At 46.2% G+C, this 45610-nt stretch carries 39 protein-coding genes, 1 tRNA gene and 2 pseudogenes; 17 read left to right on the top strand and 25 right to left on the bottom strand.

Annotated features, from left to right (window positions below):
- Window positions 1-879: 879 nt before the first annotated feature.
- Both Q0600_RS06815 and htpG read right to left on the bottom strand, forming a co-directional pair.
- Window positions 880-1254 (bottom strand): annotated as a pseudogene (locus tag Q0600_RS06815) (penicillin-binding transpeptidase domain-containing protein); the annotation flags it as partial.
- Between the two features lie 514 nt (window positions 1255-1768).
- Window positions 1769-3610, bottom strand: a complete 1842-nt coding sequence (gene htpG, locus Q0600_RS06810; protein ID WP_298758439.1) for a molecular chaperone HtpG — start codon at window positions 3608-3610, stop codon at window positions 1769-1771.
- A 334-nt stretch (window positions 3611-3944) separates the two neighbouring features.
- On the opposite strand from htpG, the gene Q0600_RS06805 reads away from it, so the two are divergent.
- Entirely contained in the window at window positions 3945-4856 is a 912-nt protein-coding gene (locus Q0600_RS06805; RefSeq protein WP_298758436.1) for a hypothetical protein, read from the top strand.
- A gap of 235 nt (window positions 4857-5091) precedes the next feature.
- Here the strand turns inward: Q0600_RS06805 and murG are convergent, their stop codons facing one another.
- From murG to Q0600_RS06715, 18 genes are all read right to left on the bottom strand, one after another.
- Window positions 5092-6105, bottom strand: coding sequence for an undecaprenyldiphospho-muramoylpentapeptide beta-N-acetylglucosaminyltransferase (gene murG, locus Q0600_RS06800; RefSeq protein ID WP_298758433.1), 1014 nt, complete (start codon window positions 6103-6105; stop codon window positions 5092-5094).
- Window positions 6106-6240: 135 nt separating this feature from the next.
- Complete coding sequence (locus tag Q0600_RS06795) at window positions 6241-7401, bottom strand: FtsW/RodA/SpoVE family cell cycle protein (protein ID WP_298758430.1); 1161 nt, start codon at window positions 7399-7401, stop codon at window positions 6241-6243.
- A 1587-nt stretch (window positions 7402-8988) separates the two neighbouring features.
- Window positions 8989-11232 carry a DNA translocase FtsK gene (locus tag Q0600_RS06790; protein WP_298758449.1) on the bottom strand — a complete coding sequence of 748 codons (2244 nt, stop codon included), beginning with the start codon at window positions 11230-11232 and terminating at the stop codon, window positions 8989-8991.
- 159 nt (window positions 11233-11391) lie between these two features.
- Window positions 11392-12636: a type II secretion system F family protein gene (locus Q0600_RS06785; RefSeq protein WP_297903504.1), complete on the bottom strand. Its 1245-nt coding sequence runs from the start codon at window positions 12634-12636 to the stop codon at window positions 11392-11394.
- Entirely contained in the window at window positions 12633-14381 is a 1749-nt protein-coding gene (locus tag Q0600_RS06780; RefSeq protein ID WP_177389147.1) for a GspE/PulE family protein, read from the bottom strand. The genes Q0600_RS06785 and Q0600_RS06780 overlap by 4 nt, the downstream gene beginning before the upstream one ends.
- Before the next feature lie 5 nt (window positions 14382-14386).
- A complete protein-coding gene (locus Q0600_RS06775; protein ID WP_297923674.1) occupies window positions 14387-14926 on the bottom strand; it encodes a hypothetical protein in 540 nt (179 codons plus the stop codon).
- A complete protein-coding gene (locus Q0600_RS06770) occupies window positions 14923-15930 on the bottom strand; it encodes a hypothetical protein (RefSeq protein ID WP_298758427.1) in 1008 nt (335 codons plus the stop codon). The genes Q0600_RS06775 and Q0600_RS06770 overlap by 4 nt, the downstream gene beginning before the upstream one ends.
- Window positions 15923-16753, bottom strand: a complete 831-nt coding sequence (locus Q0600_RS06765) for an ATP-binding protein (RefSeq protein WP_297946458.1) — start codon at window positions 16751-16753, stop codon at window positions 15923-15925. Before Q0600_RS06765 ends, Q0600_RS06770 begins: the two co-directional genes overlap by 8 nt.
- Window positions 16746-18254 (bottom strand): pilus (MSHA type) biogenesis protein MshL, encoded by a 1509-nt coding sequence (mshL, locus tag Q0600_RS06760; RefSeq protein WP_298098912.1) that lies wholly within the window; start codon window positions 18252-18254, stop codon window positions 16746-16748. The genes Q0600_RS06765 and mshL overlap by 8 nt, the downstream gene beginning before the upstream one ends.
- On the bottom strand, window positions 18232-18591 hold the full coding sequence (locus Q0600_RS06755; RefSeq protein ID WP_177389139.1) for a hypothetical protein: 360 nt from the start codon (window positions 18589-18591) through the stop codon (window positions 18232-18234). The genes mshL and Q0600_RS06755 overlap by 23 nt, the downstream gene beginning before the upstream one ends.
- A gap of 68 nt (window positions 18592-18659) precedes the next feature.
- Window positions 18660-19313: a hypothetical protein gene (locus Q0600_RS06750; RefSeq protein WP_298758423.1), complete on the bottom strand. Its 654-nt coding sequence runs from the start codon at window positions 19311-19313 to the stop codon at window positions 18660-18662.
- Window positions 19313-20833 carry a hypothetical protein gene (locus Q0600_RS06745; protein ID WP_298758420.1) on the bottom strand — a complete coding sequence of 507 codons (1521 nt, stop codon included), beginning with the start codon at window positions 20831-20833 and terminating at the stop codon, window positions 19313-19315. Before Q0600_RS06745 ends, Q0600_RS06750 begins: the two co-directional genes overlap by 1 nt.
- Window positions 20834-20895: 62 nt before the next feature.
- Window positions 20896-21765 (bottom strand): GTPase Era, encoded by an 870-nt coding sequence (gene era, locus Q0600_RS06740; RefSeq protein WP_298758417.1) that lies wholly within the window; start codon window positions 21763-21765, stop codon window positions 20896-20898.
- Between the two features lie 497 nt (window positions 21766-22262).
- Entirely contained in the window at window positions 22263-23582 is a 1320-nt protein-coding gene (gene hslU, locus Q0600_RS06735; RefSeq protein WP_298758414.1) for an HslU--HslV peptidase ATPase subunit, read from the bottom strand.
- Window positions 23579-24127: an ATP-dependent protease subunit HslV gene (gene hslV / locus Q0600_RS06730; RefSeq protein WP_005870266.1), complete on the bottom strand. Its 549-nt coding sequence runs from the start codon at window positions 24125-24127 to the stop codon at window positions 23579-23581. The genes hslU and hslV overlap by 4 nt, the downstream gene beginning before the upstream one ends.
- Window positions 24120-24563 carry a 50S ribosomal protein L9 gene (rplI, locus tag Q0600_RS06725; RefSeq protein WP_298758411.1) on the bottom strand — a complete coding sequence of 148 codons (444 nt, stop codon included), beginning with the start codon at window positions 24561-24563 and terminating at the stop codon, window positions 24120-24122. The genes hslV and rplI overlap by 8 nt, the downstream gene beginning before the upstream one ends.
- A gap of 29 nt (window positions 24564-24592) precedes the next feature.
- Window positions 24593-24736 (bottom strand): hypothetical protein, encoded by a 144-nt coding sequence (locus Q0600_RS06720; protein ID WP_177386987.1) that lies wholly within the window; start codon window positions 24734-24736, stop codon window positions 24593-24595.
- The gene (locus tag Q0600_RS06715; RefSeq protein ID WP_177386989.1) at window positions 24737-25957 is read right to left on the bottom strand and encodes an argininosuccinate synthase; all 1221 of its coding nucleotides are present in this window, start codon (window positions 25955-25957) and stop codon (window positions 24737-24739) included.
- A gap of 88 nt (window positions 25958-26045) precedes the next feature.
- Here Q0600_RS06715 and Q0600_RS06710 point away from each other — a divergent pair, with 88 nt between their 5' ends.
- The 4 genes from Q0600_RS06710 (at window position 26046) to Q0600_RS06695 (ending at window position 29237) form a co-directional block, all read left to right on the top strand.
- Window positions 26046-26291 (top strand): RNA-binding S4 domain-containing protein, encoded by a 246-nt coding sequence (locus tag Q0600_RS06710; RefSeq protein WP_298758409.1) that lies wholly within the window; start codon window positions 26046-26048, stop codon window positions 26289-26291.
- Window positions 26275-26682, top strand: coding sequence for a tRNA (adenosine(37)-N6)-threonylcarbamoyltransferase complex ATPase subunit type 1 TsaE (tsaE, locus tag Q0600_RS06705; protein WP_177386993.1), 408 nt, complete (start codon window positions 26275-26277; stop codon window positions 26680-26682). The genes Q0600_RS06710 and tsaE overlap by 17 nt, the downstream gene beginning before the upstream one ends.
- Window positions 26675-27397: an LPS export ABC transporter ATP-binding protein gene (lptB, locus tag Q0600_RS06700; RefSeq protein ID WP_291937416.1), complete on the top strand. Its 723-nt coding sequence runs from the start codon at window positions 26675-26677 to the stop codon at window positions 27395-27397. Before tsaE ends, lptB begins: the two co-directional genes overlap by 8 nt.
- 1021 nt (window positions 27398-28418) lie before the next feature.
- On the top strand, window positions 28419-29237 hold the full coding sequence (locus Q0600_RS06695) for an ATP-binding protein (RefSeq protein WP_298758406.1): 819 nt from the start codon (window positions 28419-28421) through the stop codon (window positions 29235-29237).
- Between the two features lie 629 nt (window positions 29238-29866).
- On the opposite strand, the gene Q0600_RS06690 is transcribed toward Q0600_RS06695, so the two are convergent.
- The 5 genes from Q0600_RS06690 to Q0600_RS06670 form a co-directional block, all read right to left on the bottom strand.
- Window positions 29867-30601: an arginyltransferase gene (locus Q0600_RS06690; protein ID WP_298758403.1), complete on the bottom strand. Its 735-nt coding sequence runs from the start codon at window positions 30599-30601 to the stop codon at window positions 29867-29869.
- Window positions 30594-30875 (bottom strand): hypothetical protein, encoded by a 282-nt coding sequence (locus tag Q0600_RS06685; protein WP_298758400.1) that lies wholly within the window; start codon window positions 30873-30875, stop codon window positions 30594-30596. The genes Q0600_RS06690 and Q0600_RS06685 overlap by 8 nt, the downstream gene beginning before the upstream one ends.
- Window positions 30876-30883: 8 nt before the next feature.
- Entirely contained in the window at window positions 30884-32317 is a 1434-nt protein-coding gene (locus Q0600_RS06680; RefSeq protein ID WP_298758397.1) for an acetyl-CoA carboxylase subunit A, read from the bottom strand.
- Between the two features lie 115 nt (window positions 32318-32432).
- Window positions 32433-32519: transfer RNA gene (locus Q0600_RS06675), tRNA-Leu, on the bottom strand.
- 69 nt (window positions 32520-32588) lie between these two features.
- The gene (locus Q0600_RS06670; RefSeq protein ID WP_177389243.1) at window positions 32589-32885 is read right to left on the bottom strand and encodes an HU family DNA-binding protein; all 297 of its coding nucleotides are present in this window, start codon (window positions 32883-32885) and stop codon (window positions 32589-32591) included.
- 327 nt (window positions 32886-33212) lie between these two features.
- Between Q0600_RS06670 and Q0600_RS06665 the strand changes: the two genes are divergently transcribed.
- The 12 genes and pseudogenes from Q0600_RS06665 (at window position 33213) to Q0600_RS06610 (ending at window position 45490) form a co-directional block, all read left to right on the top strand.
- On the top strand, window positions 33213-33890 hold the full coding sequence (locus Q0600_RS06665) for a response regulator transcription factor (RefSeq protein WP_298758396.1): 678 nt from the start codon (window positions 33213-33215) through the stop codon (window positions 33888-33890).
- 488 nt (window positions 33891-34378) lie between these two features.
- Window positions 34379-35620, top strand: a complete 1242-nt coding sequence (locus Q0600_RS06660; RefSeq protein WP_298758394.1) for an ArsS family sensor histidine kinase — start codon at window positions 34379-34381, stop codon at window positions 35618-35620.
- Window positions 35621-35670: 50 nt separating this feature from the next.
- On the top strand, window positions 35671-36063 hold the full coding sequence (locus Q0600_RS06655) for a cytochrome C oxidase subunit III (RefSeq protein WP_298758391.1): 393 nt from the start codon (window positions 35671-35673) through the stop codon (window positions 36061-36063).
- Window positions 36060-37331, top strand: a complete 1272-nt coding sequence (gene hemL / locus Q0600_RS06650) for a glutamate-1-semialdehyde 2,1-aminomutase (RefSeq protein WP_298758388.1) — start codon at window positions 36060-36062, stop codon at window positions 37329-37331. The genes Q0600_RS06655 and hemL overlap by 4 nt, the downstream gene beginning before the upstream one ends.
- Window positions 37332-37362: 31 nt before the next feature.
- Entirely contained in the window at window positions 37363-37659 is a 297-nt protein-coding gene (locus Q0600_RS06645) for an AtpZ/AtpI family protein (RefSeq protein WP_298758385.1), read from the top strand.
- Window positions 37656-38888 carry a hypothetical protein gene (locus tag Q0600_RS06640; RefSeq protein WP_298758382.1) on the top strand — a complete coding sequence of 411 codons (1233 nt, stop codon included), beginning with the start codon at window positions 37656-37658 and terminating at the stop codon, window positions 38886-38888. The genes Q0600_RS06645 and Q0600_RS06640 overlap by 4 nt, the downstream gene beginning before the upstream one ends.
- Before the next feature lie 353 nt (window positions 38889-39241).
- Window positions 39242-40294 (top strand): annotated as a pseudogene (locus Q0600_RS06635) (quinone-dependent dihydroorotate dehydrogenase); the annotation flags it as partial.
- A 992-nt stretch (window positions 40295-41286) separates the two neighbouring features.
- Window positions 41287-42540, top strand: a complete 1254-nt coding sequence (locus Q0600_RS06630) for a pitrilysin family protein (protein WP_298758379.1) — start codon at window positions 41287-41289, stop codon at window positions 42538-42540.
- The gene (dapA, locus tag Q0600_RS06625) at window positions 42533-43429 is read left to right on the top strand and encodes a 4-hydroxy-tetrahydrodipicolinate synthase (RefSeq protein ID WP_297880386.1); all 897 of its coding nucleotides are present in this window, start codon (window positions 42533-42535) and stop codon (window positions 43427-43429) included. The genes Q0600_RS06630 and dapA overlap by 8 nt, the downstream gene beginning before the upstream one ends.
- A complete protein-coding gene (locus tag Q0600_RS06620) occupies window positions 43430-44209 on the top strand; it encodes an enoyl-ACP reductase (RefSeq protein WP_297942168.1) in 780 nt (259 codons plus the stop codon).
- Window positions 44206-44757, top strand: a complete 552-nt coding sequence (gene pgsA, locus Q0600_RS06615; protein ID WP_298758442.1) for a CDP-diacylglycerol--glycerol-3-phosphate 3-phosphatidyltransferase — start codon at window positions 44206-44208, stop codon at window positions 44755-44757. The genes Q0600_RS06620 and pgsA overlap by 4 nt, the downstream gene beginning before the upstream one ends.
- A 94-nt stretch (window positions 44758-44851) precedes the next feature.
- Entirely contained in the window at window positions 44852-45490 is a 639-nt protein-coding gene (locus Q0600_RS06610) for a PAS domain-containing protein (protein WP_298758373.1), read from the top strand.
- Window positions 45491-45610 lie beyond the last annotated feature (120 nt).

Genomic DNA, 45610 nt, shown 5'->3' with positions numbered 1-45610 from the left:
AACAAAAATATATTAAAGCTGATATTAGTATAAAAGATAGTGTATGTAATAGATTAAATTCTGCCTTAAAATCACTTGAAACAAATATCCTAAATTTGCTATTAAATAGATACAAATAGATACAGAATATAATAAAAAAGCCGCTCGCAAAATATTCGATAGGGATCGTTGTTTTAAAAGAATATTTTTCTAACATTTCATTTTTTACGCAAAAAGATAGCGGAAATAACAAAAAGAATATAGTTAAAAAAAGCTTAATAATACTTCCAATAAGAAAATTTGGGACGGCTATATCCAGATTTACAAAAAGTATAAGACATAATAAATATATAAAAAACAATATCTTATTGTATTTAAATATAGAAAAGGGGAAAGTCAAAAACTTATTCCAATCCATTGCAATCAAATATCTCTCTTTAGAATTAATTTCCGTCAATAGCCAATAAAAAATAGCCTTCAATTCTTGCTCCTCAAAATCTATTGGTAATCATACATAATTTACTAAATTCCATTTTATCTTATTTTTATGTTTTAATTTTATACGTATTCGCTTCTATAAAATTTCTTTTTCTCCAAATATTTATCAAAGGCAAGAAGAAAAAATTGCTCCTCCTCAATGATTGTACCATCAAAAACCTTACGACTACTATCATCTCTTTATTAATAAAATCCCTTGCTTGCATGTAAATATTTTAGCGCATTCTATCCATTTTATTATTATGATGTATTTAAAATTAACCGCTTGGCTTACCAAATTTCAAGCCCATTGCTAGGTAAAATTTTAAAATTCCACGCCCGTAAAGGCTTGCTAAATTTTAAAATTTAAAGCAAGCAAAGGACGAGTAGAATTCTAAAATTTTATAATTTTAAAATTCCGCCCTACTTCGTTTTTTTTACGCTGTCTTTGTTAGTCGTTGCGTTGGCGTCTATGTAGCCCATCTGGACGAGTTTTTCGTAGATTTGCATTATTACGGGACCTGCCGCGCTTCCGCCGCCGCCGCCGTGTTCTACGAGCACGGTTACGGCGTATTGCGGCTTGTCGTACGGCCCGAAGCTCGTCATCCAGGCGTGCGAGCGGTGGAAGTAGTCCATATCAGCCTCTTTCATTCGCTTTTTGGCGGTCTGCGAGATGCCTACGACCTGCGCGGTGCCCGTCTTGACCGCTAGAGGCACTACTGCGGTATGGATGAGCTTGTAGGCAGTGCCTCCGTCGGGGTTGTTGCCGACCTCATACATGCCGCGTCGTACGAGCTGTCGCGCTTCAAGCACCGCGACTGCGCCAAAAGCATAGCGGCGCGCTCGTGGTCTCGCTGATATTCCGACGATAAAATTTCATCATACGTCTCGGCGGCGGCAAGTAGCAAGTTCTCGCACTCGCAAGAGGCCGCAGCAGACGCCGAGGCGCTTAAAATTTTAGAGTGCGTTACAGGCACGTGGGCGGTGCGGAGGAGTTTTTCGAAAGCATGATGTCAAAGAACGGCTCGCCCGCTTTTATGAATATTTCGGCTCTCGCTCCAACCTCGACTCGCGAATAAAAGCGATCAAAACCTCAAAATTTTCAAAACGCCAAACCGAGCCGCCAAATAAAATTTTTACCGAAATCAAAGGGTGAAATTTCGCCGTTTTTAAATTTTAAAATTTAGAAAGCGCGGCGAAGCTTGCCCGTTGAAATTTCTCTTTAAATTTAGAGCGCGGCTCCATAGATTTATACAGCCTATGCAGCCGCGCGGAATTTAGATAACGGATAGAAGCCCCAAATTTAGATAATTTACAGAGCCTTTGCGATCAGCTCGTTTACGTTTTTGATAAACTCGCTCGGATTTTCCAGCTCCTGCCCCTCGCTAAGGCGCGCCAGATCGTAGATTATCTCGGCTACTTGCGGTAGCATCAGTTTATCGGCCTGCAGCTTTTTGATGATCTCGTGATCTGCGTTGATCTCCAAAATCGGCTTTATTGGCGGCAGATTGCGGCCTCCCATCTGCTTAAGTAGCTGCTGCGTCGCAAAATCGGGATCGTTCTCGTCAAAAACAAGGCAGGAAAGCGAGCCGCTTAGACGCGATGAAATTTTAACGTCCTTGACGCGTTCGCCTAAAATTTCTTTGATCTTCGCGGCGATCTCTTTGGCTTGCGGCGTCGCGGCATCGTCGCTCGCAGCTTCTTGCTTGATCGAAGTTGCGTTTTTAACCGGCGTCTTATCAAACTCAAAAACGCCCGGCATCACTATCGTATCGATCTCATCGTCGCAGAGTAGCACCTCCGTGCCCTCGGTGTTAAATTTCTCGATCAGAGGCGAGCTTTTAAGCATCGCGGCGCTATTTCCCGCGATATAATAGATCTCTTTTTGCTCCGCGCCCATTTTTTCCTTATACTCGCTAAGCGTGATGAGCCCGTCTCGCAGGTTCGATTTAAAAAGGCAAAGCTTTAAAATTTCCTCTTTGTTTGCGCCGAAGCCGTAAAGCCCCTCTTTCAAAACCTTGCCGAATAATTCGTAAAATTTTATGTATTTTTCGCGATCGCTCTGCAAAAGCTTTTCTAGCTCGGATAGAATTTTTTTCACGCTCTGTTCGCGGACGTAGGCTAGAATTCGATTTTCTTGCAAAATTTCGCGGCTTACGTTTAGCGGCAGATCCTCGACGTCCATTATGCCGCGTACGAAGCGCAGGTAGCTAGGCAGCAGCTCTTTGGCGTCGTCGGTGATGAAAACGCGCTTGACGTAGAGCTTCACGCCGCTTTGATAATCGACGCGGTATAGATCAAAGGGCTCGCTGCTCGGCACGTAAAAAAGCGTTGTGTATTCGTGCGTGCCCTCGGCCTTTGTGTGGATGTAAAACAGCGGATCGCCGCTGTCGTGGCTGATCTGCTTATAAAATTCATTGTAATCGCCAGACTTTAGGCTGCTTTTTGGAAGCTGCCAAAGCGCGCTCGCGCGGTTGATCTGGACGTTTTTGATTTCGCTATGCCCCTGCTCGCCCTCTTTTTGCGCAGGCACGTATTCTTCTTTATCCATAAAGATCGGATAGGGGATGTGGTTGGAGTATTTTTTGATGATGCCTTCGAGCCTGTAGCCGTCCAAAAACTCCTCATCTTTCATATGCAGGATTATCGTCGTGCCGAAGTCCTCTTTTTCCGCCTTTTCAACCATGTAGTTGCTGGCGTCGCTGCTCCATTTATAACCGTCTTGCGAGAGCGGCTTTCGGCTGATCACCTCGATACGGTCCGCTACCATAAACGCCGAATAAAACCCGACGCCGAACTGTCCGATGAGGTTGCTGTCCTTCGCCGCATCGCCGCTAAGGCTCGCCATAAAGCCCTTCGTGCCGCTGCGCGCAATAGTGCCTAGATTGCTCTCGAGCTCGGCCTCGTCCATGCCGATGCCGTTGTCGCCGATGCTTAGCGTTTTGGCCTCTTTGTCGATCTTTATATCGATACGAGGCACATACGAAAGCGCCTTATATTCGTCGTTCGTAAGGCTTAAGTAGTTTAATTTATCCAGCGCGTCGCTTGCGTTTGAGATCAGCTCGCGCAGGAAAATCTCCTTGTTCGAATAAAGCGAATGGATCATCAAATTTAGCAGATCATTCACTTCGGTCTTAAATTTTTTCTTTGCCATTATACGGTCCTTTTTGAAAATTTTGGCAGATTATATCATGGAGTGCTAATCTTGTCAAGAGTAGAATAAATAAACTTGATATGAATCCTATCAAGTTTTGGAAATTTACGCGCGTCCGAAGTATATGAAATTTAAACCTAGCTGCAGATGATCTTGGCAAGAACTCATCTGAATTTTGCGGCGTATTTGCACTAAATTTGCAGATTTTTCTTAGTCGTCGTTTTTTGAAAATTTCAAAACAAGATGATATAATCCCCCCGATATTAATGCGATTTTGATGATAAAACCGGGCGTTTAACTAAAACAAAATTTATCGAGCAAAAAAGGATCTCATTTGAATAACGAAGAAATCATACAACGCATAAATGAACTGAGAGAAAAACGTGGCAAAAATTTAAAAAGCTCAAACGAAAATGTCTGCGAGACAAGTGCCAATACAGATATGGATACGGGCGCTGCCGCAAATTTGACCGAAAAATCAGTCACAGGTTCGGCAGTAAATTTAAGCCAAAAACCGAGCACCAAGCCATCCGCCGCCACTTTAAGGGGTGGGCAATCGATCAAAGACGCAGATCTTCGCACTCCGCGCAATAATCGATCTACGCCAAAAATACTCCCTCTCGTCATCGTATGTATAATCGCGGTTTTTATAGCGATAAAGGCATCTTCTCGCACAGAAATTTTGAACGAAACCCGAATTCCGACCAATCAAGCAAACGAAGACGCGAATAAAAATCCTAAAGAAATTTCTATTCGCACCAAAGACGGCACTTTAAAAATGAAAAACCCCGTAAGATTTCGCGAAGATTGCGACGGCGGAGACGGCGATGCCTGCGCCGTACTTTCGAGCCTGATGCTATTAAATGGCGAAATTTCGCAAGATGGCGCCAAAGATCTGCTTAAAAAAGGCTGCTACGAGCTTAACGGCGGCGAAAGCTGCACGAGACTCGCAGGCTACGAGGATAGAGATTCGCAAGAGGGCAGAAAACTGTATAAAAAAGCATGCAAGCTCGGTAACGGCGAGGGCTGCTTTATGTTCGGTTACGTCGCGTATTTTGACGACAATGACAAGGAGGCGGGCGCGCAATACTTTGAGCGATCGTGCGAGTTGCGATTTGCGGAGGCGTGCTATTTTCTAGTGGGAATTTATTCAAATGATCCGGCAAAATCGCAAAGATATCAGGCTCTATTTGAAAAATATCAACAAGAAAACGACGATGCGATAATCAGCTTTAGGCGCAGATAATTTTACGGCTCAATGCACTTTTGCGCGCTTTGTTTGCGGATTTAAATTTGCGCAAATCAAAAAAACGTCCGTCGCCTGCAAGCATGCAAATTTAAAATTTTTACTCAAACCGAAGCGCCGCGTAAAATTTACGCAAACGCAAAAAGTCAAATTTAATCGGTTTATAAATTTAAAGCCTCGTGCAGAGGTCGTCTCAAATTTACGCACAAAGCGCGAGTATGAAAACGGAGTCGCCTTAAATTTTACTCATCACATCGTCGATTATCGCTTGCGCGCCGTTTTTATCAGCTAGCTCAAGCAGCCCTTTGCTCGCGCGCGCCACGTCGAAGCTCTCAATCAAGCCCAAGATCCGCTCGCCGCTTGCGTCCTCTTGACGTAAAATTTCGCAAAGCCCGCGCTCTTTAAGAAATTTCGCGTTGTAAAACTGATGATCCGCCGCCGCGAACGGAAACGGCACAAATATCGCGGGCAGGCCGTTTGCGCAGAGCTCCCACAGCGTGCTAGCGCCGCTGCGTCCGACGCAAAGATCGGCGCTTGCGATGAGCTCGTGCATATTTTTGCAAAAGCCCACGAGCTGCACGTCAAGGCCCTGCTGCGCGTAGATCTGCGAGATACGCTCAAACTCGCGCTCGCCGCACTGATGGATCACGCCGTAGCCGAGGCCCAAAAGCTTGGGTGCAAGCTCCACGGCAAGCGAGTTGATAAAGCTCGCCCCCTGCGAGCCGCCCAAAAAGATGATCCTCTTAAGCGCCGTGCGCGGCCGCGCCGTCTCGAAAAAAATATCCGCGATCGGATAAGCGAACGCAGGTTTTTCATAGGAGCTGTAAAACGCGCGCGCAAAGGGCCTTAGCAAGCGGTTAAGCCGCCCGCAAACGGCGTTTTGCTCGTGGATAAAAAACGGCACGCGAGAAAGGATCGCCGCGATGGATGCGGGCGCCGAGCTGTATCCGCCCACGCTGATGAGCGCGTGCACGCCGTTTTGCTTTAAAATTTTACGCGCCGCAAGCGAGAGGCGCAGGATATTTAGCAGCGAGGCTAGCTTGGCAAAGCCCTTTTTATCTACGACGCCCGAGCTTTGCAAAAAATAGGTGCGCGCAAAAAGCTCGCTTTTTTCAAACCACGCACGATCCTGCCCGCGGTTTGAGCCGATAAAGATCGCCCTGATGCCCTGCTTCGCAAGATGAGCGGCTAAATTTTTAGCGATTATCAGATGCCCGCCGGTGCCGCCGCCGCTGATTGCTATGACCATACTTTTCCTTTAAATTTATAAAATTTCGCGCTTAAATTTGAGCCTCGGCGCGCTTCGGCGCAGAATTTCAAACGCATTCGGCTCTAAATTTTACGCCAAATTTAAAACAGCGTCCGCCAAAAGCCCGCAAAAGCTTTAAAATTTCGCCCTTTTCGACGCCATCAAAACGAGCCCCACCGCAAACGACGCCGCAAGCAGGTGGCTGCCGCCGTAGCTTAGAAACGGCACGGCGATACCCTTAACCGGCGAGATCGACGTGATGCCGTAGGAATTGATAATGAACGAAAAGAAAAACATAAAGCCGATACCCAGGCAAAAGAGGAAATTTACATTATTTGGCGACTTGCTCGCGGTCTGAAAGATGCGAAAGAGCATCGCATAAAATAGCGCCACGATGAGCAAAATCCCGACGAACCCCCACTCCTCGGCGATGCCTGCGAGCACGAAGTCGGTATGCACCTCGCTCAGATAGCCTAGCTTAAAGCTCCCGAGCCCAAGTCCCTGCCCGAAAAACTCGCCGTTGTTTATCGCATTTAGCGAGTGTCCGACCTGATACGGCGCGCTAGCGTCCTCTATACGCAGCCCTGCGGCAGTTTCGGGCGACATAAACGACAGCACGAAATCCTGCACGCCGCCCCACCACGAGCGCACGCGATCGACCCTGTGCGCGCTCGTGACGATAAAAACGTAAGCGAGCCCCAAAATCCCCATAAAGCTAAAGCCGATGAGCTTGAAGCTCGTGCCCGCAAAAAGCGACATAAAAATCATCGTAAGCCCCAGTACCGCGACCTGCCCCAGATCGTTTTGCACGATAGCGACCAGGATTACGACGAAGCCGAAAAGCGCTACGTAAGGAAGCAGCGTCGCGATCTCGCGCCCGATGCTTTTTTTGGAGTGATCGAGCTTGCGCGAGAAGCTCCACGCCAAAAAGTAGATGAAGCCCACCTTGAAAAATTCCACCGGCGCGAGATTAAAAAACGGCAGCCTGATCCAGCGCGCCGCGCCGTTTACGTCGGCGACCAAGGACTTGGGCAAAAAGCCCATCGCGAGCATCAAAATCCCCATTATCGCAAAAAGCGACATGCACACCGGCGTTAGGCATTTATCGGGATCGGCGCGCGAGACGATCCACATCACTGCGATGCAGGCAATCCCTACCGCGCACTGACGATAAAAAAAATGCAGTGGCGTAGCGCCCAGCAGAAGCACCGTATATGAGCTCAGCGACAGCGAAAATATCATGCCGATCGTAATGAGCGCGCAGGTGAAGTAATATAGCCATTTATCGGTTCTCAATCGTCTCTCCGTTTTAAAATTTTATCCGCATTTACGTGCGCCGTGCACGCTTCGTCTGCTGCGCGATGTTTCAAACCCCGCATAACGCGGATACCGCAAAGCAAGGTCGCGCGCTGATTAAGAGCGCGCCCTGTCGCGAAGTACTATCACGCGCTAGCTTATGGCATGCAGCGCAAAGTGCGATCGCGCATAGTTTCTCGCGCAGCACAACGATTCGCGTGCATTAAGCACGCCCTGCCGCGAAGCAAGATCGCACGCTAACTTTAGTGTGCAACGCCGCAAAACAAGGGCCACGCATCGTATTTCGGTGCGCAATTAGGCGCAAAACGCGCGATTGTGCATCGTTTTTCGGCTCCTGGCTTTTACAAGGACTAACGTGCGCATTCTTTTCTCTCATATCTACCTTTCGGCGCACGATATCCGTGCAGTAGTAACGCTTAGTGCCCACGCAGCGAACCCGCTAGCCGCGCGCTTAGATATTAATAGCGCGGCGGCGTGCGCAAAACACAGCGCGTCTTGCAATTCGGGCTACGCTTAGAATATACCATAAATACGCTCGCACTGCAAAATGCCGCGAAATTTTATTTTAAATTTACTCGCCGCTACGGCGCAAATTTTATTAAATTTATACGCGTACGCACGGCAATGTAAATTTTTAAAATTTTACGCCGCAGCGATATTGCAAGGTGCGTTCACATCGCAAAACATACCGCAAAGCGCTGCTTCCGCAAAATACGCCTGCACGAAATACCGCACGCAAAAAGTTTGTCTCGCACGCTGCGCCCGCGATACGTTAGCTTTTGGCGCGCAACACGGCTGCTTGTTAGGCAAATTAGCCGTCACGCGGCCCAAGTCTGAACGCCTTTGCAGTCGCGGCACTTAAGATCGCGTACTTTCCGGAGCGGTTTTTGGTGCGCAGCAAAACTTTCTGCTCGCACACGGCTAGAGCCTAAACTTCCGCAGCACAAGCTAGGCCTCCGCGGCAAACCAAACTTTAGTGGCAAGGCTAAGCCCCCCCTAGCAGCCTCGCTTACATAGCCGCAAGGTGCCTCGTATCGAACGCACGGCGTGATTTAAAATTTCGATACGCTGCGGCAAATTTTAAAATTCCAAAGCCCTAAAAAGCAAAATTTTAAAATTTCAAATTTTGCATCCCTTTGCAAATTTATAAAATCGCAAACCGCAAATTTCGCGCTCAATCTTTAAATTTTAAACCACACCTTAAAATTTCAATGTATCTTAAAACGGCGTACAGCAAACGCAAGCTGCGAAACGCGCTGTTTGTACCGCGCTACATCCACCTTTAAAGCGCCACCCACTGCAAAGAACTTTAATCGCATCCTCGCATCCGTATAAACCGTCCGCCTTTCCGCAGCCGCAGAGATACAAGTGCGAGCTGCAGAACGCGCAAATTTTAAAATTTAAAATCCGCCATGTAAATCAAAAAATTTTAAAACTCCACCGCTTCATATCCGATAAATTTTAAAATTTCACCGACGCAGACCCATCAAATTTTAAAAATTCCGACGCCGCAAATCCGATAAATTTCAAAATTTCGCTGCTTAAATTTTATCGAAATTTTAAAGCTTACTTGATTATGTCGCGCTGACCTTTGGCGTTGATCTCGCTTAAAACGCCCATCTGTTCTAGCTGCTCGATGATCGTCGCGGCGCGGTTGTACCCGATACGTAAGCGGCGCTGCAGGTAGCTGATCGAGGTCTTTTCCTCCTCCAAAACGATCGCTTTCGCCTCATCGTAAAGCTCGTCAAGCACAATATTTTGCGGATTGATTATACCGCCTTCTTGCTTGGCGCCCTCGTTCTCGATCAAAAATCGCTCGTCATAAACGACGCTTTCTTGCGCCTTTAAAAATTCCGCGATCTTGTTGATCTCATTTTCGGTCGTAAACGGCGCGTGCAGGCGGATGAGCCCCGGCGCGGTAGGCGGTGTAAAGAGCATATCGCCCCGTCCGAGCAGGCTGTCCGCGCCCATCTGATCCAAAATCACCTTGCTATCGACCTTCGAGCCCACGCGGAAGCTGATGCGGCTAGGCAGATTCGCCTTTATCAGCCCCGTGACGACGTCCACGCTAGGGCGCTGCGTCGCTACGATGAGATGGATGCCGCTGGCGCGCGCCATCTGCGCCAGACGCGCGATGTAGTGCTCTACGTCCTTGCCGCTCGTCATCATCAGATCCGCGAGCTCGTCGATGATAACGACGATGTAAGGCAAAATTTCACCCCCCTCGCGCAGCATCTTTTCGTTATAGTTGTCGATGTTTTTCGTCCTGTTTTGCGCCATGAGCGAGTAGCGCTGCTCCATCTCTGAAACAAGATTACTTAGCGCGATGATCGCCTGCTTAGGCTGCGTGATGACGGGCGTTAGCAGGTGCGGGATGTCGTTGTAGATGCTAAACTCGAGCATCTTTGGATCGATCATTATAAGGCGCAGACTCTTGGGCGAATTGCGATACAAAAGGCTAAGCAGCATGGCGTTGATGCCCACGCTCTTGCCGCTTCCGGTGGTGCCTGCGATGAGAAGGTGCGGCAGCTTCTTAAGATCGGTAACGAAAGGCTGCCCCACGATGTCCTTGCCAAGCACGATGGTAAGCGGGCTGGAGGCGCTTTTAAACACGTCGCTTTCTAAAATTTCGCGCAGATAGATCGTATCGATATTTTGATTCGGTATCTCGATGCCCACGACGTCTTTGCCCGGAACCGGCGCTTGGATACGGATGGTCTGCGCCCGAAGAGCCATCGCCAGATCGTCTTGCAGCGTTAGAATTTTACTTACCTTGATGTGCGCAGCGGGGCGAAACTCAAAGGTCGTAACGACCGGGCCCGAGTAAGTCCGCACCACGTCGCCGTCGATCTTAAATTTACGCAGCTTATCGAGCAGGTCGTAAATTTTACGATCGATCTCGCTCTCGTCGATATTGCTTTTCTTTTTCGGCGGCAAATTTAAAAAGTCAAGCGGCGGCAGTTTAAAATCCTTGGGCTTAGCCACCCTGCCCTTGTCGAGCTGATCCAAAAGTCTTTTGTTTTCGGCGACCTCGCTTAGGCGCTCGACCCTTTTTAGTCTGCTCGGCTTTCCCTTCTGCGGCATTTTAAGCTCGCGTTCAGCGGAAGCCTGCGGACCATGTGCATCACTGAAATTATGCTCATTTTCAGGCTCGCGAGCATCGTTTAAATTTTGAAAATTTTGCCCGCTTTCAAAACCGCGTTCGCTTGCGCCCTGCTCCGCAAAATTACCCTGTTTCGCCGAATTGTCCTCTGTGCTCAAAGCGTCATTCGAAGCGTTAAAATTTTCCGCACCTCTCAAGCCCTGCGCAGACGAATGCTTTGCAAGCCCGCCTCTTTGCGCCGCATCCGCATCGCTAGCAAAATCATCCCCAATTTCATCCTGCGAGCTTTCATCTCTTGAGCCAATAAAGCAATTTTTGATGATGTCGGTAAAACGATCTTCAAATATAAGCACTAGCGAAAGCACAAAAATCGTAATATTAAAAATCCACACGCCGACGCTTCCGATCATTCGCCTAAGCCCGTCCACCGCGAAGCTACCGACTGCTCCGCCGCTAGCGCCAAAGAGACTCGACTGCACCATCAAAATGGTAAAAAACAGCAAAATAGCTCCGATGCTAAACTCAAAAAATCTAAAGTCAAAACCACGAAAATGCTTATAGGCTACGTATGCTAAGGCGAGCAAAAATAGCGGATAGATGTATGCAAAATAGCCAAATAGCTGGGTATTAAATGAGCGGATGGCGTTGCCTGCGCTGCCCACAAGCGCGGAATCGGGCGCAATAGTAGCAAGCCCAAAAAATATTATGATAGCCGATATGACGATAAAATATACTTCTTTGATTATGATAGATCCTTAAATTTAAAGCGGTATTTTAGCCAAACGAAGGTTAAAATTTTATTTGAAGGACGAAATTTTAATGCTTTGATAAAATTCCGCGCCCTTGAAGGCGCGGAATTAAAGGAGTTAGTTTTTGACGGCTTTGCCCAAATCCCACATAGGCATAAAGATACCCAGAGCCAAAAGAAGAACCATGCCCGCCATAAAAAATAGCATGATTGGCTCGACGTAGCTTGAGATATTATCTATGATATCATCAAATTTCTCTTTATAATAATCCGTGACGTTACCGAGCATCTTATCGAGGTTACCGGCCTGCTCGCCCGCGCTGATCATCTGAATAAGCATACTCTCATAAAGCCCTGTATTGTTAAACGCCTCTGTTAGGCTCACGCCTTGCTGCACGGCAATTTTAACGGTAGAGAGTTTCTCTTTTAAAGTATGATTATCCACCATTAAAACAGATGTATCCAGCGCATCAGCAATAGGAATACCCGCTCGCACAAGCTCTGTAAAAATAAGCATAAATCGCGACATCGTAGAGAAAAATATGATCTTACCAAATAGATAGACCTTTAAAATCGTCTTGTCAAAGCCTTTTTTAAATTCAGGGTTATTGCGATATGCCCATCTAAGAGCTATGATAGTGCCTATGATGCCCGCTAAAACAAAAATTCCATAATTATTAAGCGTGCTTTCGATACCAAGTAGAATTCTAGTAGGTAGTGGCAAATCCGCGCCCAAATCCTCAAAAATCTCACGGAATTTCGGCACGACATACATCATCAAGACCGAAAATGCAATCGCCATAACGATCATAAGGATCATCGGATAACGCATCGCCTTTTTAAATTTACGCTGGTTCTCCCAAAGCTCTTGAAGCATAGCGGCAAGCTTGGCTAGAGATTCTGCCATATTACCGGTTGCTTCGCCCAGACTTACCATCGCAACGACGACATCACCGAGCTGTCCTCTAAATTTCTCCGTAGATTCGGTAAGACTAAGACCCGCGTTAAGATCGTCGTTCATAGCACTAAAAATCTCTTTTAGCGTCTTATCCTCTGCCGCCCTTGCGACCTCTTTGATCGAGTCGTGGATTGAAATTCCCGCATTTGTCATAACCGAAAGCTGACGGATCGACGCTACTAACGGCAGCGTTCTAACTCTTCCGCTACCACCTAGCATACGCGAAACCTGCGCCTTAAAATCGCCGCCCGTATTCGCTACGACTTGGGTTTCACCTCTTTTCACGATCGTCCCGCCTACGCGCTGCTTCATTAGGTTGTTTGCTTGCACCTTATCGCTAGCTTGCAAAAACATCTTCTTTCTTGCGCCCTTGGCGTTGTATTCAACTTCTAATTGCTTTTTCATTGTTTAGCCACCCTATAAATTTCTTCTATACTAGTTACTCCGCGCGCAGCACGTATAACACCGTCTTCAAACATATCTATAAATCCCTCCTCCTTCGCCAAGGCGCGCATATCGTCCTTTGAGCCGCCGTTGGCGATCAAGCTCTGCATTTTATCGGTAATAGGTAAAATTTCACTAATCATCTCACGCCCCATGTAGCCCGTTTGACCGCATTGATCACAACCTACGGCCTTAAAAAATGTGTATTTTTCAGGCAAGAATTCCTTCAGCTGATCAAGCATCGATTTAGGCAGATTCGTAGGCTGCTTGCAGTGCGGGCAAAGCTTTCGCACGAGACGCTGTGCCTCTACTGCAATGAGCGCACCACTTATGAGGTAGGCCTCTATACCCATATCCACTATTCGCGGGATCGCACTAACGGCGTCGTTGGTGTGTAGGGTCGAGAAAACCAAGTGTCCCGTAAGAGCAGCCTGGATCGCGATCCTAAGGGTCTCTTGATCACGGATCTCACCGATCATTATGATGTCGGGGTCTTGTCTTAAGATCGAGCGCAATGCTGAAGCAAAGGTAAGACCCGCTTTTTCGTTAACTTGGACTTGTTGGATTAAATTTACTTGATACTCGACTGGATCTTCTACGGTAATAACCTTAGTATCGATATTTTTAATATCGTTTAGCGCTGCATATAGTGTCGTAGATTTACCGCTTCCTGTAGGTCCGGTAACCAAGATAATACCATATGGAGCCTTCATAGCGTTATTAAATTTCTTAAAGCTATCAGGGTGCATACCGAGCTTTTCCAGACTTATGATAACCTTGGATTTATCTAGGATACGCATAACGGTAGATTCGCCATTGATAATAGGCAGTGTCGAAATACGAAAGTCGTATTCGCGACCTGAAATTTTCATACTAAACCTGCCGTCTTGCGGCTTGCGACGCTCGGCGATATCCATATTCGAAAGTAGCTTCAAGCGGCTTACTAGCGGTGGATAGATATCCTTATCAAAGATAAAAATTTCAGCGAGCATTCCGTCGATTCTGGTACGCACGACGCAGTTATTCTCGGTAGGCTCGATGTGAATATCACTACCGCGCATCTTAATAGACTGGCTGATTATCATCTCAATGAGCTTCAAAATCGCCGAGGTATCATCGCTGCTTCCGCTACCGCCAGTGTTTGCGAGCTCTTTGCGGATCTCTGCTACGAGCCCCTTAATACTCTCTGAAAGCTCAAGCTTAGATAGATATTTATTTACCTGATTTGGATCGGCTACTACGATTTTAAGCAGCTGTTTACTAAACATAGCCTGCGCTTTATCTTGCGACTCAAGATTAAACGGATCAGAAAAAGCAACGTAAATATTCAGATCATCCGCTTTAACCGGTATCACGCCGTATCTTTTAAGCTGTGCGGTAGGAGTGCGTTCCGATAGCCTGAAGTCTATGTCGATATCGTCCAAATTCATATACGACAGGTTCATTTTCTTGGCTAGAATTTGCAAAAATTCCTTCGGATCCATCGAAAATTTTTCGCTTATATCGTCAAATGCTATCTGACGACGCTTGTACAGCTCAACTAAAATCGAGCAAAAATCATCCTGGCTTAGATAGTTATCTCCGACTAAAACCTCGCCTAGCGTCAAGCCGATATCCATCTTGTCCTTGATTTCCGGAACAACGGTGCTAGTAAGGATATTGTTTCGTATTAAAATCGCAACGATCTGCTCTTCAATCTTCGTCATCGCGATCACCAATAAATTTTAATCGAGCTAAGCTTATCGCCAGTATAAATTGCAATTACCATCTTTTTTACCTCTTCCTCTTCTTTGATAAAAAGCTCGGCGCGCTCGCCGTTTTCTAGGGTAAAGACATACGTATCACTCTTTTTTACGTATGCTCTCTCCGTAAATTTATCAAAAATTTCAGACAAAATATAATTAATTTTAGGCGTTCTTATATAGCTTATGTCTACGCCGTCGCAAAGCGCCAAATAAAGCATCTTTTTTTGAAAAATTATGGTCGAATAAAGAGAAGCATTCTCGCGAGCCTCTTTCGTCTTATAAAGCATCACCGTAGGCACGACGAGCTCATTTACTTTATCCATCTTGAGGCATGCCTTGGCATACATATTCGCAAGCGCCTCGCTCTGTTCCTCGATGAATAAATTTCGCACGCTTTCTTGGCAGATACGGTTATACTGACCGATCTGATCCCAGTTGCGCACGTCATCGGCGCTAACTGCAAATAACGACGCGATCGCAAAAGCTAAAATATATAAAATTTTCATAGTTTATCGCTTCTTATCTTTGAAATAAGGTTAGAAATTTCGCTATTTTTCGCCTTTGCGTTAAAGGTCTCAAGAGCGTAAAGCGCGTCTTCCTTACGACCTTTTTTATAATTGGCTTTAGCAAAAATTATCCAGCTGGTGACGTTGTCCTTATCAAGCTCATTTGATGTAAGAGCCCATTTGATCGCATTATCGTAGTCTTTCTTATTATACGCTTCTTCGGCTAGCGATAGCGAATACTCAATCTTATTCGTCGCGTAAAATTTGCTCTCCAAGCTCTGTTTATCTTCGCTTAAATTTGAAGTTTTTATCTCAATTCTAGAACTTAGCGGAGCGCTACTTGCGGTATTTGTAGAACCTCCCGAGAAATTTGATTTAGGCGGCAATGGAGCACGCCCAAAATCTATAACCTCGTTTTTAGGCGGCTGATTTGCGAAAGCTGCGTTATTGGTATTAGGTACGTTAAACGTAGGAACATTTTGATTGCCAAAATTCTGATTGCCAAAATTTTGACCGCCGAAATTTTGCGCCTGAGCCTGCCCGCCATAGTTTCCGCCATTTTCGTAATTATTGGTTATCTTAAACCCACCTGAATCCTCGCTGGATAGCACACCCACATCGTTTAAATTTAAGCTTGGGCGTTCCTTTTCGTGTTTAGAGGTGTGGGCAACTTTCGGCGCACTGATATTATAATCCTCTTTGGAGATATTATTTTGCACTGCAAGATCTGCCGCCTGCTGCTCGGCATCATTAGTAGAATTTACAGCACCACCTTTGTCTTCAATATTTTGATTGATACTTGCCATACTGACGCTATCACTATCTTTAAGCAGCCAGAATATCGCTCCAATCGCAACCGAGATCAATATCAAAAGCCCCAAAATCGTCTTGTCGAATCTCAACACGAAATTCGGCTTAGATTTTAGGAAAGAAAACTGCTTTCTGTTTTTGTTATACTCTTCCCATTTTTTTTCAAGTTCGTTTACTTCGTAAAATTCAAGCATTTATTATCCCCGAGCCTATCGCTGCCATCTCTATAATTTTATTATTAATCTGCGAAAAACTAATTTCCGTAGGTTTATTTACTTCGTAATACTCAAAAAGCTCATACATCTTATACATAAGCTTGTTGATATTCCTCATATTGCCGTCCGTTAAATTTAAAATCAAATCGAAATTATCGTCGCTAAACATAAAATAGTATTGTTGAAAGCCATGAAGCACAAGCTTTTTTTCAATATACAGCTTGACTTCGCCTAAATTTGAATTAGGAAGCTCAATGCTCTCCCAAATTCTAGTTTTAAAATAATCCTTCGCGAGGCGATCTTCCTCATCCGTCTTATGTACCGTAAATAAAAATTTAAACAATCTAGTATCTGCCATAAGACGAATTTTTTCTATTAAATTCCCAGGATACAGCTGAGCCTCATCAAGCAAAATAACGACCTGCTCTACCGCTCCGACATTGGTAGAGATGCCAAATCTTTCTCTATAAATCCGCATAAAATTTTCATAATTATCAATTGGCTCGCTAGGAGTAGAATGAAAAATCTGCGAATAAAGCTCTAAGAAAAATTCTTTCTCATCAAAAAACGGCTGCGGCACAAATACGACTCTTACCTTTTTTTCAAGATCGACCTTGATTTTATTAAGCAAAAATGTCTTGCCACAGCCCGGTTTGCCGTAGAAAAGTATAAGTTTTAACGGCTTTTGCAAAGCATTTAAAATTTTATGATAAGCAAGGGTCGATTTATCGAGATTAACGAAGTCTGAGACTTCGTTATCCTCGATAAAAATCTCCTTGATCGCCGTATAGTTATTACTCATTTTCGTAGATGGATTTTGAGTAACCTAGCTCTTTAAGAGAGGTAGCAAGCGGCGCGCCGGTATTGTCGATGATATGTGGAGTTACTACGAAGATTAACTCCGACGTTCGCAAAACATCGGCAGTACTTTTGAAAAGATTTCCGATTAATGGAATTTCAGCTAGCACAGGCACCCTAGTGTTATCTTTCGACTTAGTTGCACCAATCAAACCGCCTAAAATTACAGTATCGCCATCATCTACCCAAACTACGCTTGAGAGTTTCTTTTGTAAGGTATCAGGCGCAATCTCTCTTCTATTATTTGTTCTTACATTGTCCTCTGCGTATTTAAGAGAGCTTAAAGATGGATTAATTCGTAGCATAATCCTATTATCATCTGAAATTTCAGGCAAGATATTCAAAAGAATACCTACAAATATCGAATACTGATCATCTGACTGAGTATCTCCGCCTTGATAATCACCTGTAGTAGTGGATTTTAATACATAGTTAATAGTATCACCTACAGAGATAATAGCAGGCTGATTATTCATCGTAGTTACCTTAGGGCTTGAAATAACTTTAGTTTTACCTTTAGTCTCTAGGAAGTTAATCAAACCGTCGATATTGAAATTTAGATTAGCCCCTATCGTCCAAGTTCCGTGAGTATCGCTAGCCTTTCCTCTATTTCCGTTATCTATGTGATATCCTGAAAGCTTAGTCGGATCTCCACCTACATAGGTATTAAATCCTAGTTGAAATTTACTCCAATCTATACCGGTGGTGTATTCGTTATTTAGCTCGACAGATATGATATTTACATCTAGCAAGACTTGACGACTAAGGCGTTTTTGCATACCACTTAGATATCTATCGACGCGAGCTATCTGAGACTTCATAGCAGTAACAGTTACTAAACCGGCATTTTGATTTATAATAGGAGCGACTGCGACGTATTTTTCGGTACCGTTATTTAGAACGGAGGTAATTTCCTCACTAATCTTCTCCCAAAAATCAAATTTTTCTTTGGTAGTGATCTTATTATCGTCATTTTCTGTTTTATCACTATCGCCATTATCTACTTTAGTAGGTGCGGAATCGACAGAAGATTTAGTAACAGCAGTGCCTTCTCTAATAGAGGTGATGTAATCCACTTTAAAAGTCCTAGTCTCTAGCGCTGAAATTTTTAATATGCCATGAGAATACTCATAGCTTAGATTATTCTCTTTTATGAGTAGATCTAAAACTTCGCGTAAAGAAAGGTCTTTGATGCTTACACCTTGCAGTGGCTTACTCATCTCCTCTTGAGCAATAGCGTCTTTTGCTACCACTGAGAAGTGGCACATATCGGATAGCTGAGTTAGCATCTCGTTTAGCGTAACGGTATCGTTAATCTTAATATTTAGCGCCTTTCTATCGCAGTTACCTGCAGTTGCGGGAGCGGCATATAGACTAGTAGCCGTAACAGACAAAGCAAGCATAGCAGCTATGCTAAGCTTTTTACTTATATGTAATAATGACATTTTGACTTCCTTGTTTTAGTGTTAGTTCGACTTTATTTTCATCGTCGTTGGTAATAATAACGCTATTACCCGTTATTTGCACGATCTTATATGAGCCTACATACTCGCCCAAACCATACCACTTATCGTTTAGCTTAACCTTATCACCCATAATACCTACTAGCTGATAACCTAGATCCACCTGCTGATTAGCTTCTCTAGGCGCATTAGCTTCTTTAGGATAAAACGGATCTTGCAAAGAAGCTATCTGCTCATCGCTAAGACCCACTCTAGGCTTACTAAGATCATCGAATATCGCATCGTATTTAGCTTTATAGGCTCCATTACTAGGCGCCACCGTCTGATTATTATCTACAGCAAATAGAGCAGTAGAAAGTAGCAAAGAGCATAAAATTAACTTTTTCATTAGTAATTTACTCCCCAGATAGATATACCGATGCTTCCACCGATTTTGCCATTTTTAGTGGCATTGATATCCATCTTATTTACATCTACGATCATCTCCGATTGTTCGATAAGGTTGATATACCTAAGGACGTTCGAAAATGCTCCTTCAAATTTCACATCTATATCCAGCAAAGCCTCAGGCTGAAAAATTTGTTTGATGCTAGGCTCTCTTCTATCGCTGTGAATAGCGTAAATTTTAATATTGTTATTCTCTGCGATCGTTGAGAGGCTATCCATAAATTTAGCCCAGTTCTTTTCATTATAGGTAAGCTTTGAAATTTCTTTTAGCTTACCGTCTAGATACTTACGCTCTTCAATAATATTGTTAAGGTTGGTCCTAGCACCATTGAGGATATTACGCTTATTATCAACGAAAGCTTTAGGATCACCGCCAAAAAACTCGTTATACTCTCTTTGTGCGCCTTCAAGCTTCGTCGTGGCAGTACTTAGATTTGTTTCGCTCTCCTCTAAATACGGATCCGCATAGCCACTCAAAATAAAGTAAGCTACCACACCTACAAACAATAAAGCTATGTAAAAATAGTTATTTGCACTATTTCCCTTGGAGGCAAACCATTGATCAAGTTGATCTAATGAACTTTTCTTTTTCATTATTTAACCTCCACACTGATATTACTATCGTAAAAGACGGTTTTATTACCCTCTTGCAGCGCGATTGTTTTAGTATCCACGCCATATACCTCTTTTTTACTGATATCCTCTAAAAGCTCGGTCATCTGCTTATCGTTTTTGGTGCGCACCTGAACAGTTAGAGTCCTATTCTCATCACCGATCCTAACCATATTGCCCTTATTTTTAACGACCATATTGGTTAGCTCAAAAATAGAAACACCCTTCATAGCGTAATTGTTTTTCTTGTCTAAGATGGCATTAATTAGATCGCGCCTGTCGTTAAGCTCCTTACCACTCTTAGCAGCCTGGGCATTTACCTCTTTAGTCTCTTTATCCAAACGCGCACTTTCGTCTCTAGCGGGACTCATTTGTTTTTCTAATCCATCATACTCGTTGATTTTATCATTAGCTACCATATTATTATAATATCCATAGCCGAAGTTATACGCAGGATACGCAGCACCAAGTAAGCAGCCTAGCAGCATATAGCCTATCAGCTTGCCGGTTGATCTTTGGGTCAAAGGCGGAGGTCTCATAAACGGTGAGTAGTTGTGATCGTCATCTTTGGTAACCAAATAATCTTGACCTACCAAGAACATCAAAATATCTAGCTGAGTGAGCGGATAATCTTTTGCGTTGATTGCAACGTTAAAATTAAAATCCTTGTATCTTAGCTTTAGATTGTTTTCTACAAAAACCTCTATCGCAGGAATTTTACCGATATCCGTTCCGATATAGACGTTTTGGATATTGACGTTGTAAATTTTACTAATACCGTTCAATACGTCGTTGATGTAGTAAAACATATCGTCAAAAATTTGGATCATATAATCGCGTTCGGTCGGATTTTCTAAATTTACTCCCTGTTTGGAGAGCAATCTATAAAAGCTCTCTTCATCGACTCTACTGCCGACTAGCTCAACATATTTTTCATGCAAGAATTTTAGGTTGTATCTTACTTGACGAGATTGAAAATATTCGCCGTTTTGATACACTACCAAAAACGCATCGTCGCGCTGCAAGTAGATAAAGCAGTCGATCCCGTCGCGAGTTAGGACGCCTCTATTATACAAGCTCTCGTATAAAAACGGAGCCATAGCCACATAGTCGATGTAGTTCGTCCTAGCGGCGATCGCATCGAATTCTGAAGTGAGTTTGGCATTATCTACGACAAAGACATTGAAAATTCTATCATCGCCGCCAGCGCCTATTACCTCACTATAGGTGATTTTGTAATCCAAAGCGGTGTCAAGCCCCAGCTCCTCATACACCTTAACGACGATCGCATCTAAAAGATCCGCGTCCTCTACCGATCTGCTTATCTCGACCGTCGCAGTCATTATATCCTTATACGGAATATATGAGACGTAAGTTTCCTTCGCACGATTCGCTTTTGAGAAGTCGTGCTCGAAAACTTCATTCTCACTTAGACCGAATATGGTTTGCGTGACTTTGTTAATCGCAACAATCGAACTAGCATTTTTACTATTCTTTGCCATAACACTCCACTTCCAAATGAAATTTTCTACGCTGCTAATACTAATAGAAATAAAATAAAATGTCAATAGATAAAATCAGTTTTTACCCTAAATTCGTCATTTTTCCAGCTTTTTTTTACAAAAACTGTTAATTTTAAGTAAATTTTGACCTTAGAAAAATTTGAAATTAACTTTTTGGCTCGAATTCCGATCCGCTTGATCGCCTCGCCGTTTTTGCCGATCAACATCTCTTTGTGTGAATTGGTGTCCGTTATGATCCTCGCATATACCGAGGTTAGACCGGGTTTTTCGACCACTTTTTCCATCACGACATCGCTGCAATACGGGATCTCGTCGCTCATACTCTCAAAAATCGCCTCAAGTATGAAGTCGCGGTAAATTTCACGCTCGTTGGTCGCGCTTAAAATTTCGGGATCGTAAAAGTACTCATGCTCGGGCAAAATTTTACAAATTTCGTCCAAAACCTGCTTTTTATAGACCTTTTTTTTGATGCTAACGGGGATTATCGCTTCGAATTTGTCGGTAAATTTTTGATACTGCAGCAGTTTTTGCACAATCTTTTCGTCATTTGCTTCGTCAATTTTAGTTAAAATCACGATGTGTTTGGTGCTAGGATTTAAATTTAAAAATTTTTCATATTCCGCGGTATCGTCGTGCACGGGCGCCAAAAATAGCACCAAATCGCAGCCCTCAATCGCCCCGAGCGCCACTTCGACCATCAGCTTATTCATCAGCTTGGCGCTTTCGTGCAGCCCCGGCGTGTCCGTGAAAATCACCTGATCTGCGCCGTTCATCGCGATGCCGTTAATCTTGCGACGCGTGGCATTGATCTTGTGCGAGACGAGCGAAATTTTCTCGCCGCAGAGATAGTTTAACAGCGAGCTTTTGCCTGCATTGGTCCGCCCGATGAGCGTTACAAATCCGCTTTTCATATTTTCCTTAAATTTATAAAATTTTATCCTGCTTGCGACTGGGGCATTAAACCATAGCAAGCAAATTTAAAATCTCGTTTTGCGCAGGCTGGCTCTTGCACGAGCGGCTAAATTTTGAAATTCTGCCATCACATAAGTGGGTAAAATTTAAAATTTCAAGCCGCGCGATAGCGATAAATTTTACCCGCCTCGGCGCAGAATTCTATCCACTTTAAATCTCGCGAGCCGCGAATCCTGCAACTTCGTAAATTATCTACGAAATTTTAAATTTTATCCCACGCCGACATTATATATAATCAGCACTGCATAAAATTTAGATCATTCCTGAAATTTTACAGACTTAAAATTTCAAAGTATCGCCAAATTTAAAAGGATTAAATTCTGCGCATTTTTAAAATTTCGCCAAATCTCAAACCTAAAATTCTAGCGCTTTGCAAATTTAAAAACCGCAAAATTCCGCGGCTCCGCAGAATTCTAAGAGTAGCTGTCGCGCCGCCTTATAAAATATATTTCGCCAGATCCTCGTCACTTGCGATGCCTGCGAGCTTTTCGCTTACGAGCTTTTCATCCACGACGATCTTTTGCCCTTTAAACTTATCCGCTTCGAAGCTGATATCCTCGAGCACCTTTTCCATTATCGTATGCAGCCTTCTAGCGCCGATGTCTTCGACTTTTTCGTTCGTGCTCGCCGCAAATTTCGCGATCGCTTTAACCCCGTCCTCACTAAACTCTAGCTCCACGCCCTCGGTCTTTAAAAGCGCCGAGTACTGCTTAAGAAGCGAATTTTTTGGCTTGGTTAAAATTTCGCACAGCGCCGCCTCGTCTAGGCTGTCAAGCTCGACGCGAAGCGGGAAGCGCCCCTGAAGCTCGGGTATGAGATCGCTAGGCTTGCTGATATGAAAGGCGCCCGCGGCGATAAAAAGGATGTGATCGGTGTCAATATTGCCGAATTTCGTGCTTACGCTGCTGCCCTCCACGATCGGAAGCAGATCGCGCTGCACCCCCTCTTTGCTCGGATCCTGCCTGCCGCTATTACCGCTTGAGACAGCCACCTTATCGATCTCGTCGATAAAGATAATGCCCTCGTTTTGCGCGCGCCTAACGGCTTCGGCTTTGATGCTCTCCATATCGAGAACTTTCTCGCTAGCCTCGCTTTTGAGGGCAACCTTGGCGTCTTTTACCTTCATCTCTTTTTTGCTTTTGCGCGTCGAAATTCCTATTACTTTGATGAAGCTTTCCTGCATATTCGCCATCTCGGGCGGCAAATTTGGATTTGACTCAAGCGCGTTTTCGCTCACTTCGATCTCGATACCAAGATCGTCCAGATCGCCGTGCTCGAGCTTGGCAGCCATCTTTTCGTAGCTTTTTTCGTAATCAGCGACCTTCTCCTCGCTCGCACCGCGCGGAAGCGGCGGAAGGACTTTTTCTAAAATTTTACGCTTGATGTAATCATCGATCTTGTCTTTGTTCTTTTCAAATTCCTCGCCGCGTACTAAATTTACCGACGCTGCAGCCAGATCGCGCACCATGCTCTCCACGTCGCGCCCCACGAAGCCTACTTCAGTATATTTGCTCGCCTCGACCTTGATAAAAGGAAGTCCAAACATCTTCGAAAGCCTGCGCGCGATCTCGGTCTTACCCACGCCGGTAGATCCGATCATCAGGATGTTTTTAGGCATCACCTCGTTTTTCATCTTATCTTCGAGCGCCATCCTACGGTAGCGATTTCGCAAAGCCACAGCTATCGTGCGTTTGGCGCTATTTTGTCCGATTATATATTCGTCTAGTTTCTCTACGATCTGCTTTGGCGTCATCATCTCTTTTCGTCCCAAATTGCGTATGTTTTGATGTTTTCGTTCGTGTAAATGCAAATCTCGCCCGCGATTTTAAGGCTTTGCTTTACGAGCTCCTCTTCGTCTAGGCTTGCAAATTTATCCAAAGCTCGCGCCGCGCTAAGAGCGTAATTTCCACCGCTTCCGATCGCCGCGATCTTGCCGTCGTCCGGCTCTACCACGTCGCCCGTGCCGCTAAGAAGAAAGATATTTTTGCGGTCCAGCACCAGCATCATCGCTTCGAGCTTTCGCAGATATTTATCCTTACGCCACTGCTTGCTAAATTCTATCACGGCCCTTAAAAGATCGCCCTTTGCGCCATCTAAGCACTTCTCAAACATATCAAAAAGATTAAACGCATCGGCGGTGCTGCCCGCAAAGCCCGCTAAAACATTGCCCTCTTTGCCGATCTTTCGAATTTTAGTCGCATTGCCCTTCAAGACGGTGTTTCCGAACGTAACCTGCCCGTCGCCGCCGATGACGGAGCCCTTCGCGCCTTTGTAGGCTAAAATGGTAGTCGCTTCAAACACTAGCCACCTCTATCTCAAATTTAGCGCTTATGCCGTGCTTTAGCTTGACATTTACGTCGTAGATCCCGGTCGTTTTAATAGCCTCGGTCTCTAAAATTTTCTTATCGATTTCGATCCCCTTTTGCTCTTTTAGCGCGGTTGCGATCTCATCTTTCGTGACAGAGCCGAAAAGCGCGCCGCTCTCGCCCGTCTGCTTTGCGATCTTTACGCGGATCTTAGCTAGCTCCTCGGCTAGTTTCTGCAAGCTCGCGACCTCGTATTTTTCAAGCTCGGCCTGCTTTTTCTTATCCGCTTCAAATTTACGCAAAACCTCCGTCGTAGCGGCTTTGGCATAACCTTTGCCGATTAAGAAGTTATTGCCGTAGCCGTCCTTGACCTCCTTTACCTCGCCCGCCCTTCCGAGCCCCTTAACGTCTTTTATTAGTAATACTTTCATCCATTATCCTTTTAAATTTAGCTTTAAATTTATAAAATTTTATGGGCGGCGCGGGCGGATCTAAAATTTCGTGAAATTTTATGAAATTTGCCCGCAACCGCTCGCATTTTTCCGATAAAGTTTAAAATTTCGTTTTGTGAAATTTGCCCGTCCGCCGTGCGGCAAAATTTCATCTAAAGCTTGCGTCCGTTCTTGCCCGCGATGATAAATCTTAGCGCGCTTAGCTTGATAAAACCGTCGCCGTCTTTTTGATTGAAGACCTTATCCTCTTCAAACGTCACAAAATCGGTATTAAACAAGCTATCGCTCTTGCTCTCCCTGCCCAGCACGGTCACGTTGCCCTTATAAAGCTCTAGCTTAACCTTGCCGTTTACGTGCTCTTGGGATTTATTTATCAGCTCTTGAAGCAGCAAGCGCTCCGGGCTGAACCAAAAGCCGTTGTAGATGAGCTCGGCGTAGCGCGGCATCAGATCGTCTTTTAGATGCGCCGCGCCGCGATCTAGCGTGATGCTCTCGATCGCGCGGTGAGCCTTTAGCATGATCGTGCCGCCTGGAGTTTCGTAGCAGCCGCGACTCTTCATGCCGACATAGCGATTTTCTACTAGATCGAGCCTGCCGATGCCGTTTTTAGCGCCGAGCTCGTTAAGTGCTGCCAGCATCTCGTGCGGCTTAAGCGCCTTGCCGTTTAGCTTTACGGGATCGCCGTGTTTGTATTCGATCTCGATGATCTCGCTCTTATCGGGCGCATTTTTAGGGCTTACGGTCCATCGCCACATATCCTCCTCAGGAGCATGAGCGGGATCCTCCAGCACCAAGCCCTCGTAGGAGATATGAAGGATATTCGCATCCATCGAATACGGCGATTTGCCGGGCTTTGAGGCGATGTCGATGCCATTTTTCTTAGCGTAAGCAAGCAGTTTCTCGCGAGAGTTCAGATCCCACAGCCTCCACGGCGCAATCACCTTAATATCGGGATTTAGCGCGTATGCGCCAAGCTCGAAGCGGACTTGGTCGTTGCCCTTGCCGGTCGCGCCGTGGCTTATGGCGTCCGCGCCGGTTTTTTTCGCGATCTCGACTAGTTTTTTGGCGATCAGCGGGCGGGCGATTGATGTGCCCAAAAGATACTCGCCCTCATAGACGGCATTTGCACGAAACATCGGGAACACGTAATCGCGCACGAATTCCTCGCGCAGATCCTCTACGAAGATATTTTCCTTTTTGATGCCCAGTTTCACAGCTTTGTTTTTGATAGGTTCCAAATCCTCATTCTGACCGATATCTGCGGTGAAAGTCACCACATCGCAGCCGTAAGTATCGCCGAGCCACTTTAAAATAATACTAGTATCTAGTCCTCCGGAATACGCCAAAACGACCTTTTTTACATCTTTTGCCATCTCAAATCCTTTACGTAAAATTTGGCGAAATTCTACCAAAAATAGTTTAATAGTTGCTTTTAAGGCAAATATCGCTAAACTCACGCTTATGAGAATTGATAAATTTTTAAACGCAGTCAATATCACCAAGCGGCGCGCCATCAGCGAAGATATGTGCAAAAGCGGCGTCGTAGCCGTAAACGGCGTCATGGCAAAGCCCGCCAAAGAGCTTAAAATCGGCGACGTAATCACGATAAGCTTTTTGGATAGAAAACAAAGCTTTAAGGTTCTAGCCTTTCCTAGCGCGAAAAATACGCCCAAAAACGAGCAAGCAAAGTATGTCCAAGAGCTTTGAACTGCTCTGCGGCGAGGATGAAATTTCACGCCTCGTGCAGGCTCTGCCAAAAAGCGGCATAATCTTGCTCATCGGCGATCTTGCCAGCGGCAAAACGACGCTTGCGCGTGCGATCGTGCGGGCGCATGGGTTAGACGAGCACGTGAACTCGCCTACGTTTTCGATCATGCAAAACTACGGCGAAATTTATCATTACGACATCTATAACGGCGGCTGTGAGGGGATTTTAAAAAACGGACTATTTGAAAATTTATTTGAAGAGGGGCTTCATCTGATCGAATGGGCGGATGAAAATTTGATAAATTTACTTAAAAAATATGAGCTTGATTTTTGCGTAGTGAGGATCACGCCACACGCGCAAGGGCGAAAATACGAGGTAAGCTATGCATAAACTGGAAGTCAGGGGTCTTAAAAAAACCATAAAAGGCACGCCGATCATCAAAGGAATCTCGCTAGAACTTTACAATGGCGAGATTGTAGGGCTGCTAGGGCCCAATGGCGCGGGCAAAACCACGACGTTTTATATGATCTGCGGGCTGATAAGCGCTAGCGGCGGCGATATCTTGCTTAATGAAAATAGCATCGCAAAGGTTCCGCTTCACAAACGCGCCAAGCTCGGCATCGGCTACCTGCCACAAGAAAGCAGCATCTTTAAGGAGCTTAGCGTTGAGGAAAATTTAATGCTCGCCGCGGAGATTACCTATAAAAATAAAGCCGAAGCCTCACGTAAGGTCGATGAGATGCTAAATCTGCTCAACATCGAGCCAATCAGATTGCGCAAAGGCGTGAGCCTAAGCGGGGGCGAGCGCAGGCGCTGCGAAATCGCGCGAAGCCTAATGATAACGCCGAAATTTCTACTTTTAGATGAGCCGTTTGCGGGCGTCGATCCGATCGCCGTTAACGATATCCAAAGCATCGTGCGCGATTTAAGCGATCTTGGCATCGGCGTGCTCATCACCGATCATAATGTCCGCGAAACGCTTGCGATCTGCGACCGTGCCTACGTCATCAAAGACGGCGAGCTGTTCGCCGGCGGCACCGCAAAAGAGATAGCTAACGATCCGAATGTGCGCAAATTCTACCTCGGCGAGGATTTTAGCATCTAAGTCAGCCAGAGCGCTTTAGATTTTCACTTCCCGCTTCGGCGCGCGCATTAAATTTCTACGATTTAAATTTTACGATTTAAAATTCAAGCAAACGGCTGCGATTAGTCGTACGCGCGACACTTGATTTAAAATTTTGCATATTAAAATTTAAAGCCACTGCCACGACCGTACGATAGAGCGATTTGATTTTGTGCTTTAAATCTTAAAAGCCAATTTTATTATCCGCGCCCGATTCTAAAGCTGGGGTTTAAATTTTACGCTTTAAATTTTTAAAGTAGTTATGGCGGCGGGATTTGAGTCCAGTGTTTCAAATTTAGCATATTAAATTTTTAAAGGCGCAGTAAGGATAGGATGGCGCGTTCTATTCAAAGTTTAAATTTCACGTATTAAATTTTTAAAGAGCATATAGACTCGTTTTAAAATTTTTAAATTTCAAAAGGCGTTTTGTGCACTGTAAATTTTAAATAATTTTTGCGGCAGGTTCTCTTTTCGCGACCGAAATTTTACACCCGTGGTACATAAAATTTAAATCGCATTTTAATCACACTTTGTTTAAATTAAATCAAATTTTAAAGCGGAGGCGTCTTTAAACGTAACGCTTTCATCTGCGAATCAAAATCACGCCCACAATTTGCAAAAGAATATCCGCTCGTAGAATTAAAATTTTAAAGCAACTGCCTAAATAAATTACGTATGCGAAACTTGCGGTCCGCGCGATGTGGCTAAATTTTACAGCGTAATTCCGCGAGTGATGGCGTAAACTAAAGCGCACACAAAACCTACTCGCTTCGGCTTCGACGCATCAAATTAAAAGCAACGCGCGAAGCAAGACCTTCCGACCCGCTAGAATTTTGCCGATTAAGCCGCCTTGTTTAACTAAAATTGCACTTTTATTTGCTCTGCGGGTCTAAATTTCGCTCATCTTAAAGCTCGCCGCGAATTTTAAAATTTTAACCCGGCGCTCGTCGCTTCCCTTAAAATTTTAAAATTCTTAAAATTTTGGCGAAATCAAGGAGAGATTATGAAAAAAGTTCTACTTTCGTGCGCCTTGGCGGGTGCGCTTTTTGGCCTAGAGATCGACGGATTTAGCGCACCTAGTGGTTCGCTCATTACCGATGACGCTTTTTACATCGCAAATCGCGGCAGTAGTGAAGATCCACAAGAGCGCGACGGCTTCATCAGCCGCATAGTAAAAAACTCGGGTGTCGTTGAGACAAATTTTATAGACGATCTGGTAAATCCTGGCGGAATGGCGCAGATCGGCGACGTGCTCTACGTGTGCGATCTGGATGCAATCAGAGGCTTTAGCAAAGGTCAGGAGGTTTTTAATCTAAAAATCGAGGGAGCGCAGGCCTTAAACGACGTCGTAGCGCTCGGTAGCGAGGTTTTGCTCGCAAGCGATCCCGCGCGTGGGACGATCTGGCGCATCGACTTGCTCTCGCGCACCGCGGATGAGTTTGCGCGCATTGATCCATCGCTAGGCAGCCCAAACGGACTTTTGGCTAAAGGCGACAAGCTTCTGATCACCACCTTCGATCTTAGCGGAAAGGTTCCTGGGCGCGTGCTAAGCATGGATCTGAAATCTCGCGAAATTTCGATCTTTGCGGATATGAAGGGGGTTTTCTACGGCATAGCGCGCGGAAAAAACGGCGAAATTTTAATCAGCGACTGGGGCGAGGATCTTTTAAGCGGTAAAATTTGGCGTATCGATGCGAACGGACAGATACGCAAAATAAACCTCGGCGCGATGCAAAGGCCTGCGGACATCTCAAGCGACGGCAAGGTTTTATTGATCCCAAAAAAGCTGGAAAACAAGGTGGAGCTAATAAATTTGCCGTAACCGGTCGTCTTATTGCGGCTTCGCAGTTTGCTTAAATTTTACAAAATATATGCTGTATCGTGCTTTATAAGCCATCTTTTTGCGCTTCGCCGCTTACGTAGCGGCGTCGGTTGCGACGCTATAGCCGATCGCGATACCGAAATTAGGTCAATGCCGAAGCCGGTCGCAGCGCCAAGGCTAATTGCGGCAGCGTAAGAGTTATATTACGAAACTAATCGTCCTTTTTCGCGCGCACTCAAGAGCCAAATACGATCAAAAGTCGCGCGTGCCGTCTTGCGACACGTAAATGCCGAGCTTGCCGTAAAATTTGCAAATTCATCCGCTCTCCTTTTAAATTTCATCGCCTTAAATTTTATCACTGCGGATATTTTTGCAGGCCGAGCGGTGCTAAATTTCAGCGCAAAATTTAACGCCTGCCGTGACTCAAAAGCCTTGAAGACTCATAACGCGCAAAATTTTAGAGTAAATTTTAACGATGAGAGGCACTTTTACATACCGCGTCGTATCTGCACGGCGGAATAACCTCTACCGCGCGCCGCGTATTTACAGGCCGTAAAGGCAAGCGGAGCCCATTTTTCCGCGCAGCGCGTATGTCTATTTAGGTCGCTCCTGGCGTCCGCGCGTGGAACCTATCTCTGTATGCGCCCCTCCCACACGGCTGGAGCGTCAAGCTCTGTGTATGAGTTTAAAATTTCATACGGCTCGTAGCTAAATTTATACGCTAGGCTCGGACACTGCTTCACCGCGTAGCCCAGATAGATCCAGCGCAGCCCCAGTTCTTGGGCGAACTCGATCTGTTTTAAAAGCGAAAATTTACCCAGACTTAGATGCGGCAGATACGGATCGTAGTAGCAATACACCGAGCTGATGCCGTCATCCACGATATCGATGAGATCGACGCAGATAAGCCGCCCGTCCTCGTCGTAGTAAGAAATTTCTTTGCCGAAGTCGCCGTGGCCTTGGACGTAAATTTCATCATATCGCTCAAAATCGATCTCTTGCACAGGCCAGCCCTTTTTTAGATGCATGTAGTCGTGATAGAGCGCGAAAAGCTCCAAACGAGCATCGTTTAAAAGCGGGCGAGATTGCCATACATAGGCGGTCGTGCGATTATTTTTATAGACGCGACGATGCGATCTGCTAAATTTAAAATTTGAAGCATCGACACGCAGGCTTTTGCACTCCGCACATCCCGCACAAATGGGCTTTTGAAAATACCTGCCGAAGCGGCGGTAGCCGTGCTGCACTAAGCTTGAATTATATTCGAAGTCGCAATCTTTTATGTAGAGATACTCGCTGCGTGCGGCTCTGCCGCCTAGATAGGGGCAGGCAAAATCCAGCGTACAAAATGGAATTTCAGTCATTCAGCTTTTTGATATTTGCCGCGTCCACGTATTTTAAAAACTCGTCTTTGAGGCGCTTTTCGCGTGCGGCGATACTCTCTTTGGCTGCGTCGAATTCCTCCGCGGCACCGTCTAGGACGCCCCCGCTTTGCAAGCTCAAATCATCATCTTTAAAAATATCTTTAAACTCGTCGCGATTTGGATTAGGTTTTTTGGGCTTTTTGGGCGCGGAGCTTGCCGCCTTGTCCTTAAGCATATCCTTTTTTATATCTTTTAGGCTATCTAAAAAATCCATGCTCTTTCCTAAATCCGCGCAGATTTACGCATCGCAGCGATGATAGCGGCGATCGCTTCGTTTTTATTCGGCTGCATATCGTCGATGGTGTTTTCTAAAATTTTATCTAAATTTTTCTCGACGTAGCTCGTGTCGAAAAAGCCGAGTCGAAATTCGCGAGACTTGCTTATGCTAAGCAAAAACGGAATAATCGTGCGCACCCCCTCGATACGAAACTCCTTCAGCGCGCGCTCTAGTTTATTGACGGCTAGATCGTAGTCGGTGGTTTTTATGATGAGCTTGGCTAGAAGCGAGTCGTAAAACGGCGGAATTTTATAACCCTTGTAGATGTGGCTATCGACACGCACCGAAGGACCTAGCGCGGGATAATAATCGCTAACGGTGCCGGGAACCGGGGTGAAATTTTTCCAGACGTTTTCGGAGGTAATACGCGCCTCGATCGCATAGCCGTGCGGCTTAATATCGCTTTGTTCAAGCTCTAAAATTTCGCCGTTTGCGATGCGGATCTGGCGCACGACGAGATCGACGCCCGTGACCTCCTCAGTGATGCCGTGCTCGACCTGGATACGGGTATTCATCTCCATAAAATAGAAGTTGTTGTAATCGTCAAGCAAAAATTCCACCGTGCCGACATTGGTATAATTCACCGCTTTTGCCGCAGCTACCGCGGTCGTACCCATAGTCTTACGTAGATGCTCGCTAATGGAGGGGCACGGCGCGATCTCGATGATCTTTTGATGGCGGCGCTGGATCGAACAATCGCGCTCGCAAAGGTGGATAATGTTTCCGTAATTGTCGCCGATAATCTGAAACTCGATGTGGCGCGGCTTGACGACAAGTTTTTCCATAAAAATTTCATCGTTATTAAAAAAGGTCTTCGCCTCTCTCGTGCACGAGTCATAGGCGCTCTCCATATCTTTTTCGTCCCACACCTCGCGGATACCGCGTCCGCCGCCGCCGCCGCTAGCCTTTAAAATCACGGGGTAGCCGATCTCGCGCGCATATTTTTTGATCGTATCCATGCTCTCGTGATTTAGCTTTTCGGTGCCGGGCACGATCGGGATACCGTTTTTGCGCATCAGATAGCGAGCGATGTTTTTATTGCCCATTTTGCGGATAACGTCGGGTTTTGGACCGATGAAAATAATGCCCGCGTCTTCGACCTCTCTTGCAAAGTCATAATTCTCGCTCAAAAAGCCGTATCCAGGATGTATCGCATCGGCACCGCACTCTTTGGCGACTTCGACGATCTTTTTAGCGTCCAGATAGCCTTTTAGCGCATCGGTGCTGACTTCGTAGGCCTCGTCGGCGATTTTTACGTGTAAGCAATCGACGTCGGGTTTGGTGTAGATCGCGACGCTTCCGATATGCAGATCTCTGCAGGCTCTAATGATGCGAACCGCGATCTCGCCGCGATTGGCGATAAGAATTTTACGTATCATAAATAATTGCCTCTTTTAAAGAAATACCGCAGTAATAATAGTATAAAAAATTTTATAGCAAGTTGAAATTTGCAAAAGGCGGTTGAAATTACAGATAAAATTTAAAGAAGATTTATGGTGCCCGAGGTCGGAATCGAACCGACACGAGGTCGCCCTCGCCAGATTTTGAGTCTGGTGCGTCTACCAATTTCACCACTCGGGCATTTAAAAAGTTATGATTGTATAAATTTAAAAGAGAAAAGCCCCGAAGACGGGGCTTGGAGCAAGAAAATTATTTTTTCTTCTTGCCTTTTGCAGCTGCAACAGCCTCTTTTAGCTGTTTACCAACTTTAAATTTTACTACTTTAGTAGCAGGAGATTTGTAAGTTCTGTTTGTGCCAGGAACTTTACCCTCGCGAGCCGCACGCTCTGCGATGCCGAAAGATCCGAAGCCGATGAAGCTTATGTCATCACCTTTTACCAAAAGCTCTTTGATAGCCTCAAGTGCAGAATCAACTACCTTAACGGTATCTTTTTTAGAAAGACCTGCCTTCTCGGCAACTACTTGGATAAAATCAGCTTTTTTCATGCTAATCCTTTAAAATAAAGTGGTTTCGGCGGTATTCTACAATAGTTTCGCAAAAAATACAATAGTTTTTTAAGAAAAAAACGCAAAAATCGGCAAAATTTAGCCGAATTTAGCCCAAATTCGTCAATTTTTCAGATTTCGCTTTTTTAAATTTCAAAATTCCGCCATATTTTTGGGGCTGATTTTTGAATTTTCGCCCGGTTTCGAAAAATTTCAAAATTTCTCCCCTCCGCGTTTCATTTTTATAAAATTTCGCCCAAATTTGCCGCTTTAAAATATATAAACTATATTTTGTTATAATCCGCGCAAAATTTCAAAGGCTTTTTTATGACTAAAATTTTAATGATAGAGGACGATTTAGAACTCGCCGAAATTTTAAGCGAATATCTGCAACAATACGATATCAATATTACCGTCGCGGACGATCCGTTTTTGGGGCTTTCTAAGTTAAATTTAGAAAATTTCAACCTCGTGATTTTAGATCTCACGCTTCCTGGGATGGACGGGCTTGAGGTCTGCAAAGAGATCCGCAAAAACACCGATATACCGATCATAATATCAAGCGCCCGCCACGATCTGACCGATAAGATCAACGCTTTTGACTTCGGCGCGGACGATTATCTGCCAAAGCCCTATAATCCGCAAGAGCTTTTAGCGCGCATCAAACGCCACATCGAGCGCTACGACATAAACTCCATTCAGCGCGCCGCAAAGCCAAAAAAAGACCTCGAAGTGGATGATTTCCGCCACGTCATCAGCTTCAAAGGACAGCCACTATCGCTCACCATCGCCGAATACGACGTGCTTTCGTATCTCATCAAAAAGGAAGGCGGCGCGATCACCCGCGAGGAGCTCATCTACAACTGCAGCTCCATAAGCGAGGAATCCTCGAGCAAAAGCATCGACGTCATCATCGGTCGCATCCGCTTAAAGCTCGGCGAAACGTCCAAGGCGCCCAGCTACATCCACGCTATCCGCGGCGTAGGTTATAAACTAATACAATGAGCGGACTTGCACTATAGACGAGCTTGCGCGATGAAATTTAAATGCTCGCAGTTTTAAAGCTTTAAATTTAATTGGTCTTGGTGCGGCAAAATTTAAATCGCAAGTCGGTCCGCGCGATTTTGCCCTTTAAATTTAAGACGCCTCAACTGAAGCGTTAAAATTTTACGATAAAATTTTGTAGTTATAAATTTAGCACGCGACTGGATGCGCGTGGAATTTTATCGTCGAATTCGGCAAGCAGTTCGGCTCTACGCGCAAGACGAGTTGTAAAAGACAGAGCCCATGGCAACGAAAGGGTAAATTTTAAAAATTTAAAGCGGCGCGGCTATTAAATTTAAAAGCGCCCTGCTTTGCAATGAAATTTTAAAATTTACGCGCTGTAAATTTAAAGCCGAGCAAGCCGTAAGCCGGTCTGCGCATTAAAGCCAAAGCAAGCCCGCGGCTTCAAAGCTTTGAAATTTTAAAAATTTAAGGATCATATAAATTTAATGAAAGTAAGATCGTCGATTTTTTATACCATCACGTTCATCTTCGCGCTCGCTGCCGTGGGCGTTTCGCTCGCTCTACTCTGGCTCATCGGCTACGATCAGCAAAACTACACCCGCGAGCTAAACTCCAAGTACTCCATCGTCGCGCGCGCGAACCTATATCAGATGAGCAAGCTCATCAGCGATGTCGAATACGAACGGCAGGTCGCAAATTTCGAGTTTTCGACCATCCGCGATGAAGCCAAGCGCGATGAGATCATTAAAGGCGCCGAAATTTTAGATAGCATCTCCGCAGACATCGGCTCTGCGGACATCTTGCTTTTTAAACGCAAACACTACTTAAAAATCACTCACGCTGGAGAGACGCGGCTTTTAAACGACAAGGAGTATCAGCCCTACCGCTACGATATTTTCAAAGCGATCTACGGCGTCATCTTGGTAATCATCCTGCTTGCGTATATTTTCATCATCCGCAAAATTCGCCCTCTTCGCAAGCTCAAGCGCCAGATCGATAAATTTGCTAAAGGCGATCTTCGGATCAAGGACGTAAGCGTAGGAAACGACGAAATTTCCGAGGTTTCGCACGCATTTTACGAGGCGGTCACGCAGATAAACAAGCTTAACGAATCGCGCCATCTGTTTTTGCGAAACATAATGCACGAGCTCAAAACTCCCATCACAAAGGGTCGCATCGCCGTCGAGATGATCGAGCACGGTAAAAATCAGGAGCGTCTCATCTCGGTCTTTGAGCGGCTGGAGAGCCTAATCAACGAATTTGCGGCAGTCGAGCGCGCGACTGCGGGCACGGCGCTAGTCGAACGAGGAATTTTTCCCATGGATGAAATTTTAAAAGAAGCTCTCTGCATCGCGATGATCGAGCCCTGCTGCGTCACGCTGCAAAATCCGCTAGGCCTAAGCTTAAACGTCGATCTGAAGCTCTTTTGCGTCGCGGTGAAAAATTTAATCGACAACGCCGTCAAATACGCCTCAGACGGTAAAATTTTAATCCGCCTAAACGCTGAAACGATGGACTTCATAACGCTCGGAGAGCCACTACAGAAAGACTTTAGCTACTACAAAGAGGCTTTCGTCAAGGGCACGAACGCCAAACAAAGCTTCGGCCTGGGGCTCTACATCGTCGATAACATCGCTAAGGCACACGGACTAAAATTCCTCTACCGCAGGCAGGATGAGCTAAACGTCTTTTATTTCGAGGGAATCGAAAAGATAGCGACGTTATGAAATTTAAGCACATTTTTTATATTATTGCGCCAAAAATTCGAAACGAGAAGATGCGAAATTTCATATTTTTAGCGCTATTTTTAACCGCAACCATATTTTTTCTGCCTCGCGGCGCACAAGCCGAGAGCTTCATCACCGACGAGGAATACGGTGCGATGCTCTATAAAAACCCCCGCGGCATCGGCTGCGACAAGTGCCACGGCGAGAAGGGCGAGGGCTCGCTAATCGCGACGTATAAAGAATTTAACCGCACCTCGGGCGCCTACTACGAGCGCGCCCTAAATGCGCCGCCGATCAACGCTCTCTCGCTTCAGGAGCTCGCCGACGGGATCAGCAGCTCGCGCGACGTGATGCCAAGCTACTTCTTGACGCAAAACGAGATCATCATCATCTACAAATATATAAAGTCGATAAATCAACCAAAAAAGAAGGAGAAAAAATGAATAATCACGACGAATTTTTAGCAGCACAAAAACTTATCCCGGGCGGCGTCGATTCGCCGGTGCGAGCATTCGGCAACGTAGGCAGTGAGCCTTTTATGGTGGATCGCGGCGAGGGCTCGTATATCTACGACGTCGAGGGCAAAAAATATCTCGACTTCGTGCAGAGCTGGGGTCCGCTCATCTTCGGTCACGCCGACGCAGACATCGAGCGCGCCGTCGTGCAAACCGCCAAAAAGGGGCTAAGCTTCGGCGCATCCAGCCCGCTTGAGACGCAGCTTGCCTCGCTCGTGCTAAAAAATTTCGATTTCCTAGATAAGATCCGCTTTACCAGCAGCGGCACGGAAGCCACGATGAGCGCGATCCGTCTTGCGCGCGCCTTTAGCGGACGGGATAAAATTCTAAAATTTGAGGGCTGCTACCACGGCCACAGCGACAGCCTGCTCGTCAAAGCGGGCAGCGGCGCAAGCACCTTCGGTAACGCAAGCAGCGCGGGCGTACCGCAGGACGTCGCAAAAAACACCTACCTAGCCAGATACAACGACATTCAAAGCGTTAAAGACGTCCTAGCGCAAAACGACATCGGCACGATCATCATCGAGCCTATCGCGGGTAATATGGGCCTAGTACCCGCTGATCCTAAATTTTTAACCGAGCTTCGCGCGCTGTGCGACGAGAAAAAGATCGTGCTGATAATCGACGAGGTAATGAGCGGCTTTCGCGCGAGCGAGCTAGGCAGCTACGGCATCTACGGCGTCCGCGGCGATCTGGTAACCTTCGGCAAGGTCATCGGCGGCGGTATGAGCGTGGCGGCGTTTGCGGGCAAGCGCGAAATCATGGATATGATAAGCCCGCTAGGAGCGGTGTATCAAGCAGGCACGCTAAGCGGGAACCCCGTCGCAATGGCTGCGGGCATCGCCAGCCTAAGTAAAATTTACGCTAGCAGCGGCCTTTACGAAAGGCTCGGCGAGCTAGCACGCAGGTTCACAGACGGGCTTTGCGCCATAGCAAATCGCCGTGGCATCGCGCTGCAAACCGCCTGCGTCGGCTCGATGTTCGGTTACTTTTTCGCGGATGAAGAGGTGCGCGACTATGACGGCGCCTTGCGAGCAGACACCGCGCGCTTTGAAAAATTTCACGGCGAGATGATTAAGCGCGGCGTATTTTTGGCACCTAGTCAGTTTGAGACGGGCTTCATCTGCGCCACGATGGACGAATCGCAGATCGACTTTGCGCTAAACGCGGCAGATGAAGCGATGGCGGCGCTTTAAGGGCTGCGTTTTAAAATTTTACGGATTTTAGATGAGAGTAACGAAAAATTTAAACAAAATCGTAAAGGGCGCCTGCGACATCAGCCTAGGCATCTCAATCGTCGTAGCGATCGGCATCGGCGTAGCGATCGGGCTTGGACTACGGCGCCTCACGGGCTCGCTGCTTCTGCTCTGGCTTGGCATCGCTATCGGCATCGCAGCGGCGTTTTTGAACGTTTACCGCGCGTGCAAGGCGCTAAATTCGAGCCTAAAGGAGCTTGAGGACGATCCGAAATACAAGGCGGATCCGAAAAATTTCGACGACGACGAATTGGATGAGCGGGATTGAATAGGCGATTTTTGCTCATATACTGCGCGCTAAACGCGGCGTTTGTCCTGCTTGGGTTAGCGCTTTGCGGCGCAGGGTTTTTCGGCTCGGGCTCTTTCGGCGTGCGGGCGCTTGCGTGGCTTCTTAGCTTGGAGGCCGGATTTTTGGGCGCATTCGGCGCGGTATATTTTTCGTTTCGCGCTTACCGAAACAAGATAGAAGATGAGCTAAGAGCCGGTAAATACGATGAAATTTTGCAGCAAAGCTCTAAAAATTCCGCAGGTTTCATAAGCGGCGAAACTTCCGCAAACGATACGAATTCCGCAAGTCTTGGTGGCAAAAACCGAGGCGGCGCGAGCGGCGGCGATGAAATTTCATACGGCAAAACTTGCGGCGGCGAAATTTTAAAGAGCGAAAATTTTAGCGGCGCAAATTCAGGCGTCGAAATTTTAAACGCGCAAAATTCCGAAGACGCCGTAAATTTCACTAGCGGCGAGACCCGCATCGAAAACGGCGATAGTTGCGTCACGCACGATGAGACCGCCGCTGGGTGTATCGCAAACTCCACCGAGTGTACCGCAAGCTCCGCTGGGTGCGCCGCAAACTCCGCCGTCGACGAAGATACCGAAAATTTCGCCGCCGAGTACGGCAGAGCTTCCGCTGGCGAGCGCGACGTAAATTCTACGAAGAGCGACGACAAAACCTCCGCTTGCGACGCGACCGCCTTGGAACACGCCGCCGATAAATTTAATATGAATGTCAGCGCGACTTGCAGCGACTCATACGGCGGCATAAGCGACGAAGCTAGCGATAGTTCGCAAGGCGACATAGGCGAGCGTTGCGGCGACTTGAAAAATGTAGTGAGCAGAGATCTGGGCGGCGGCCTAGATAGCAGCGAGTGGAGCGGCGGTGCAGGTAACAGCAATCGTGGCGGCGATGTAGATAGCAGCGAGCCGGGCGACGGTACGAGCGATTTTGGAGGCGGGATTGGCGGCGCGCACGATGGATCAAAGGATGATTTCGAAGGCGCGGACGATTTTGAGGGCGAGCTTGAGCGGAGCGAGGTTCGGAGTAATTTTGCGGGGGCGTTTTTCTCTCCGTTTAAAATTCTATCCTACGCGGCGCTCGTAGCGGCGATCTACCTGCTTGCCAAGCTGTCCTTGCTAAACCCGCTAGCGATTATTTTGGGCGTTACGATCATTCCTCTGGGCACGATGATCGCTGCCTTCGGCGGCAAAGACGCGCGCTAAAGCTCAAACGGCGCGAGCAGAACGCTTTAAATTTTAAAATTTAGCTTGGGCGGGATTGAGCGCAGATCTGACGCAGGATAAAATCGCGGCAACGCCCGCCATCGCGAGCTGTATTGCAGACACCGCGCATTTTGATATGTATCGCAGCTCGCTAAATTTATAAAATTTGCGCCGCGCATCTTTGAACTTCTGCGTAAATTTAGATCGACGCGGCAAATCGTAGAAATTTTACCGGCATTTCTCGCATAATTCTAAAACTAAATTTAACCGTCGCAAATTGCAATTCAGCGCGAAATCCTTATCTATATTTAATTAAATTTTAGCTACCATTACGCAAAATTTGAGGAAAAATTATGAATTATGATACCTTGAAAAAGATCTTTTTTCGATTTGATCCAGAAACCGCTCATAAGATCGCAGAATTCGGACTTCGCGCGCTCTATGCGACCCCGGGCGGACTTGAAGCTTTGGCAAAATTTGGCGTTTACAAAGATGAAATTTTAACTCAAAATATATGGAATCTCAGCTTCGATAACCCCGTAGGTATCGCGGGCGGCTTTGACAAAAACGCCACGATGATCGCGCCGCTGGCGGCTCTTGGCTTCGGACACATCGATTTTGGCACCTTTACGCCGCGACCTCAAAGCGGCAACGAAAAGCCGCGACTTTTTCGCCTCGTTAGCGAGCAGAGCATTCAAAACGCGATGGGCTTTAACAACGAGGGCGCCGATGTTATCGAGCGTCGCGTGCGAAAAATTTATCCTTTTAAAATCCCTATCGCCGCAAATATCGGCAAAAATAAGGCTACCCCGAACGAGGATGCGCTGAGCGATTATGAAGCCTTAGGTCGTAAATTTAACGGGCTTTGCGATTTTTTCATCATCAACGTAAGCTCGCCGAACACTCCAAATCTGCGCGCTTTGCAAGAAAACAGCTTCATAAGCGAGCTGATCGGAGCGATGAAAAAAATCACAAACAGACCGCTCGTCTTAAAGCTGGCGCCCGATATGAGCGCGGATCAGGCGATCGCACTGTGCGAGTGCGCGGTGCAAAGCGGCGCAAGCGGCATCATCATAAACAACACCAGCGTCGATTATTCTCTAAGCCCCAACGCTAGGGACTTCGGCGGCATAAGCGGTAGGCTGATCACAGAAAAATCGCGAAAGCTTTTCGCACAGGTCGCTCACGAGCTCTTCGGCCGCACGGTCCTAATCAGCTGCGGCGGCATAGACAGCGCGCAGGAGGCCTATGAGCGCATCAAATCGGGCGCGAGCCTGGTTCAAATTTTTACCGCCTTTATCTTCAAAGGCCCGTTCGTCGCAAAATCGATCAACGAGGGGCTAGCGGAGCTTTTGCGCGCAGACGGCTTCAATAACATAAGCGAGGCGGTTGGGGTAAATTTAAAAGATCGCGCGGGCGAAGGATACGGCATCAGAGGCGATCAGGCCGAAAGTCGCGGCGACGGCGCGGATTTGCGCGCTTACAAAAATAAAGACGCGGAAGCTAAAGCGGATAAAATTTCGAGTGCGACCGAAGGCAAGGAAACGGATGAAATTTCAAACGCGCCCGAAAGCAGGGATGCGGACGAAAATTCTAACGACGGCAAAAGCGAAATATCGAGCGTCCAAGTCAATGAAATTCTCGCCGCTAAAACAGATGAAATTTCGAGCGCTCAAACAAACTCAATCTCCAAAGCGGATGAAAATTCCGGCACTTCGGCAAATTTAAACGCCTTGGTAAGCGCAGATACCGCGACGGATCAAAGATCAATCGAGCAAAGCGGTGCGGAGAGCGAAAATTCCGAGGTTAAAAATACAAAACGAAACAGCGCAAAGAGCAAGAATTTAGAGACTAAAAGCGCAAAGCAAGGCGGCGCCGATGAGAAGCAGGATAAAATTTCAAAAACTACCTCCAAAAGCGGCGCGAATCAAAAACAAAGTCAAATTTCAAAAAGCGGCGCAGGTTCCAAGCGCGGTAAAATTTTAAAAAATACTTCGCAGAATGACGCCGTACAGGATAACGCCTCGCAGCAGAAGGACGCTGAAGCTAAAAATCTCTCGAAAAGCAATGCAAAAAGCGAGAATTTAGAGGTCAAAAACGCAAAACAAAGCAGCGCGGCGAGCAAAACCGCAAAAACAAAAACCGCGCCGAAAAATAAAACCGCGACCAAAGCCGCGTCAAAAAACGACATAGAAAGCAAAAATTCTAAAACTAAAGCCACGCCGAAAAATAGCGCAGAAAGCAAAAGCTCCAAGGTCAAAAATGCAAAGCAAGGCAGCGCCAAAACTAAAAATGCCGAGGCCAAAGAGACCAAAGAGCTTAAAGAGGCCAAAAAAGCGAGCGGCGCCCAAGACGCGGAGCAAAACTCAAGCAAAAAACGAAAGGCGAAAAAAGATTAATGTTTCCGAAATTTAAGAAAATCACGCTGCAAAACGGGCTTCAAATTTATCACATCCCGATGAATAAAGGCAGCGGCGTCATCAGCGTGGATGTCTTTTACAACGTCGGCTCGCGCGACGAGGTGATGGGCAAAAGCGGCATCGCGCACATGCTGGAGCATCTAAATTTTAAATCCACGAAAAATCGCAAGGCAGGCGAGTTTGATGCAATCGTAAAGGGCTTTGGCGGCGTAAATAACGCAAGCACGGGCTTTGATTACACGCACTATTTCATCAAGTGCGCGAACTCAAATTTAGAGCTCTGCTTGGATCTTTACGCCGACATAATGCAAAACTTAAGCCTCAAAGACAAAGAATTTCAGCCCGAGCGTAAGGTCGTGCTCGAGGAGCGGCTGTGGCGCACCGATAACGATCCGTTCGGATACCTATTTTTCAGGCTCTATAACGCCGCGTTTTTGTACCATCCGTACCACTGGACGCCGATCGGCTTTCGCAAGGATATCGAAAACTGGAGCATCAAAGACATCAAGGAATTTCACGCTAAATTTTATCAGCCGCAAAACGCCGTGTTGCTGATCACCGGCGACATCGGCGAAAAGGCGGCGTTTGATGCGGCAAAAAAATACTTCGCGCCCGTAAAAAACAAAAGCGAAATTCCGAGCCTTCACTGCACCGAGCCCGTGCAGGACGGCGAGAAGCTTAGCATTATTTACAAAAACAGCGAAGCGCAGATCGTTGCAGTCGCCTTTAAAATTCCGCCGTTTAACCACCCTGACGCCGCGGCGATCAAAGCGATGGATATATATCTTAGCGGCGGCAAGAGCTCGCTTTTACAGCGCGTGCTGGTCGATGAGAAAAAGCTCGCCAATCAGATCAATATCTACGATATGAGCGGTAAGGACGAGAATTTATTTATAGTCTTTGCCGTTTGCAACCAGGGCGTAAGCGGCGAGGCGCTAAGAGATGAAATTTTAGCGCTGATCGAAAAAGCCAAAAAAGCTAAAATAAGCGACAACGATATGCTAAAGATCAAAAACACCCTAAGTAGCGATCTGATCTACTCCCTCGACAGCGCTAGCAAGGTAGCGCAGATGTACGGCAGCTACATCGTCCGCGGCGATCTGGACGCGCTATTTAGGCTGGAGCGCGAGATCAAAAGCCTTGATAAAAACGCGGTTAAAAAAGCGATGAAGACCTATCTAAGTCTCAAAAATTCCACGAGCATTATCTTACGAAAGGAAAACGATGAATAAAAATGTCATAATCGGCTCTATGACGGCGCTGATCACGCCTTTTAAAGAGGGCAAACTCGACGAGCAGACCTACTCCAAGCTCATCAAAAGACAGATCGCAAACGGCATAAGCGCGGTCGTGCCCGTAGGCACCACGGGCGAGAGCGCGACGCTGACGCACGACGAGCACCGCGTCTGTATCGAGATCGCCGTAGATGCGTGCAAGGGCACGGACGTCAAGGTGCTAGCGGGCGCGGGCAGCAACGCAACTCACGAAGCGATCGGGCTCGCGCAGTTTGCGCAGGCTCACGGCGCGGACGGAATTTTATCCGTAGCACCCTACTACAATAAACCCACCCAAAAGGGGTTGTATCTGCACTACAAGGCGATCGCAAGCTCGGTAGATCTGCCGGTGTTGCTCTACAATGTCCCAGGACGCACCGGCTGCGATATCGCCGCAGATACGATCATCAAGCTTTTTAACGATTGCGAGAACATCTACGGCGTCAAAGAAGCTAGCGGCAGCATCGATAAATGCGTTGATCTACTCGCGCACGAGCCGCGCCTTAGCGTGCTTAGCGGCGAGGATGCGATCAACTATCCGATCCTAAGTAACGGCGGCAAGGGAGTGATCTCCGTTACGGCAAATTTACTGCCCGATTACACGGCGAGACTAACGAAATTTGCGCTGCAAAATGAGTTTTTAAAAGCTAAGCAGATCAACGACGATCTCTACGCGATCAATAAAATTTTATTCTGCGAGAGCAATCCGATCCCGATCAAAGCGGCGATGTATATCGCGGGTCTGACGCCGAGCTTGGAGTACCGCTTGCCGCTTTGCGAGCCGAGCGCGGAAAACCTCAAAAAAATAGAAAACGTAATGAAACAATACACTATCAAAGGATTTTAATTGACGAACGAATTTAAAGGAAAAACGCTAGTTATCAGCGGCGGCACGAGAGGCATAGGCAGGGCGATAGTTTTGGAATTCGCAGCTGCGGGAGCAAATATCGCCTTTACGTATAATTCCAACGAGGAGCTAGCGACTTCGCAAGCAGCCGAGCTTGAGAAGGCTTACGGCATCAAGGCGCGCGCTTATGCGCTCAATATCTTAGAGCCCGAGACCTATAAGGAGCTATTTGCCAAGATCGACGAGGATTTTGCGCGAGTGGATTTTTTTATCTCAAACGCCATCATCTCGGGTCGCGCGGTCGCGGGCGGATACACTAAATTTATGAGGCTAAAGCCGCGCGGTATCAACAATATCTTTACCGCGACCGTAAATGCCTTCGTCGTGGGCGCTCAAGAGGCAGCAAAGCGCATGGAGGCGGTAGGCGGCGGCTCGATCATCTCGCTTAGCTCCACGGGAAATTTAGTCTATATCGAAAACTACGCGGGTCACGGCACGGCAAAAGCCGCCGTTGAAGCGATGGCGCGCTACGCCGCAACCGAACTCGGCGAGAAAAACATCCGCGTAAACGTAGTAAGCGGCGGACCGATCGAGACGGACGCACTGCGAGCCTTTACCAACTACGAAGAGGTACGCGATAAAACCGCCGAGCTTAGCCCACTAGGACGTATGGGGCAGCCGGAGGATCTGGCGGGAGCATGTTTATTTCTATGCTCGAGCAAAGCTAGCTGGGTGACGGGGCACACCTTCATCGTCGACGGCGGAACGACCTTTAAATAATGCTAAATTTACCCAATATTTTAGCGAGCTTTCGCGTTGCACTGGCGCCGCTGTTTTTCTGGCTGATCTTACTAGCAGGCCATGCGAACGGCGGCATGGTGGGCTCTGTGCACGTCAGCTGGATCGATTATTTCGCCGCACTGGTCTTCGTCATCGCCTCCGTTACGGACTTTTTCGACGGATACATCGCGCGCTCTTGGAACCAAAAAACGAGACTTGGCGCCATCATCGATCCACTCGCCGATAAGATGCTAACTCTTGCGGGCTTTTTGGGGCTTATGTTTATCGGGCGCGCCAGTGCTTGGGCGATCTACTTAATCCTAATCCGCGAGTTTTTTATCACGGGCCTTCGCGTGGCGATGGCGGGCGACGGCGTAGAGGTCGCCGCGTCGATGGCGGGCAAGGTAAAGACGGTCTTTCAGATGATCGCTATCGGCTGGCTAACGATGCAATGGCCCTATGCAAACGCCCTACTCTGGATCGCAGTTGTACTGACGCTATATTCGGGCTTTGAATATATTTTGGCCTACGCGCGAGCAAAACATTGAACTAGGTTGTATAATTGTGTTTAAATTTAAACTTTATTGTGCTAGTTAAAATGACTGCTACTTAATCTTTATAATTTTAAACGAGGTATGAAATATGACTGATGATTTAAAAAGACAGTATGAAAAATTGATAAAATTTTTAGGCAAAGTTCTTGGTCAGAACTACGAAATAGTTTTGCACGATATAAATCAAAAAGGCTCAAGCGTAGTAGCCATCGAAAACTCTCATATTAGCGGGCGTAGTATAAACTCTCCACTAACGGGTTTTGCTTTGGAGCTTATCCAATCAAAAAAGTACCTCGAATGCGATTATATAACCAATTATAAGGCAAAAACTAGTTCAAATTTAAAGATCAACGGCTCGACCTTTTTTATAAAAAATGGACAAAATATCGAAGGAATGCTATGTATAAATTATGACGGAAGTAAATTTGAAAAGCTTTCAAACGATCTTTTAAAGCTTGCAAATTTAACTGCACAAGATACCAAAACAAGCGCTCAAGACGCAATAGAGCAACTTAGCGAAAATATAGAAGAGATAATAGAGGATATACTAAAAAGGCATGATCTAAACGCGAGCGATACAAAGCCTAAAAATAGAGCTAAGTGTATTAAAAAGCTTTATGAAAACGGAATTTTCAACGTCAAGGGATCGATACCCAAAGTGGCCAAATATCTAAATATCTCAGAACCGAGCGTTTATCGTTATTTACAAAAAAATCAAAACGACTAACGTTATTGTATAAAATTTTTTGACCAACATGCTTAGTCGTTGCTTTGATTAAATTTTATCTAAATTTAATAATTTTTTATCAAATTCTTTTAAATTTGAGAAAAAGGCGATTATACTTGT

It is taken from the genome of uncultured Campylobacter sp., from assembly GCF_938041645.1.
Lineage (GTDB): Bacteria > Campylobacterota > Campylobacteria > Campylobacterales > Campylobacteraceae > Campylobacter_B.
Note: the sequence above shows the minus strand (reverse complement) of the source record. Positions and strands in the feature narration are given on the sequence as shown.

Coding starts and splice junctions, on each gene's coding strand:
- htpG (WP_298758439.1), bottom strand. CDS start 3,610: ATGGCAAAGAAAAAATTTAAGACCGAAGTGAATGATCTGCTAAATTTG.
- murG (WP_298758433.1), bottom strand. CDS start 6,105: ATGGTCATAGCAATCAGCGGCGGCGGCACCGGCGGGCATCTGATAATC.
- Q0600_RS06785 (WP_297903504.1), bottom strand. CDS start 12,636: ATGAAAAAGCAATTAGAAGTTGAATACAACGCCAAGGGCGCAAGAAAG.
- Q0600_RS06780 (WP_177389147.1), bottom strand. CDS start 14,381: ATGACGAAGATTGAAGAGCAGATCGTTGCGATTTTAATACGAAACAAT.
- Q0600_RS06775 (WP_297923674.1), bottom strand. CDS start 14,926: ATGAAAATTTTATATATTTTAGCTTTTGCGATCGCGTCGTTATTTGCA.
- Q0600_RS06770 (WP_298758427.1), bottom strand. CDS start 15,930: ATGCTTGAATTTTACGAAGTAAACGAACTTGAAAAAAAATGGGAAGAG.
- Q0600_RS06765 (WP_297946458.1), bottom strand. CDS start 16,753: ATGAGTAATAACTATACGGCGATCAAGGAGATTTTTATCGAGGATAAC.
- mshL (WP_298098912.1), bottom strand. CDS start 18,254: ATGTCATTATTACATATAAGTAAAAAGCTTAGCATAGCTGCTATGCTT.
- Q0600_RS06750 (WP_298758423.1), bottom strand. CDS start 19,313: ATGAAAAAGAAAAGTTCATTAGATCAACTTGATCAATGGTTTGCCTCC.
- Q0600_RS06745 (WP_298758420.1), bottom strand. CDS start 20,833: ATGGCAAAGAATAGTAAAAATGCTAGTTCGATTGTTGCGATTAACAAA.
- era (WP_298758417.1), bottom strand. CDS start 21,765: ATGAAAAGCGGATTTGTAACGCTCATCGGGCGGACCAATGCAGGCAAA.
- hslU (WP_298758414.1), bottom strand. CDS start 23,582: ATGATGACGCCAAAGCAGATCGTAGAGAAACTAGACGAATATATAATC.
- rplI (WP_298758411.1), bottom strand. CDS start 24,563: ATGAAAGTATTACTAATAAAAGACGTTAAGGGGCTCGGAAGGGCGGGC.
- Q0600_RS06720 (WP_177386987.1), bottom strand. CDS start 24,736: ATGAAATTTTGCCGCACGGCGGACGGGCAAATTTCACAAAACGAAATT.
- Q0600_RS06715 (WP_177386989.1), bottom strand. CDS start 25,957: ATGGCAAAAGATGTAAAAAAGGTCGTTTTGGCGTATTCCGGAGGACTA.
- Q0600_RS06710 (WP_298758409.1), top strand. CDS start 26,046: ATGAGAATTGATAAATTTTTAAACGCAGTCAATATCACCAAGCGGCGC.
- tsaE (WP_177386993.1), top strand. CDS start 26,275: ATGTCCAAGAGCTTTGAACTGCTCTGCGGCGAGGATGAAATTTCACGC.
- lptB (WP_291937416.1), top strand. CDS start 26,675: ATGCATAAACTGGAAGTCAGGGGTCTTAAAAAAACCATAAAAGGCACG.
- Q0600_RS06695 (WP_298758406.1), top strand. CDS start 28,419: ATGAAAAAAGTTCTACTTTCGTGCGCCTTGGCGGGTGCGCTTTTTGGC.
- Q0600_RS06690 (WP_298758403.1), bottom strand. CDS start 30,601: ATGACTGAAATTCCATTTTGTACGCTGGATTTTGCCTGCCCCTATCTA.
- Q0600_RS06685 (WP_298758400.1), bottom strand. CDS start 30,875: ATGGATTTTTTAGATAGCCTAAAAGATATAAAAAAGGATATGCTTAAG.
- Q0600_RS06680 (WP_298758397.1), bottom strand. CDS start 32,317: ATGATACGTAAAATTCTTATCGCCAATCGCGGCGAGATCGCGGTTCGC.
- Q0600_RS06670 (WP_177389243.1), bottom strand. CDS start 32,885: ATGAAAAAAGCTGATTTTATCCAAGTAGTTGCCGAGAAGGCAGGTCTT.
- Q0600_RS06665 (WP_298758396.1), top strand. CDS start 33,213: ATGACTAAAATTTTAATGATAGAGGACGATTTAGAACTCGCCGAAATT.
- Q0600_RS06660 (WP_298758394.1), top strand. CDS start 34,379: ATGAAAGTAAGATCGTCGATTTTTTATACCATCACGTTCATCTTCGCG.
- Q0600_RS06655 (WP_298758391.1), top strand. CDS start 35,671: ATGCGAAATTTCATATTTTTAGCGCTATTTTTAACCGCAACCATATTT.
- hemL (WP_298758388.1), top strand. CDS start 36,060: ATGAATAATCACGACGAATTTTTAGCAGCACAAAAACTTATCCCGGGC.
- Q0600_RS06645 (WP_298758385.1), top strand. CDS start 37,363: ATGAGAGTAACGAAAAATTTAAACAAAATCGTAAAGGGCGCCTGCGAC.
- Q0600_RS06630 (WP_298758379.1), top strand. CDS start 41,287: ATGTTTCCGAAATTTAAGAAAATCACGCTGCAAAACGGGCTTCAAATT.
- dapA (WP_297880386.1), top strand. CDS start 42,533: ATGAATAAAAATGTCATAATCGGCTCTATGACGGCGCTGATCACGCCT.
- Q0600_RS06610 (WP_298758373.1), top strand. CDS start 44,852: ATGACTGATGATTTAAAAAGACAGTATGAAAAATTGATAAAATTTTTA.